Annotated in this window: 51 protein-coding genes (1 of these 51 only partly in view); 30 read left to right on the forward strand and 21 right to left on the reverse strand. The window is 72.3% G+C overall.

Translation table 11 applies throughout. The features are described from left to right. The first annotated feature begins 408 nt into the window (after positions 1–408). From GGE06_RS38920 to GGE06_RS38960, 9 genes are all read left to right on the forward strand, one after another. The gene (locus tag GGE06_RS38920; RefSeq protein WP_116157793.1) at positions 409–1,062 is read left to right on the forward strand and encodes a UdgX family uracil-DNA binding protein; all 654 of its coding nucleotides are present in this window, start codon (positions 409–411) and stop codon (positions 1,060–1,062) included. A gap of 78 nt (positions 1,063–1,140) precedes the next feature. Further along, positions 1,141–1,326, forward strand: a complete 186-nt coding sequence (locus tag GGE06_RS38925) for a hypothetical protein (protein WP_116157792.1) — start codon at positions 1,141–1,143, stop codon at positions 1,324–1,326. A gap of 39 nt (positions 1,327–1,365) precedes the next feature. Continuing rightward, entirely contained in the window at positions 1,366–1,983 is a 618-nt protein-coding gene (locus tag GGE06_RS38930) for an SRPBCC family protein (RefSeq protein ID WP_184933029.1), read from the forward strand. Between the two features lie 30 nt (positions 1,984–2,013). Next, positions 2,014–2,217 carry a hypothetical protein gene (locus GGE06_RS38935; RefSeq protein ID WP_147321056.1) on the forward strand — a complete coding sequence of 68 codons (204 nt, stop codon included), beginning with the start codon at positions 2,014–2,016 and terminating at the stop codon, positions 2,215–2,217. Further along, positions 2,214–2,393 carry a hypothetical protein gene (locus tag GGE06_RS38940; RefSeq protein ID WP_184933030.1) on the forward strand — a complete coding sequence of 60 codons (180 nt, stop codon included), beginning with the start codon at positions 2,214–2,216 and terminating at the stop codon, positions 2,391–2,393. Before GGE06_RS38935 ends, GGE06_RS38940 begins: the two co-directional genes overlap by 4 nt. 453 nt (positions 2,394–2,846) lie before the next feature. Next, positions 2,847–3,323 carry a baeRF2 domain-containing protein gene (locus tag GGE06_RS43195; RefSeq protein ID WP_312883464.1) on the forward strand — a complete coding sequence of 159 codons (477 nt, stop codon included), beginning with the start codon at positions 2,847–2,849 and terminating at the stop codon, positions 3,321–3,323. A 242-nt stretch (positions 3,324–3,565) separates the two neighbouring features. Further along, positions 3,566–4,360: a polysaccharide deacetylase family protein gene (locus GGE06_RS38950; RefSeq protein ID WP_116157788.1), complete on the forward strand. Its 795-nt coding sequence runs from the start codon at positions 3,566–3,568 to the stop codon at positions 4,358–4,360. A gap of 76 nt (positions 4,361–4,436) precedes the next feature. Then, on the forward strand, positions 4,437–6,614 hold the full coding sequence (locus GGE06_RS38955) for a TerD family protein (protein ID WP_184933031.1): 2,178 nt from the start codon (positions 4,437–4,439) through the stop codon (positions 6,612–6,614). Positions 6,615–6,786: 172 nt separating this feature from the next. Continuing rightward, complete coding sequence (locus GGE06_RS38960) at positions 6,787–7,092, forward strand: hypothetical protein (RefSeq protein WP_116157787.1); 306 nt, start codon at positions 6,787–6,789, stop codon at positions 7,090–7,092. A 75-nt stretch (positions 7,093–7,167) separates the two neighbouring features. On the opposite strand, the gene GGE06_RS38965 is transcribed toward GGE06_RS38960, so the two are convergent. Continuing rightward, positions 7,168–7,659, reverse strand: coding sequence for a carboxymuconolactone decarboxylase family protein (locus GGE06_RS38965; RefSeq protein WP_116157786.1), 492 nt, complete (start codon positions 7,657–7,659; stop codon positions 7,168–7,170). Between the two features lie 114 nt (positions 7,660–7,773). On the opposite strand from GGE06_RS38965, the gene GGE06_RS38970 reads away from it, so the two are divergent. The 5 genes from GGE06_RS38970 to GGE06_RS38990 all read left to right on the forward strand — a co-directional run bounded on the left by GGE06_RS38970 (position 7,774) and on the right by GGE06_RS38990 (position 13,270). Further along, the gene (locus GGE06_RS38970; protein WP_184933032.1) at positions 7,774–8,697 is read left to right on the forward strand and encodes a pirin family protein; all 924 of its coding nucleotides are present in this window, start codon (positions 7,774–7,776) and stop codon (positions 8,695–8,697) included. A 41-nt stretch (positions 8,698–8,738) separates the two neighbouring features. After that, positions 8,739–9,080: a GNAT family N-acetyltransferase gene (locus GGE06_RS38975; RefSeq protein WP_116157784.1), complete on the forward strand. Its 342-nt coding sequence runs from the start codon at positions 8,739–8,741 to the stop codon at positions 9,078–9,080. A 384-nt stretch (positions 9,081–9,464) separates the two neighbouring features. Beyond that, positions 9,465–10,874 carry a family 2B encapsulin nanocompartment shell protein gene (locus GGE06_RS38980; protein WP_116157783.1) on the forward strand — a complete coding sequence of 470 codons (1,410 nt, stop codon included), beginning with the start codon at positions 9,465–9,467 and terminating at the stop codon, positions 10,872–10,874. A gap of 95 nt (positions 10,875–10,969) precedes the next feature. Continuing rightward, entirely contained in the window at positions 10,970–12,376 is a 1,407-nt protein-coding gene (locus GGE06_RS38985) for a family 2 encapsulin nanocompartment cargo protein terpene cyclase (RefSeq protein WP_221519014.1), read from the forward strand. Between the two features lie 15 nt (positions 12,377–12,391). Further along, entirely contained in the window at positions 12,392–13,270 is an 879-nt protein-coding gene (locus GGE06_RS38990; RefSeq protein ID WP_116157781.1) for a geranyl diphosphate 2-C-methyltransferase, read from the forward strand. Positions 13,271–13,326: 56 nt separating this feature from the next. On the opposite strand, the gene GGE06_RS38995 is transcribed toward GGE06_RS38990, so the two are convergent. Further along, complete coding sequence (locus GGE06_RS38995; RefSeq protein ID WP_116157780.1) at positions 13,327–14,811, reverse strand: MFS transporter; 1,485 nt, start codon at positions 14,809–14,811, stop codon at positions 13,327–13,329. 155 nt (positions 14,812–14,966) lie between these two features. Between GGE06_RS38995 and GGE06_RS39000 the strand changes: the two genes are divergently transcribed. Beyond that, positions 14,967–15,407 carry a MarR family winged helix-turn-helix transcriptional regulator gene (locus GGE06_RS39000; RefSeq protein ID WP_184933033.1) on the forward strand — a complete coding sequence of 147 codons (441 nt, stop codon included), beginning with the start codon at positions 14,967–14,969 and terminating at the stop codon, positions 15,405–15,407. Positions 15,408–15,517: 110 nt separating this feature from the next. On the opposite strand, the gene meaB is transcribed toward GGE06_RS39000, so the two are convergent. The 4 genes from meaB to GGE06_RS39020 all read right to left on the reverse strand — a co-directional run bounded on the left by meaB (position 15,518) and on the right by GGE06_RS39020 (position 21,237). Next, positions 15,518–16,495 (reverse strand): methylmalonyl Co-A mutase-associated GTPase MeaB, encoded by a 978-nt coding sequence (gene meaB / locus GGE06_RS39005; RefSeq protein WP_184933034.1) that lies wholly within the window; start codon positions 16,493–16,495, stop codon positions 15,518–15,520. Continuing rightward, entirely contained in the window at positions 16,492–18,666 is a 2,175-nt protein-coding gene (scpA, locus tag GGE06_RS39010; RefSeq protein ID WP_116157777.1) for a methylmalonyl-CoA mutase, read from the reverse strand. Before scpA ends, meaB begins: the two co-directional genes overlap by 4 nt. Further along, the gene (locus tag GGE06_RS39015) at positions 18,666–20,477 is read right to left on the reverse strand and encodes a methylmalonyl-CoA mutase family protein (RefSeq protein ID WP_184933035.1); all 1,812 of its coding nucleotides are present in this window, start codon (positions 20,475–20,477) and stop codon (positions 18,666–18,668) included. Before GGE06_RS39015 ends, scpA begins: the two co-directional genes overlap by 1 nt. 103 nt (positions 20,478–20,580) lie before the next feature. After that, on the reverse strand, positions 20,581–21,237 hold the full coding sequence (locus GGE06_RS39020) for a class I SAM-dependent methyltransferase (RefSeq protein WP_116157775.1): 657 nt from the start codon (positions 21,235–21,237) through the stop codon (positions 20,581–20,583). 194 nt (positions 21,238–21,431) lie between these two features. Between GGE06_RS39020 and GGE06_RS39025 the strand changes: the two genes are divergently transcribed. Next, positions 21,432–23,714, forward strand: a complete 2,283-nt coding sequence (locus tag GGE06_RS39025) for an MMPL family transporter (RefSeq protein WP_184933036.1) — start codon at positions 21,432–21,434, stop codon at positions 23,712–23,714. A 4-nt stretch (positions 23,715–23,718) separates the two neighbouring features. Here the strand turns inward: GGE06_RS39025 and GGE06_RS39030 are convergent, their stop codons facing one another. After that, on the reverse strand, positions 23,719–24,642 hold the full coding sequence (locus GGE06_RS39030) for a TIGR03564 family F420-dependent LLM class oxidoreductase (protein ID WP_116157773.1): 924 nt from the start codon (positions 24,640–24,642) through the stop codon (positions 23,719–23,721). An 83-nt stretch (positions 24,643–24,725) separates the two neighbouring features. Beyond that, positions 24,726–25,643: a glycerophosphodiester phosphodiesterase gene (locus GGE06_RS39035; protein ID WP_116157772.1), complete on the reverse strand. Its 918-nt coding sequence runs from the start codon at positions 25,641–25,643 to the stop codon at positions 24,726–24,728. A 167-nt stretch (positions 25,644–25,810) separates the two neighbouring features. On the opposite strand from GGE06_RS39035, the gene GGE06_RS39040 reads away from it, so the two are divergent. Next, positions 25,811–26,539, forward strand: coding sequence for an IclR family transcriptional regulator (locus GGE06_RS39040; RefSeq protein WP_116157771.1), 729 nt, complete (start codon positions 25,811–25,813; stop codon positions 26,537–26,539). Positions 26,540–26,692: 153 nt separating this feature from the next. Further along, complete coding sequence (locus GGE06_RS39045) at positions 26,693–27,163, forward strand: hypothetical protein (protein ID WP_221519015.1); 471 nt, start codon at positions 26,693–26,695, stop codon at positions 27,161–27,163. A 64-nt stretch (positions 27,164–27,227) separates the two neighbouring features. Here GGE06_RS39045 and GGE06_RS39050 read toward each other — a convergent pair whose 3' ends face one another. The 4 genes from GGE06_RS39050 to GGE06_RS39065 form a co-directional block, all read right to left on the reverse strand. Next, entirely contained in the window at positions 27,228–28,670 is a 1,443-nt protein-coding gene (locus GGE06_RS39050) for a GH1 family beta-glucosidase (protein WP_116157769.1), read from the reverse strand. Between the two features lie 48 nt (positions 28,671–28,718). Beyond that, positions 28,719–29,594 (reverse strand): carbohydrate ABC transporter permease, encoded by an 876-nt coding sequence (locus tag GGE06_RS39055; RefSeq protein ID WP_116157768.1) that lies wholly within the window; start codon positions 29,592–29,594, stop codon positions 28,719–28,721. Between the two features lie 4 nt (positions 29,595–29,598). Further along, positions 29,599–30,606, reverse strand: a complete 1,008-nt coding sequence (locus GGE06_RS39060) for a carbohydrate ABC transporter permease (protein ID WP_116157767.1) — start codon at positions 30,604–30,606, stop codon at positions 29,599–29,601. Positions 30,607–30,708: 102 nt separating this feature from the next. Beyond that, on the reverse strand, positions 30,709–32,061 hold the full coding sequence (locus GGE06_RS39065; protein ID WP_184933037.1) for an ABC transporter substrate-binding protein: 1,353 nt from the start codon (positions 32,059–32,061) through the stop codon (positions 30,709–30,711). Between the two features lie 319 nt (positions 32,062–32,380). Between GGE06_RS39065 and GGE06_RS39070 the strand changes: the two genes are divergently transcribed. Continuing rightward, the gene (locus tag GGE06_RS39070; RefSeq protein ID WP_116157765.1) at positions 32,381–33,454 is read left to right on the forward strand and encodes a LacI family DNA-binding transcriptional regulator; all 1,074 of its coding nucleotides are present in this window, start codon (positions 32,381–32,383) and stop codon (positions 33,452–33,454) included. 59 nt (positions 33,455–33,513) lie between these two features. Here the strand turns inward: GGE06_RS39070 and GGE06_RS39075 are convergent, their stop codons facing one another. Both GGE06_RS39075 and GGE06_RS39080 read right to left on the reverse strand, forming a co-directional pair. Beyond that, entirely contained in the window at positions 33,514–35,268 is a 1,755-nt protein-coding gene (locus GGE06_RS39075) for a glycoside hydrolase family 6 protein (protein WP_184933038.1), read from the reverse strand. A 16-nt stretch (positions 35,269–35,284) separates the two neighbouring features. Continuing rightward, positions 35,285–36,769 carry a cellulase family glycosylhydrolase gene (locus tag GGE06_RS39080; protein WP_246533034.1) on the reverse strand — a complete coding sequence of 495 codons (1,485 nt, stop codon included), beginning with the start codon at positions 36,767–36,769 and terminating at the stop codon, positions 35,285–35,287. A gap of 337 nt (positions 36,770–37,106) precedes the next feature. On the opposite strand from GGE06_RS39080, the gene GGE06_RS39085 reads away from it, so the two are divergent. After that, entirely contained in the window at positions 37,107–40,025 is a 2,919-nt protein-coding gene (locus tag GGE06_RS39085; RefSeq protein ID WP_184933040.1) for a glycoside hydrolase family 48 protein, read from the forward strand. 92 nt (positions 40,026–40,117) lie between these two features. Here the strand turns inward: GGE06_RS39085 and GGE06_RS39090 are convergent, their stop codons facing one another. Beyond that, positions 40,118–41,227 carry a WD40/YVTN/BNR-like repeat-containing protein gene (locus tag GGE06_RS39090; RefSeq protein ID WP_184933041.1) on the reverse strand — a complete coding sequence of 370 codons (1,110 nt, stop codon included), beginning with the start codon at positions 41,225–41,227 and terminating at the stop codon, positions 40,118–40,120. A 313-nt stretch (positions 41,228–41,540) separates the two neighbouring features. Here GGE06_RS39090 and GGE06_RS39095 point away from each other — a divergent pair, with 313 nt between their 5' ends. The 5 genes from GGE06_RS39095 to GGE06_RS39115 all read left to right on the forward strand — a co-directional run bounded on the left by GGE06_RS39095 (position 41,541) and on the right by GGE06_RS39115 (position 46,353). Beyond that, complete coding sequence (locus GGE06_RS39095; protein WP_116157760.1) at positions 41,541–42,302, forward strand: MerR family transcriptional regulator; 762 nt, start codon at positions 41,541–41,543, stop codon at positions 42,300–42,302. A gap of 477 nt (positions 42,303–42,779) precedes the next feature. Continuing rightward, the gene (locus tag GGE06_RS39100; RefSeq protein ID WP_116157759.1) at positions 42,780–43,376 is read left to right on the forward strand and encodes a hypothetical protein; all 597 of its coding nucleotides are present in this window, start codon (positions 42,780–42,782) and stop codon (positions 43,374–43,376) included. Between the two features lie 212 nt (positions 43,377–43,588). After that, complete coding sequence (locus GGE06_RS39105; RefSeq protein ID WP_184933042.1) at positions 43,589–45,412, forward strand: DUF8508 domain-containing protein; 1,824 nt, start codon at positions 43,589–43,591, stop codon at positions 45,410–45,412. 72 nt (positions 45,413–45,484) lie between these two features. After that, entirely contained in the window at positions 45,485–45,955 is a 471-nt protein-coding gene (locus GGE06_RS39110; protein ID WP_116157757.1) for a pyridoxamine 5'-phosphate oxidase family protein, read from the forward strand. A 98-nt stretch (positions 45,956–46,053) separates the two neighbouring features. After that, entirely contained in the window at positions 46,054–46,353 is a 300-nt protein-coding gene (locus GGE06_RS39115) for an antibiotic biosynthesis monooxygenase family protein (protein WP_116157756.1), read from the forward strand. 54 nt (positions 46,354–46,407) lie between these two features. Here the strand turns inward: GGE06_RS39115 and GGE06_RS39120 are convergent, their stop codons facing one another. From GGE06_RS39120 to GGE06_RS39130, 3 genes are all read right to left on the reverse strand, one after another. Next, positions 46,408–47,043: a LutC/YkgG family protein gene (locus GGE06_RS39120; RefSeq protein ID WP_184933043.1), complete on the reverse strand. Its 636-nt coding sequence runs from the start codon at positions 47,041–47,043 to the stop codon at positions 46,408–46,410. 101 nt (positions 47,044–47,144) lie between these two features. Continuing rightward, complete coding sequence (locus tag GGE06_RS39125) at positions 47,145–48,569, reverse strand: LutB/LldF family L-lactate oxidation iron-sulfur protein (RefSeq protein WP_116157754.1); 1,425 nt, start codon at positions 48,567–48,569, stop codon at positions 47,145–47,147. After that, entirely contained in the window at positions 48,566–49,282 is a 717-nt protein-coding gene (locus GGE06_RS39130) for a (Fe-S)-binding protein (RefSeq protein ID WP_116157753.1), read from the reverse strand. Before GGE06_RS39130 ends, GGE06_RS39125 begins: the two co-directional genes overlap by 4 nt. A gap of 253 nt (positions 49,283–49,535) precedes the next feature. Here GGE06_RS39130 and GGE06_RS39135 point away from each other — a divergent pair, with 253 nt between their 5' ends. The 3 genes from GGE06_RS39135 to GGE06_RS39145 all read left to right on the forward strand — a co-directional run bounded on the left by GGE06_RS39135 (position 49,536) and on the right by GGE06_RS39145 (position 51,262). Beyond that, on the forward strand, positions 49,536–49,763 hold the full coding sequence (locus tag GGE06_RS39135) for a hypothetical protein (RefSeq protein ID WP_116157752.1): 228 nt from the start codon (positions 49,536–49,538) through the stop codon (positions 49,761–49,763). A 13-nt stretch (positions 49,764–49,776) separates the two neighbouring features. Beyond that, the gene (locus GGE06_RS39140) at positions 49,777–50,364 is read left to right on the forward strand and encodes a histidine phosphatase family protein (protein WP_116157751.1); all 588 of its coding nucleotides are present in this window, start codon (positions 49,777–49,779) and stop codon (positions 50,362–50,364) included. A 400-nt stretch (positions 50,365–50,764) separates the two neighbouring features. Continuing rightward, positions 50,765–51,262, forward strand: a complete 498-nt coding sequence (locus tag GGE06_RS39145) for a DUF1877 family protein (protein WP_116157750.1) — start codon at positions 50,765–50,767, stop codon at positions 51,260–51,262. Here GGE06_RS39145 and GGE06_RS39150 read toward each other — a convergent pair. From GGE06_RS39150 to GGE06_RS39160, 3 genes are all read right to left on the reverse strand, one after another. Next, on the reverse strand, positions 51,243–51,764 hold the full coding sequence (locus GGE06_RS39150) for a hypothetical protein (protein WP_147321055.1): 522 nt from the start codon (positions 51,762–51,764) through the stop codon (positions 51,243–51,245). The genes GGE06_RS39145 and GGE06_RS39150 overlap by 20 nt on opposite strands. A gap of 103 nt (positions 51,765–51,867) precedes the next feature. Continuing rightward, positions 51,868–52,806: a ketopantoate reductase family protein gene (locus GGE06_RS39155; RefSeq protein ID WP_116157748.1), complete on the reverse strand. Its 939-nt coding sequence runs from the start codon at positions 52,804–52,806 to the stop codon at positions 51,868–51,870. Then, complete coding sequence (locus tag GGE06_RS39160; protein ID WP_184933044.1) at positions 52,806–53,372, reverse strand: winged helix-turn-helix transcriptional regulator; 567 nt, start codon at positions 53,370–53,372, stop codon at positions 52,806–52,808. Before GGE06_RS39160 ends, GGE06_RS39155 begins: the two co-directional genes overlap by 1 nt. An 80-nt stretch (positions 53,373–53,452) precedes the next feature. Here GGE06_RS39160 and GGE06_RS39165 point away from each other — a divergent pair, with 80 nt between their 5' ends. Further along, positions 53,453–54,688, forward strand: coding sequence for an ROK family transcriptional regulator (locus tag GGE06_RS39165; RefSeq protein ID WP_184933045.1), 1,236 nt, complete (start codon positions 53,453–53,455; stop codon positions 54,686–54,688). A 135-nt stretch (positions 54,689–54,823) separates the two neighbouring features. Continuing rightward, a protein-coding gene (locus GGE06_RS39170) for an ABC transporter permease (protein ID WP_184933046.1) crosses the window boundary here: on the forward strand, positions 54,824–56,085 show its 5' portion. 196 nt of this gene lie beyond the right edge of the window; the window shows 1,262 of its 1,458 coding nt (coding positions 1–1,262); its start codon is at positions 54,824–54,826; its stop codon lies off the right edge, out of view.

The following is a 56,085-nucleotide window of genomic DNA, read 5'->3' on the forward strand; positions in this document are numbered from 1 at the left end:
CGGATGACGGCCGGGGCGCGGTTGACCGGGGCTCGTGTGGCCTGGTCGACCAGGATGAATTCCTCCTCGACTCCCATGGTCAGGATCTCCATCGCCGGCTCCTCCTTGCGTCGGCCGCGCGTCTACCCGCCCCCGGCCCCGCCATGCCGGTGGCTCTCGGCCGCACACCGTGCGCGGCTCCGCCATGCCGGTGGCTCCTCACCGCACCCCGCCCCGGGGCCCGCCAAACCGGTGGGCCGCTGTCCGCTCGCCGCCCCGGCCGCCCGTGGTCCGTCCGCCCCCCGGCACGCCGGTGATCCTGCCTGCCCGTCGCGCGGCGGTTTCGGCGCGGCGGGCGGTGGGCACACGCCCGCGCGTCAGCGGCACGCGCCGGGACCGCCGGGCGGGGACGCTGGCGGGAGGTGTGCGATGGCCGGTACCGGTGACCGGGGGACCCCCGAGGCGTACGACGCCACGCCCTATCTGCCGAGCCGCGGCGGACTCCCCGCGCACCGCAAGGCGGCGGCGGAGTGCCGGGGCTGCCCCCTCCACCGCGACGCGACCGGGACCGTCTTCGGCCGGGGCGACCCGGGCGCGCGGCTGATGCTGGTCGGTGAGCAGCCCGGCGACCAGGAGGACCGCGAGGGCGTCCCCTTCGTGGGCCCTGCCGGGCGGCTGCTCCACCGCGCCCTGGCGGAGGCGGGGATCGACGAGAAGGACCTGTACGTCACCAACGCGGTCAAGCACTTCAAGTTCACCCGCGACGAGACCCGGAAGCGCCGCATCCACAAGGCGCCCAGCCCGCGTGAGACCCTCGCCTGCCGACCCTGGCTCATGGCCGAGCTACGCCTCGTCTCTCCCGAGTTGATCGTGGTTCTGGGGGCCACCGCGGGGCGGGCCCTGCTCGGGCCCTCCTTCCGCGTCGGCACCGATCGGGGCGTGCCGAGACCGCTGCCCGACGCCGAGGACGGCACCCGGGTCCTCGCGACCGTGCACCCCTCGGCCGTACTGCGCGCGCAGGACCGCCGGGAGATGTACGCGGGACTCGTCGCCGATCTCCGTACCGCGGCGGACGCCCTGTGAACGCACGCGCGCGGTTCGGCCTGGCGCCAGCGGGCAGTCGCGGCGTGAAGGGGGCACGAACGGAAGGAGGCGGACCCCATGCGCGGGAACGCCGACGGCAGGACGACGGTACGGGAACGCGGGCTCGGCGACGAGGAGTTCCGGTGGCTGATGACCGAGGCACGCGCCGAGGCGCGACGTCACTTCGTCGGCCGGCCGCCCCGGGCCGAGCCCGAAATCGCCCTGCGCACCCAGCACGCCGAGTTCGGGGCCGCCGCCCACTGAACCCGTCATGCCGTGACGACGTGTGAAGGAGGCCTGACCATGAGCAAGGTGGAGCAGACGATCGACGTGGACGTGCCCCTGCGGAACGCCTACGACCAGTGGACGCAGTTCGAGGACTTCCCGAGGTTCATGGAGGGCGTCGAGGACGTCCGGCAGATCGACGACCGGCACTGCCACTGGCGGACCAGCGTCGCCGGGGTCCGGCAGGAGTTCGACACCGAGATCGTCGACCAGCTTCCGGACCAGCACATCGCCTGGCGCACCACGGGAGGCGACGTACGGCAGAAGGGCGTCGTCAGCTTCCAGCCCCTGGACGAGGGACACACCCGGGTCCGGCTCACGATGGACGTGGAACCCGACGGCATGGCGCAGAAGGCCGCCGAGGCGATGGGGATGCTCGACCGCCAGATCAAGGCAGACCTCAAGCGCTTCAAGGGCTTCATCGAGCACCGCGCGGACGCGACCGGCGGCTGGCGCGGCCGGATCCGCCCCGAGGACGCCGACACGGGGGCGGGCGCGCCCCTGGGGAGCCCTGACAAGGGGCCCGACACGATGAGGGAGCCGCCCGGCCCGGTGGCGACGCCCGAGCAGGCACGCCGGGCCCGGCGGACGCGGCCCTGGAGGCTGCCGTCCGAGAACGAGCCCGGGACGCGCTGACCGCCGAGCCTCCGGCACAGGAGCAGACCGATGAACGACCGCAGCAACGAGCGCGCGAGTGCGCGCGCGAGCACGCGGGAGCTGAGGGACCACCCCTCCGACGACCCGGTGCATCCGCCCGAGGAGCGGCCGCGCGTGAGCGGCCCCCGCCGTTTGTCCGCCGACGCGATGGGCAGCCGCAGCAGAGGAGCTCGTACGACCCGACGCGCGGAGAACCCGGAGGAGCACTCATGAACGTCCCCGACCGCGGCAGCAGCAAGTCCGGCCCCCGCCTCGACGACGCGCGCAAGAAGGAAGTCGAGGGTCTCCTCAGGTCCGGCCACCCCACCCGCGTGGAGGAGTGGCGCGACCCCGAGCCGCCCGTCGACGAGCGCGCCGAAGAGCGCGGGGAACGACGCAGCGAACGCTGACCGCCTCCCACGACCCCGCCGGCCGCTCCCTTGGCGACACCATGGACCTCGACTTCCTCAAACCGCTCCTGGAACGCCCCGGCCCCTGGGCCTCCGTCTTCGTCGAGACCCGCCGGGACACCGAGGACGCGGCGCAGATGCAGAGACTCCGTGACCGCGCCGTCGCCCGGCAGCTCGTCGAGGAGGGCGCGGATCCGGCCACCGTCGGCGCGGTCGCCGAACGGCTCCGCACCGAACCGGCCTCCGGCGCACCGCCCGGACGCGCCCTCTTCGCCGCGGCCGGGGAGATCGTGCTCGACCTTTCCCTGACGACGGCCCCGCCCGCCGTCGAGGCGACGTGGTCGAGCCTTCCGCACATCGCCCCGCTTCTGTACCTGCGGAGCGACCAACCGGCCTGCCACGTGGCCCTCATCGACCGCACCGGCGCCGACCTCGAAACGCGCGGCCTCCGAGGTGGAGCACGGCAGCCGGGCGCCCGGCGCGTCCACCGAGGCCCTCGACCGCGAGATCGAGGACGCGTGTGCGCGGTACGCACGCGAACGCGTCCGCAGCGCCCTCGACGATTTCCGCAGAGGACGGGGGCGGCCCGGCGAGCACCGCCCGGGGCCGATGGACGGCGCGCCCGGTCCGGCAGCCGAAGGCGTTCCCGCGGTGGTGGAGGCCGTCCGCGAGCACCGGGTCGCCACCCTGCTGCTCGGGCACGACGCCGCCGAGGCGGACCGCCCGGTCTGGGTCGGCCCCAGCGCGTACGACATCGCCGTGGGCCGCACGGAGGCGAGGAACTGGGGGATCGGCCGGCCCACGGAGGCGCGCGCCGACGACGCCCTGCTGCGCGCCTGCGTCGCCGCCGACTCCGAAGTCCTCGTCGTCCCCGAGGAGGCGACGGGCCCGGCCGGCGGTCTCGGCGCGGTCCTGCGCTGGAACCCCTGACCCCTCCACCACCACGGAGCGGGCGGCCCTGCGTGACCAGGCGCAGGACTGCCCGCCCGTCATCGCCGGGGCGCCCGCCCCCCCACCTTCCGCTCGCCCCCGGCTGAGTGGCCGTCAGCCGGCCGACGTGAGCCGGCCCACCCGCCGTCCCGCCAGTTGGTTCGGATTCGGTGAAACCTTCCGGCTCCTCGTACCGTCCTCTCACCAGGGAGATGGACGGAAACACGGGGAGTGGGGATTCCATGGGGCAGAGCAAGTACACCGCGCACATAGCCGTGGTGGCTTCGGCGGTAGCACTGAGCCTGGCGGTGTGGGGCGCCGCGGCGCTGATGGACGACGAGGCCGTCGCGAAGATGGGGGACACGACGGCCTCGCAGACGCCCGACGGGAAGCCGAAGGCGCCGGACCAGGTGCGGCCCGCGAAGGTCCCCGAGAGCATCGCGCACGCGGCCGAGCAGGGGGGCTCGGCCGTGAACATCACCATCGACGACGGCCCCGACGCCCGATGGACGCCGCAGATGCTGGACATCCTCAAGGAGAACGGCGTCAAGGCCGTGTTCTGCATGGTCGGCCCGATGGCCAAGCAGAACCCCGACATCGTCAAGCGGGTCGTCGCCGAGGGCCACCGGCTCTGCGACCACACCGTGTCCCACGACACCACGATGGACAAGAAGCCCTTCGCGTACCAGAAGCAGGAGATCCTGGACGCGAAGAAGATGATCGAGGACGCGGCCGGGGGAGCGAGGATCGACTACTACCGCGCGCCCGGCGGCGCGTTCACCCCGGACAGCCGCCGCCTCGCCTCCGGCCTGGGGATGCGGCCGCTCGGCTGGAACGTGGACACGAAGGACTTCGAGCAGCCGGGCACGGCCTCGATCGTCAACACCGTCAAGAACGAGCTGTCGAACGGTCCGACGATCCTCTTCCACGACGGCGGCGGCGACCGCAGCCAGACCGTGGCGGCCCTGCGGCAGGTGCTCCCGTGGCTGAAGCAGAACGGACACAGCTTCAGCTTCCCCGTACGCACGACCCCTTGAGCCCCACGCCCGCACGCCCGCCCCACGGCCCGAAATCCGCATGCACCGGGCCGTGCCGGGCTGGCAGCATGCCGGAATGGTCCACGCTCTCGAACGCCTGATCGTCCGGCACACCCACCGTCTTCCCCTCCCGGCCGGGAACACGGGGCCGAACGACGGGGGCGTCACGGCACGGCGGTTCGACGCCGCCCTGATGTCGGCCGGGTTCAAGCTGTCGGCCGGGCTGCTCGAAGAGCTGGCCCGGCTGCCGGAGGAGACGGTCGTCGCCCTCGCCGCCCGCACCTTCGACACGGTCCGCGAGGCGGTCGGCGACCACGTCCGGCACAACGTGTACTTCGTCGACTTCCCGGCCAACGTGCCCGACACCTTCGAGTTCTGGATGCGCTGCGTCGCCGAGGCCCTCGACGACGACACCGCGCGCCCCGGCGTGCTCCAGCGGCTGCGGGCCGGCGTGCTCGACCTCCTCACCCTCCCGTCGTACGGCGTCTACCGCCACACGTACGAGCAGATGCTCGCCGCGCACGACGACCTGATCGCCGCGGCGGGCGACCGCATGACGGTCCTGCACCCCGGCGGCACCCTCGACGACGAGGTCACCGCCCTCTACCTGTCCCTGGCCGGAAGCACCACGCCGCTCGGCGACGACCACCTGCGCGACCTCGCCGTCCTCGCCGCCCACCGGACCGACGGGCCGCAGCCCGAGGCGATCCCGGTGCGGGAGATCCGCGCCGTCGTCAACCGGGCCCGCCTCGACGCCGGCGCGGACCTCCTCCTGGACACCGTCACCGACGTGCTGCGCCTGGCCTGCGCACTCTCCGACGGGGACGTCACCCTGCGCGAGCCGACCCGGTTCCGCGCGCTGTCCCGGCCCGTCCGCCGGGCCCTGCTCGGCGGCCTCGACGCCGTCGTCGCCGAAGCCCCCGCGAAGCTCGCCGACGTCGCCGCCCACCGCGAGGCGTGGAAGCGCCTCGGCGAGCGGCTGCACCCGCACGAGTACCCGCGCTGGCCGTCCGCCGCGGAGGTCTTCGCCGTCGCCCGGGGCGAGAAGAAGGCGCCGTCCTTCGACAGCCGCGTCGAGGAACTCCTCGGCCGCGGCGACGTCGCCGCGGCCGCCGCACTCCTGACGGCCGCCCCCGGCAGGCTGCTGCGCGCCCTGGACCGGCTGCTGTGCGCGGCGGGCGGGCCGAAGGAAGTCGACGCCGTCCTCGCCGCGTTCGAGAGCGCCGTCCCCCAGGTCTCCGGCCGCGTCGTCCTCTCCCTCCGCGAGCACGTCCAGAACCGCGCGGGGACGACGGGGGACCGGCGGGTGTTCGTCAACCGGCTCGGCGGCGCCTGGGTCACCGCCGACACCCGGCCGCCGCTGCCGTCCGCCGTGCGCGAGCGGCTGTGCGCCGTCCTCGACGCCGAGACGCGGCGCCGGCTGCCCGCCCCCGGCCGGCTGCTCGTCGACCCCGCCGTCCTGGACGTGGCGCTCCCGCTCAGCGGCCGCGCGACCGCCGCGGGGTTCGGCGTCCTGCCGCGCGGCTCGGTCTCGCCCGTCGAGGGCGAGCTGCTGCGCTTCTTCACGTACTGGAAGCAGACCGCGCGCAGCACCGACTACGACCTGTCGGCGCTGGTCCTGGACGACGACTACGCGACCGTCACCTGGCTCTCGTACACCGCTCTCACCTCCGTCGAGGGCAGCCATTCCGGTGACGTCACCGACGCGCCGGACGGCGCCTCGGAGTTCATCGACCTGCGGCTCGGGGCGGTCCGCGGCAGCTTCGTCGTGCCGCAGGTGAACCTCTTCTCCGGGGAGGGCTTCGAGGAGGTCGAGGAGTCGTTCTTCGGCTACATGCTGCGCGAGACCGAGCAGAAGGGCCGCCCGTTCGAGCCGCGCACGGTCCGCATGAAGTCCGACCTCCGCGGGCCCGGCCGGGTCGCGCTGCCGCTCGCGTTCGAGCGCGGCGAGGACGGCCGCTGGCGCGCGCGGTGGCTGCATCTGTACCTGAGGGGCAATCCGTCGGCGAACCGGGTCGAGGAGAACAGGGTGTCGGTCTCCGTACTGCTCCGGGGCCTGCTCGCCCGTAGCCCGCTGACGGTCCGCCACCTGATCGACCTGATGGCCGCCGACGCCACCGCGACGACCTGGTGGGACGGCTCGACGCTGCCGGACGGGCCCGTCACGTACATCGGTCTGGAGCGCCCCGACGGCCTGCCGGAGGGCTCGCGCGTCCTCACTCCCGAAAATCTGCGCGACCTGATCCCCGCCTGACTGCTACGGTCGTCCCGGGCGAGGCCATGAAGAGGCTTCCTTCTCAAAACCACTTGAAATAGTCTCTTCGCTCTCCTCGCCCCTCAGCTTGCGGGACCCCCCGTTCGGACGGTGAGAACGGTCGGAGCGGGGGTCGACCGTGACCCGTGGCAGGTCGGCCCGTTGTGAGGGTGTGACCTCAACACGACGCATCTCCTCGATCCTCGCCGTCGCCGCCGCCTTCTCGTGCCTCGGCGGGGCCGCCGCCGGCACCGCGTCCGCCGCCGACGCCACCGGCCCCCTCGGCCCCAAGATCAACCCGATCAGCGAGCTCGACTCCCTCGCCACGACCGGCATCCCCGAGGAGTCCCGCGGGCGGTTCCCCGGCATCGCGGGCCAGCTGAACGGACTCGACCGGCTGAACGAGCTGGGGCAGCTGCACCAGCTCACCGACCAGGCGGCGCCGGTCACCGGACTGCTCCCCGCGGTCTCCACCTGACCGACCCGACAGGAACCCACCGAAGGTCCGGCGCCCCGACGGCACCGGACCTTCGCCGTGTCCGCACCGAAGAAGTCAGCGCTTGGCGGGCGTCTCCCGCACCGGGTGCTTGCTCATGATCGAGACCCGGTTGAAGGCGTTGATCGTGATCGCCACCCAGATCACCGCCGAGATCTCGTCGTCGCTCAGCGACCGGCGGGCGCTGTCGCAGGCACGCTCCTGCGCGAGGGCGTCGGCGGGGGCCGTGGTGGCCTCCGCGAGGTCGAGCGCGGCGCGCTCGCGGTCCGTGAAGAGCTCGGTGTCGCGCCAGGCGGCGAGCACGCCCAGGCGGCGGGCGGTCTCGCCCGCGCGCAGGGCGGCCCTGGTGTGCACGTCGAGGCAGTACGCGCAGCCGTTGATCTGGGAGACGCGAAGGTTGACGAGCTCCACCAGAACGCGGTCGAGCCCGGCCTCGGCGGCCGTCGCGCGCACGGCTTCGGATGTCTGGACCAGCGCGTGATAGGCCTTGGGGCTCTGCTTGTCGACGTAGATCCGCTTGTCCGCCGGGGCTCCTGCCGTGTCGCTCACCGTGCGCTCCTTCCGGGCCGTGCCCGCCTCGTCCGCGAACAGTGCGTGTCACCGTCGCAAGGGCTATCATCGTCCATGATTGTTGAAAATGGAACTATCTCTGGAGGGGTCGGCATGAGTATCGCGGAGATCGAGGTCCTGACCGCGCGGGACGTCCCGCTCGGCGGGCCCCGGGCGATGACCGTACGGCGCACGCTCCCGCAGCGCGCCCGGACGCTCATCGGCGCCTGGTGCTTCGCCGACCACTACGGCCCCGACGACGTCGCCGAGTCCGGCGGCATGGACGTCGCCCCCCACCCGCACATCGGGCTGCAGACCGTGAGCTGGCTGTTCAGCGGCGAGATCGAGCACCGCGACAGCCTCGGCAGTCACGCGTACGTGCGTCCCGGCGAACTGAACCTCATGACCGGCGGGTACGGCATCAGCCACACCGAGGTCTCCACCGCCCGCACCACCGTCCTGCACGGCGTGCAGCTGTGGGTGGCCCTCCCCGAGGAGCACCGGAACACCGCCCGGGACTTCCAGCACCACGCCCCCGAGACGGTCCGCGTCGACGGAGCGGACCTCAGGGTCTTCCTCGGATCTCTCGCCGGCTCGGTCTCCCCGGTCCGCACCTTCACCCCGCTCCTCGGCGCCGAGCTCGTCCTCGACCCGGGCGCGACCGTCACCCTCCCCGTCGACCCCGCCTACGAGCACGGCCTGCTCGTCGACACCGGAGAGGTCCGCATGGCCGGAACGCTGCTGCGCCCCGCCGAGCTCGGATACGCCCCCACCGGGGCCGATGCCCTGACCCTGGTGAACGAGTCGGACGCCCCCGCCCGTGCGGTCCTCCTCGGCGGCACCCCGTTCGAGGAGGAGATCGTCATGTGGTGGAACTTCATCGGCCGCAGCCACGAGGACATCGTCGAGGCCCGCGAGGAGTGGGAGAAGGAGTCCGACCGCTTCGGCGAGGTCGAGGGCTACCCCGGCGACCGTCTCCCCGCCCCCGCCCTGCCCAACGCCCGGATCGCGCCGCGCAAGAACCCCGCGCTCCACTGACCGTGCACGGCCCACACCCACACCCTGCGAAAGGCACTCCCATGACCGAGCAGTCCACCACCCCCGTCGTCCGGCGCGTGGACGCCCGCCACCGGTACGAGATCCTCGTCGACGGCGAGCGCGCGGGCCTGACGGCCTACCGCGACCGCGACGACCGCCGGGTCTTCTTCCACACCGAGGTCGACGAGGCCTACGCGGGCCGGGGTCTGGCCTCGATCCTCATCGAGCAGGCCCTCACCGACGTCCGCGCCTCCGGGATGCGCATCGTCCCCGTCTGCCCCTACGTCGCGAAGTTCCTGAAGAAGCACGACGAGTTCGCCGACATCACCGACCCGGTGACGCCCGAGGTCCTCCAGTGGCTGGAAGGACAGCTCAAGCGCTGACCCCGGTCGCCCCGGTCAACACGACGCACGCGAGGGCGAACGCTTCCCCCGTACGGATCAGTCGCGCCCGCCCGGGCCCGCAGGCCCCCCGGCCCGGGGGGCCGAACGGACGACCGAATCGCCCGGGCGCAGGGCGCGTCGCTGGCCGACTCCCGACGGGTTGGCCAGAAACCTGCAGGTGAACGGGATAAACATCATTTCGAGCAAGATCACCGCAAGGAGTTAATGCACTCGGACTCTCTGAGCGAGGCGGGCTCGGCGGCCGTTACTGTTCCCCGAGATCTGGACCGATTCCCGGATCTTCGCCCCCCTTTCATCTTCTTTCGCCGGTTTTCGACGCCTCCGTGCGTCGATCGCCGCCCTCGCCAAGGAGAGCTCGTCCCGATGACCGTTGACGACCGCCCGGTACAGCTGGAGCCGCCCCGGCAGTCCAGCCTCAGCACCGCGGCCGCCCGCAACCTCGCCACCACGACCAAGTCCGCCCCGCAGATGCAGGAGATCAGCTCCCGCTGGCTGCTGCGGATGCTCCCCTGGGTGGAGACCAAGGGCGGCGCCTACCGGGTGAACCGCCGGCTGAGCTACACCGTCGGCGACGGACGCATCGAGTTCGTCCAGGACGGCTCCCGCGTCCGCGTGATCCCCCGCGAGCTCGGCGAACTGGCCCTGCTGCGCGGCTTCGAGGACGTCGACGTGCTCAACGCGCTCGCCGACCGCTGCGTCCAGCGCGACTTCAGCGCCGGCGAGGTGCTCGTCCAGCGCGGGGCGTCCGCCGACCAGATCCACCTGATCGCCCACGGCCGCGTCAACCAGACCTCCGTCGGCAAGTACGGCGACGAGGTCGCGGTCGCGACGCTCGCCGACGGCGACCGGTTCGGTGAGAACGCCCTCCTCGACGGCGACGCGGGCTGGGACTACACCGCGACCGCCGAGACCTCCGGCACCCTGCTCACCCTCTCCCGCGCCGACTTCACGAACATCCTCAACTCGGCGCCCAGCCTCCGGGCCCACATCGACGAGTTCAGCTCGCTGCCCGACCAGCGGCAGAACAAGTACGGCGAGGCCGAGATCGCGATGTCGGCCGGCCACAAGGGCGAGGCCGAGATCCCCGGCGCCTTCGTCGACTACGAGCTCAAGCCGCGCGAGTACGAACTCTCCGTCGCCCAGACCGTCCTGAAGGTCCACACCAGGGTCGCCGACCTCTACAACGGGCCGATGAACCAGACGGAGGAGCAGCTCAGGCTCACCATCGAGGCGCTGCGCGAGCGCCAGGAGCACGAGCTCATCAACAACCCGGAGTTCGGCCTGCTCCCCAACGCCGACTTCAAGCAGCGGATCCAGCCGCACTCCGGCCCGCCCACCCCGGACGACCTCGACGAGCTGCTCTGCCGCCGCCGCAGCACCAAGCTCTTCCTCGCCCACCCCAAGACGATCGCCGCGATCGGGCGCGAGTGGAACCGTGCCGGGCTCTACCCGGACACCATCGAGCTCCAGGGCCACCGGGTCCCGGCCTGGCGCGGGGTCCCGATCCTGCCCTGCAACAAGATCCCGATCAGCAAGGAGAACACCAGCTCCATCCTCGCCATGCGTCTCGGCGAGGACAACCAGGGCGTCATCGGTCTGCGCCAGACCGGTCTGCCCGAGGAGTACGAGCCGGGCCTGTCGGTGCGGTTCATGGGGATCAGCGAGCAGGCGATCATGTCGTACCTCGTCACGACGTACTACTCCGCCGCCGTCCTCGTCCCGAACGCGCTCGGCGTCCTGGAGAACGTGCAGATCGCGCGCCGGCGCGACTAGGCCCTCCCCGCAGGCCACCACCACCCGGACCATCCGGGCCGGGCCGGCGTGCCCGGAATCCGGGACGGCCCACCCCTCTTTCCAAGGAGTCACGGATGCCCGATCCCGGGCTTTCCCCTCTGCAGTCCAGCCTGCCCGGCGCCGCGGCCTCGTTCACCGCCCGAGTCCTCGCCGACGCGGCGGCCCACGGCATCGCCCTCCCCCACCTCCTCGCCGAAGCGCCGGACCTTCCGGCGGCCCCCCACCCGGAGGCCCCGGCCGGGCTCCCCACGGGGCTCGCCGCCGGGGTCCCCGCCGGGCCCCTCACCGGGCTCGCCGCCGCGGATTCGGTCGAAACCCCGGTCGAGGCCCCGGCCTCCTCCGCGGCCCCCGCGGCCGATGCCGCCGCCGTAGCGGCGCCGACCCGGCCCGATCCGGGATGGGTGCTGCGCGGCCCCAGCGGCCTCGGTACGGCGGGGCTCTCCCTGGTCCCGCGTGCGGAGCCCCCGGCACCCCGGGCGGCGGCCGTCGCGGCGCCGGCGGACGCCCTGATCATCCCGGGCCTCTACTGGCACCCGGTGCCCGAGCCCGACCCGGTGCGCGTGGAGGAGGTCAGCCTCCGCATCAAGTCCTGGGCGCTGGACGAGATCCAGCTCTACCCCGAGGACTGGGAGGGCGACTTCGACGGGTTCCACGTCGGGCGCTACATGGTGGCCTGCCACCCGGACGCCCCGACCATCGAGCACCTCATGGTCGCCGCCCGGCTGATGGTCGCCGAGAACGCCGTGGACGACTGCTACTGCGAGGACCTCGGCGGCTCGCCCATCGGTCTGGGCGGACGCCTCCTCATGGCGCACACCGCCCTGGACCCGCTGCACTCGACGGCGGAGTACCAGCCGGTGTGGGCGGAGTCGCTCCACGCGGACGCGCCCCGGCGCTCCTACCGCTCGGCCATGGAGTACTTCGTCCGCATGGCGACCCCGTCCCAGGCCGACCGGTTCCGTCACGACATGGCCCGGCTGCACCTGGGCTACCTCGCCGAGGCCGCGTGGGACGAGACGAACCACGTGCCGGAGGTCTGGGAGTACCTGGCGATGCGGCAGTTCAACAACTTCCGCCCCTGCCCCACGATCACCGACACCGTCGGCGGCTACGAACTCCCCGCCGACCTGCACGCCCAGCCGGCCATGCAGCGGGTCCTCGCGCTCGCCGGCAACGCCAGCACCATCGTCAACGACCTCTACTCGTACACCAAGGAGCTCGCCAGCCCCGGCCGGCACATGAACCTGCCCGTGGTGCTCTCCGAGAAGGAGTCGCTGTCGGAGAAGGACGGCTACCTGAAGGCCGTCGAGGTCCACAACGAGCTCATGCGCGACTTCGAGGCCGCGTCCGCCGAGCTGGCCGCCGCCTGCCCCGCCCCGAGCGTGCTCCGCTTCCTGCGCGGAGTCGCCGTCTGGGTCGACGGCAACCACTACTGGCACCAGACCAATACGTACCGCTACAGCCTGCCCGATTTCTGGTAAGAACGGATTTCATCTGTGACCAACACCGAGCTCCTCAGCGTCGACTCCGCGTTCGTCCCCAACCCGGCGACGCCGTACCAGGGAGACATCGCCCGTTACTGGAACGCCGAGGCCAGGCCCGTGAACCTGCGCCTGGGCGACGTCGACGGGCTGTACCACCACCACTACGGCATCGGCGCCGTCGACCACGCCGCCCTCGGGGACGTCGAGGACAGCGAGTACGAGAAGAAGCTGATCGCCGAGCTGCACCGCCTGGAGTCGGCGCAGGCCGAGGTCCTCCTGGACCACCTCGGCCCCATCGGCAGCGAGGACACCCTCGTCGACGCGGGCTGCGGCCGCGGCGGTTCGAGCGTGATGGCCCACCAGCGCTTCGGCTGCAAGGTCGAGGGCGTCACCCTGTCCTCCACGCAGGCCGAGTTCGGCAACAAGCGTGCCAAGGAGCTGGGCATCGAGAGCCACGTCCACGCCCAGGTGTGCAACATGCTCGACACCCCCTTCGAGAAGGGCAGCATCGCCGCCTCGTGGAACAACGAGTCGAGCATGTACGTCGACCTGGACGACCTGTTCGCCGAGCACTCCCGCTTCCTGAAGGTCGGCGGCCGCTACGTGACCATCACGGGCTGCTGGAACCCGAAGTACGGCCAGCCGTCGAAGTGGGTCTCGCAGATCAACGCGCACTTCGAGTGCAACATCCACTCGCGCCGTGAGTACCTGAAGGCGATGGCCGACAACCGGCTCGTCCCGCAGGCCGTCATCGACCTGACGCCGGACACCCTGCCCTACTGGGAGCTGCGGGCCACGTCCTCGCTGGTCACCGGCATCGAGGAGGCGTTCATCGAGTCGTACAAGGACGGCTCCTTCCAGTACGTCCTGATCGCGGCCGACCGCGTCTGACGCACCGGTCCACGGCCGAGGGGCGGGTCCGTCGTCCGACGGACCCGCCCCTCGCGTCATGCCGCGGCCGTCGCCTTCTCGGCCGCCGGTGCGCTCACCCGCTCGGTACGGGGCGCCTGGCCGGTCCGCAGGCCGAGCCGGGCGATGACCGCGACCAGCGCGAAGGCGGCGGCGCCGATCCAGAAGGTGAGGGTGAAGCCGGACTCCGCGGGCAGCGGCGGGACGCCGGCGGGGAGGTGCCCGATGGTCTGCGAGGCCAGGATCGTGGTGACCACGGCGCTGCCGATCGCGCTGCCGGTGGAGCGGGAGATCGAGTTGATGCCGTTGGCGATGCCGCTCTGGTGGTGCGGGACGCTCGACATGATGACGGCGGGCATGGCCGCGTAGCCGAAGCTGACGGCCGCGCCGACGACGACACCGGCGCCGATGACCGAGGCGGTGTGGCCGTGGTCGAGGGCGAGCCAGCCGAAGCCCACGGCGCCGAGGGCGGCGGCCAGGGTCAGCGCGGTGCGCGGGCCGCGGTGGCGGACGAGCCGGCCGCCGATCGGCGAGGCGAGCAGGGAGACGATCGCGCCGGGCAGCAGGAACTCGACGGAGGCCCGCAGGATGGACGCGCCGAAGCCGTAGCCGGTGAGGGCCTCGGGCATCTGGACGAGGTACGAGACGCCCAGGAAGTTCGCGAACATGCCGAAGCCGACGAGGACGCCGGCCAGGTTCGCCATGAGCACCGGCCGGTGCACGAACATCCGCATGTCGACGAGGGGCTCGCGGACCTTGAGCTCGGTGAGGACCCAGACGACGGTCATGACGGCCGCGGCCGCGAAGCTGCCGAGGGTGCGGCCCGAGGTCCAGCCCCACTCGTGGCCCTGCGAGATCGGCAGCAGGAGCAGCAGCAGGGTGGCGCCGAGGGTGAGCGCGCCCAGGAAGTCGGTGCGGCCGCCGGTCTTGTGGCGGGTCGCGGGGACCAGGAACACGACGGCGAGCAGGGCGATCGCGGCGAAGCCGGTGGCCATCCAGAAGGCGCTGCGGTAGTCGGCGTCGGAGCCGGAGGTGAGCAGGCCGGTGGCGACGAGCGCGAGGCCGCTGCCGAAGGCCAGGGTGCCGCTGACCAGCGACATCGCGCCGGGCAGCTTCTGCGGGCGGACCTCCTCGCGCAGCACGGACAGGGCCAGCGGGAAGATCGCGGTGGCGGCGCCCTGGAGGACGCGGCCGAGGATCAGCAGGGGGAGCGAGGTCGCCAGGGCGGCGACGACGGAGCCGGCGACCATGACGCCGAGGACGGCGACGAGGGTGGGCTTCTTGCCGTGCTGGTCGCCGAAGCGCCCGAGCAGCGGGGTGAAGACGGCGGCGGAGAGCAGCGTGGCGGTGGTCACCCAGCTCACGTTCGCGGCCGAGGTGCCCAGGTCGGTGCGGATGAGGCCGAGGATCGGGACCGGCAGGGTCTGCATCATCGACACGACCATGGCGGCGAGGCTCAGCGCGAAGACGACGAGCGTCTCGCGCCGGGGATCGGCGGCGGGCGGGGTGGTCTCGTGACTCATGGGTGGGGGCCTTCTCAGTGCTTCACGTCGTAGATGTTTGACGTCATCAAGTAATGCGACGAAGGTAGGCCCCGATGGTTGAGGAGGTCAAGTGAATGATTGAGGTGCTTAAGTAAATAATTGATAATGTCAACGATCGTGCGTACCCTCGACGCATGAGCGCGACCACCCCCGAGACGCCCACCAAGCTCCAGCTGCTTGAGCTCCTCGCCGCCATCGGCACGGCCCAGTGGCGCGACTTCGCCGCGGCCGCCGCCCACCACGGACTGACGTCCACGCAGGCCAAGGTCCTCGCCCAGCTGAACGGCCCACTGCCGATGCGCGCCCTCGCCACGCTCCTCGTGTGCGACGCGTCGAACGTCACCGGGATCGTGGACCGCCTGGAGGGACGCGGGCTCGTGCGCCGCGAGGCCGACGCCTCCGACCGGCGCGTCAAGAACGTCGTGGCGACCGACGAGGGCCGGGAGGTCATCCGGCGGGTCCGCGAGGAGATGCAGGCCACCCACGGCGCCCTCGACACGCTCGGCGCGGAGGACAGCGCCACCCTGTACGGCCTGCTCGCGCGGCTGCGGCCGGGCATGGAGAACAACGCCTGAGAGCGCCCGCCGCCGGGCATGGAGAACAACGCCCGAGGGCGCCCGCGCCCAGGAACGGAGAAGGGCGCCCGACGGGAATCCCCGTCAGGCGCCCGTACCCCGTCCCGGTCTCAGCGCTCCCCGAAGGCCTTCAGGATCTGCTCGGCCGCCAGCGTCGCCGTCAGCTCGCCGTCCCTGACCCGCCGCTCGAGCGAGGGCGTGGCCTCCTGGACCGCCGGGTCCGTGTGCAGCCGGCGCAGCAGCTCGTCGCGGACCATCGACCACGTCCAGTCGACCTGCTGGTCCTGCCGCTTGGCCGCGAGGCGGCCGGTCGAGTCGAGGAGCGCGCGGTGCGCCCGCAGCCGCTCCCAGACCTCGTCGAGGCCCGCCGACTCCCGCGCGCTGCAGCTGAGCACCGGCGGCGTCCACACGGCGTCGGCGCCGTGCATCAGCCGCAGTGCGCCCGCGAGTTCCCGCGCGGCGGCGCGGGCGTCGCGCTCGTGCGGGCCGTCCGCCTTGTTGACGGCGACCACGTCGGCCAGTTCCAGGACGCCCTTCTTGATGCCCTGGAGCTGATCGCCCGTCCTGGCCAGGGTGAGCAGCAGGAACGAGTCGACCATGTTGGCCACGGCGGTCTCGGACTGCCCGACGCCCACCGTCTCCACGAGCACCACGTCGTAGCCCGCGGCCTCCATCACGACCATCGACTCGCGGGTCGCCTTCGCGACCCCGCCGAGCGTGCCGGCGCTGGGGGAGGGGCGGACGAAGGCCGCCGGGTCGACGGCCAGCCGCTCCATGCGGGTCTTGTCGCCGAGGATCGAGCCGCCCGTACGGGTCGACGACGGGTCGACGGCGAGCACCGCCACCCGGTGGCCGAGGCCCGTCAGCATCGTCCCGAACGCGTCGATGAAGGTCGACTTCCCGACCCCGGGCACCCCGCTGATCCCGATCCGCACGGCCTTGCCGCTGTGCGGCAGGAGCTCGGTGAGGAGCTCCTGCGCGAGGGCCCGGTGCTGGGGGCGCGTCGACTCGACGAGGGTGATCGCACGCGCGATCACCGCCCGCTTCCCGTCGAGCACGCCCTTCACGTACGTGTCGAGACCGATCACAGGTCGTGCCCGAGGTCGGCCGAGAGCCGGGTCACCAGGTCGTGGGCCGCGTCGGGGATCACCGTCCCCGGCGGGAACACGGCCGCCGCACCCATCTCCAGGAGCGTCGGCACGTCCTGCGGGGGGATGACACCGCCGACCACGATCATGATGTCCTCACGGCCCTCCGCCGCGAGCTCCTCCCGCAGCGCCGGCACGAGGGTGAGGTGACCCGCGGCCAGCGACGAGACCCCGACGATGTGCACGTCCGCCTCGACGGCCTGACGCGCCACCTCGGCCGGGGTCTGGAACAGCGGGCCGACGTCCACGTCGAAGCCCAGGTCGGCGAAGGCCGTGGCGATCACCTTCTGGCCCCGGTCGTGGCCGTCCTGGCCCATCTTGGCGACCAGGATGCGCGGCCGGCGCCCCTCGGCCTCGCCGAAGGCGTCGACCAGGGCCCGGGTGCGCTCCACGGAGGGGGACTCGCCTGTCTCGTTGCGGTACACGCCGGAGATCGTACGGATCTGCGCCGCGTGCCGGCCGTACACCTTCTCCAGGGCCTCCGAGATCTCGCCGACGGTGGCCTTCGCGCGGGCCGCGCGCACGGCGAGCTCCAGGAGGTTGCCGTCGCCGCCCGCGGCCCGGGTGAGTGCGTCGAGCGCGTCCCGGCAGGCGGTCTCGTCGCGCTCCTCGCGCAGCCGCCGCAGCTTCTCGATCTGCTGGGCGCGGACCGAGGAGTTGTCGACCTTGAGGACCTCGATCTGCTCGTCGGACGCCACCCGGTACTTGTTGACGCCGATCACCGGCTGCCGTCCGGAGTCGATGCGGGCCTGGGTGCGGGCCGCCGCCTCCTCCACGCGGAGCTTCGGGATGCCCGCGTCGATGGCCTTGGCCATGCCGCCGGCCTGCTCGACCTCCTGGATGTGCTTCCAGGCGCGGCGGGCCAGATCGTAGGTGAGCTTCTCGACGTACGCGCTGCCGCCCCACGGGTCGATCGTCCGGCAGGTGCCCGACTCCTGCTGGAGGAGCAGCTGCGTGTTCCGGGCGATGCGCGCGGAGAAGTCCGTCGGCAGCGCGAGGGCCTCGTCGAGGGCGTTGGTGTGCAGCGACTGGGTGTGGCCCTGGGTCGCCGCCATCGCCTCCACGCACGTCCGCGTGACGTTGTTGAACACGTCCTGCGCGGTCAGCGACCAGCCGGAGGTCTGCGAATGGGTCCGGAGCGACAGGGACTTGGCGTTCTGCGGGTCGAACTGCTTCACCAGCTTCGCCCACAGCAGGCGGGCGGCGCGCAGCTTCGCGATCTCCATGAAGAAGTTCATGCCGATCGCCCAGAAGAACGACAGCCGCGGCGCGAACGCGTCGACGTCCAGGCCCGCTTCACGCCCGGCGCGGATGTACTCCACACCGTCCGCGAGCGTGTACGCCAGCTCCAGGTCGGCCGTCGCACCCGCCTCCTGGATGTGGTACCCGGAGATGGAGATGGAGTTGTAGCGCGGCATCCGCTGCGAGGTGTACGCGAAGATGTCGGAGATGATCCGCATCGACGGACCGGGCGGATAGATGTACGTGTTGCGGACCATGAACTCCTTGAGGATGTCGTTCTGGATGGTCCCGGCCAGCTTCTCCGGCGGTACGCCCTGCTCCTCGGCGGCCACGATGTACAGCGCGAGGACCGGAAGGACCGCGCCGTTCATCGTCATCGACACGGACATCTTGTCCAGCGGGATGCCGTCGAACAGCTGCCGCATGTCGTAGATGGAGTCGATGGCCACGCCGGCCATGCCGACGTCACCGGTGACGCGCGGATGGTCGCTGTCGTAGCCGCGGTGGGTCGGCAGGTCGAAGGCGACCGACAGGCCCTTCTGGCCGGCGGCGAGGTTGCGCCGGTAGAAGGCGTTCGACTCCTCGGCCGTGGAGAAGCCCGCGTACTGACGGATCGTCCAGGGCTGGTTGACGTACATCGTCGGGTACGGGCCGCGCAGGTACGGGGCGACGCCCGGGCGGGTGTCCAGGAAGTCCAGGCCCTCCAGGTCCTGCCCCGTGTAGAGCGGCTTGACGGTGATGCCCTCCGGGGTCTCCCACAGCAGGTCGTCACCGCCGGCCGCCTTCTTGACGGCCGAGCGCCACTCGTCGGGCCCGCCGCCGGCGGCCTGTGCCCCGAGCTCGATCCCGGAGAAATCGGGGATGGACATCAGGACACTCCCATGCGGTCGAGGGTCGTGGAGAGCAGGGCGACGGCGTCGCAGCCGGCGAAGACGTACGTGTCGACACCGGCGTACGACCCGGGGCGCCCGGCGAGGAGGACGTGCCCGGCCCCGGCCGCGCGCAGCTCCCCGGCGGCGGCCTCCGCCCCCTCCTCGTACAGCGCGTCGCTGGAGCAGAGGCAGGCCTCGCGGGCGCCGCTCTCCTCGAACGTGCCCTCGGTGACGGCCTCGATGCCGCCCGCCTGGAAGAGGTTGGCGGCGAAGGCGAGCCGGGCCGAGTGCGCGGCCGCCGGGCCGAGCGCCGCGAGGAACACGCGGGGCCGGGCTCCGGTCGCCGCGAGGTGGGCGTCCGAGCGGGCGCGCAGCGCCTCGTACGCCTCGTCGCGCCGGACGCGGGGGAGACCGCCGGACAGCGGCTCCGGCGCGGGCGCGCGGTCCACGGGCTTCTCCGTGAGGTGCGGGAACTCGCTGACACCGGTGATCGGTTCGCGGCGCGTGGCGAGCTTCCTGCTGCGGGCGGCCCAGGTCTCGGCGAGCCGCTCGCCGATCGTGCCGGAGCGCAGCGCGGCCTCCTGACCGCCTTCGCGCTCGATCGTCTGGAAGAACTCCCAGGAGGCGTGGGCGAGTTCGTCGGTGAGGCGCTCCACGTACCAGGAACCGCCCGCCGGGTCGATCACCCGCGACAGGTGGGACTCCTCGATGAGGACGGTGGAGGTGTTGCGGGCGATCCGCCGGGCGAACGCGTCGGGCAGGCCGAGCGCCTCGTCGAAGGGCAGCACGGTGACGCTGTCGGCGCCGCCCACACCCGCGGCGAGCGTCGCGATGGTGGTGCGCAGCATGTTCACCCACGGGTCGCGGCGCGTCATCATCACCGGCGAGGTCACCGCGTGCTGGCGCTGCGCGCCCGCCTCCGGGGCCCCGCAGGCCTCGGCGACACGGGCCCACAGACGGCGCGCGGCGCGCAGCTTCGCGATCGTCAGGAACTGGTCGGCGGTGGCCGCGTAGCGGAACTCCAGCTGCCCGCACGCCTCCGTGACGCTCAGTCCGGCCGCGGTCAGACCCCGCAGGTACGCCACGCCGGTCGCGAGCGAGCAGCCGAGCTCCTGAGCGGCCGAGCCGCCCGCCTCGTGGTACGGCAGGGCGTCCACGGTCAGGGCCCGCAGCCCCGGGTACGCGTCGGCGCAGCGGCGCGCCAGACCGGCGACGGACGCCAGGTCGTAGGCCGCGCGGCCGGTACGGGCCTCGTGGCCCAGCGGGTCCGCGCCCAGGTTGCCCCGGGCCGCCTCCGGGGCGACGCCCCGCTCCTCGTACAGCCGGAGGAGCCGCTCGGCGGCCGCCTCCGTCTCGTCGCCCGCGTCGAGGACGACGGGCGCGAGGTCGAGGTAGACGCCGTCGAGGACGGCGTCGAGCGAGGACACCGGGACGCCGGAGCCGCCGACACCGAGCCACAGCGAGGTGACGCCGTTCTCCAGGTCGGCGAGGACAGCCTCGCCGTCGGCCGTCAGGTGGCGCTGGCGCACGTCCCAGCCGCCGGTGGTGTTGCCCTCGGCCCGCCCGCCGCGCACGAAGGGCGCGAAGCCGGGCAGACCGGGGTCGGGCGCGGAGTCGCGCGCGGTGTACAGCGGGCGGGTGTCGAGGCCGTCCTCAAGGAGGGTGGACAGGGCGTCCTCGGCGGCGTCGCCGGAGACCTCCTTGCCCGACTTGCGCAGGACACCCGCCACGAGGTGTTGCCACTGCTCATGTGGCGCGTCTGGGAATTCGGACGCCAGGGAGAGCCCGTCGTCAGGCAGGACCGTCATGGCTCGGATGCTAGGGGAGATCCACAAAGGAGCAGAGGGCGTACGACTGTGACCTTCTTCTCTTCCGCATCCCGAGACGGCTGCCCGACCACTGGGACACCCCTCAGACGGGCTCGACCCGCCGCGCGAAACAGAAGAGATGCTCCTCCGGCGCCGCGCGCTCGTCGTCCGGCCGGAACACCGACACCTCGTGCCGCAGGACCTCGAGACCGCAGTCCTCCCGCAGCGTCCGCACGTACTCCTCGACCGGGAAACTGGACACCCTGACCGGCCGGCCCATCCACTCGATCTCCAGCCCGTCCACGTCCGCCGGCACCGTGGCGGTCACCAGATAGCCCCCGGGCGCCACCCAGCCCGCCATCCGCTCCAGGGAGGCGACGGCCTCCGCCCGGCTCATCATCAGCAGCGGGAAGAACGCGCACACGGCGTCGAAGCTCCCCGGGGCGGCGTCGTAGTCGCGCACGTCCACCTGCTCGAACCGGGCCTCCGGCACCTGCGCGCGGGCGAGCCCCACCATCTCCCCGGACACGTCGATGCCCGTCACCGCGCACCCGGCCCGTACCAGCCGGTCGGCGACCGGCCGCCCCGTTCCGCTGCCGACGTCCAGGACGCGGGCCCCCGCGCCCAGGCGGTCCGTCAGCCAGTCCACCGCCGCCAACTGCTCCGGCAGATGCCCGAAAGCCCGCTCGTACGCGATGCCCAGACCGTCGAACAGTTCCGCCGCCGACAGCGGCTTCCGCTCGGAACCCTCTTCCCGCATGCTGCTCCCCTTTCCCGGATGTCACGAGTTTCCCGGACGTCACGGGCGGACTACCCGCCGCGAGCGGTCTCCTACCGGGCCGCGCGGGCCGAGATGCCGGAGCGCGGAGCGAGGCGAAGAATGGACGGGGTAGGCCCGCACGACGCGGGTGCCGGAGCAGCTCGGGGACTTCCCTATCCGGACACGGCCACGCCATGAACGCAGGAAGCCCGGCCAAAAGCCGGCCAGCACCCTCCAGAGGCGTCCTCTACCGCACAGGTCACTGGTGCGCCCGGCACTTCATCATCGTCATCGCGCTCTGGCTGGCGGCCGTCGCGGGACTCCAGGTCCTCGACCGGGCCGTCGGCGGCGAGTACGAGGACAACTTCGCGCTCCCCGGAGTGCAGTCGGCCGAGGGCCTCGACGTCCTCAAGGCGCACGATCCCGCCGCCGGCGGATACACCTCCCAGGTCGTCCTGAACGACACCTCGAAGCCCCTCACGCAGGAGGCGTCCGCGGTCAACTCGGCCGTCGCCGCCCTGGCGAAGCTCCCCGACGTCATCGGCGTGCAGAACCCGCTCCCGCCGCCCGGGAGCACCCCGCCGCCGCTCCCGGCCGGCACGCCCAACGTGGGACCGCTCTCCACCGACGGCAAGACCGCCTACATCACCGTCCGCTTCAGCGTGGCGCCCTCCACCCTGGGCACCGACTACCTGAACGGCGTCGACGCCGCGGTCCAGCCCCTGCGGGACGCCGGCGTCGACGTCGAGTACGGCGGTTCGCTCGGCGAACTCGCCCGCCCGACGGCCGACGACCGCACCAGCGAGGCCATCGGCTTCGCCGTCGCCATCGTCGTCCTCCTCATCGGCTTCGGCAGCGTCATCGGCGCCGTCATGCCGCTGGTCACCGCACTGCTCGGAGCGGTCTGCGGGCTCGCCCTGCTCGGCCTGATGGCCGCCGCCTTCACCTTCGGGACCGTCTCACCCACCCTGGCCACCATGATCGGCCTCGGCGTCGGCATCGACTACGCGCTGTTCCTCATCACCCGCCACCGACAGAACCTCATGAACGGCCACGATCCCGCCGACGCGGCCGCCCTCGCGACCACCACCAGCGGCCGCGCCGTGCTCGTCTCCGGCTGCACCGTCATCATCGCCCTGTCCGGCCTGTGGGTCTCCGGTGTCACCTTCATCGGCAAACTCGGCCTCGCGGCCGCCTTCACGGTCGTCACCGCCGTCATCGCCGCGCTCACCCTCGTCCCGGCCATGCTCGGGCTGGTCGGCCGCAGCATCGACCGGTACCACGTCCGCAAGCCCGTCGCGGAGACCGACGCCGACCCCGGCACACCCGCGCACGGCACCTGGCACCGCTACGCGCAGCGCGTCGAGAAGCGCCCCTGGTGGTTCCTGACCGGCGGCGTCCTGGTCCTGCTCGTCCTCGCCTTCCCCCTGCTCTTCATCCAGCTCGGCCACATCGGCGACGGCGCCGACCCCGAGTCCTTCACCGACCGGCGGGCCTACGACCTGATCTCCACGTCCTTCGGCCCCGGCGCGAACGGGCCGCTCACCGTCGTCGTCGACCAGTCGGCCGTACCCGCCTCCGACCGGGCCGCCCTCGCCACCAAACTCCAGCAGTCGCTCACGGGCGTCCCGAACGCCGCCTTCATCACCCCGCTCCAGACCACCTCCGACGGGGACGTCCTCGTCGGCACCGCCTACTCGGTGGCCTCGCCACAGGACGAGAAGACGACCCAGCTGACCAACCACCTCGTCGACGACGTCCTCCCGCAGGCCGTCGCCGGCACCGACGCCCAGACCTACGTCACCGGGAACACGGCCGCCCAGGTCGACTTCCTCGACATCGTCTCCAGCCGCCTGCCGCTGATCATCGCCGTCGTCGTCGCGCTCGCCTTCCTCGTCATCCTGATCGTCTTCCGCGGCCTCCTCGTCGCGGTCAAGGCGGCCGTGCTCAACGTGCTCTCCATCGCCGCCTCGTACGGCGTCGTCGTGGCCGTCTTCCAGTGGGGCTGGGGCGGCCCCGCGCTCGGCGTCAACGGCAAGGTGCCCATCGAGAGTTACGTGCCGATGATGATGTTCGCCATCGTCTTCGGCCTGAGCATGGACTACGAGATCTTCCTGCTGTCCCGCGTCCGCGAGGCCTGGCTGCGCACCGGAGACTCCAAGGCCAGCGTGGCCCACGCCCTGGAGATCACCGCCCGGGTCATCACCTGCGCCGCACTGATCATGGTCAGCGTCTTCGCGGCCTTCATCGTCTCCGACAACATCGTCGTCAAGATGCTCGGCCTCGGCCTCGCCGCCAGCGTCCTCATCGACGCCACCGTGGTCCGCCTGCTGCTCGTACCCGCCGTGATGACCCTCCTCGGCAACCACGCCTGGTGGACCCCGCGCTGGCTGGACCGCATCCTGCCCCACCTGGACACGGAGGGCGAGGAAGCGCTCCAGGCCGAGGAAGTACCCGAAAGCGCCTCGAAGACCTAGGGGTTCAGCCGCGCGACAGTTCGCCGAGCAGCTTCCAGGTGCGGCGGCGGTCCTCCTCGCCCCCGAGGTCCGTCGCGGTGAACACCACCTCCGTCGCCCCCGCCTCGCGGTAGCGCCGCACCTCGGCCGCGACCGTCTCCTCGTCCCCGATCGCGGCCACCCCGGCCGCACCGTCGGCGCCGGAGAGCTCGATCGCGCGCTGGTACGAGGGAATCCGCTCGTACAGCGCGAGCGCCTCCGCCGCCTTCTCCCGTACTCCCTCGGCGTCCGCCGTCACCACGCCCGGCACGAGCGCCACGATCCGGGGCGCGGGTCGGCCCGCGGCCTCGGCGGCCGCTGTCACGGCCGGGACGATGTCCCTCTCCAGCGCCCGCGGACCGGCGAGGAACGGCAGGACGCCGTCCGCGAGTTCACCGCTGACGCGCAGAGCCTGCGGGCCCATCGCGGCGACGAGCACCGGCACCGGGGCCGCCCCCGGAACCGCAGCCGGGTACGGCGTCGTCGCGGTCAGCAACTCCCCGTGGAAGTCCGCCTCGCCCGTCTCCAGGAGCGGCCGCAGAGCGGTGAGGAACTCCCTGAGCAGCCCGATCGGCCGCTCGTACGGCAGACCGAACGCGGTCTCGGTCAGATACCGGGTGCCGAGGGCGAGCCCGAGGTGGTAGCGACCGCCGGTGGCCGCCTGCGCGGTCTGCGCCTGGCTGGAGACGAGCAGCGGATGGCGGCCGAAGACGGGTATCGCGGAGGTCCCGACGTGCAGCCCGGGCACCTCCCGCCCGACGATCGCGGCGAGCGAGGGAGAGTCGTACGCGAAGGTCTGCCCGAACCACGCCGAGTGCAGCCCGGCGCCGTACGCCTCTCGCGCGAGCCGCACGGTGTCGTCGACGGGAAGCTGCCGGGAGGTGGAACTGAGGGTCACGCCAAGGGTCATGCACGGGGCAACAGGCGGTCGGGGGAGGGCATTCCCGTCTCCGTGTGAACACCGTGTGGCGCGCCCCCGTCGCCCCGTGTCGGTCAGTTCCCCCGGCCTGACGACCAACCGCCCAGTTCCGTCGGCCGGTTCGTGATGACGCCGTCCACGCCCAGCGCGTCCAGCGCCTTCCACCGCGCCGGCGTGTCGACCGTCCAGACGTTCACGGCCACGCCCGCCGCGTGAAGGTCGCCGACCACCTGCGGACGGGTGGCGAGCGCGGTGTCCGCGACGTTGTACGCGGCGAGGTCCAGATCCTTGGCGACCGCCACGGGGTCGGCGTCCAGGGCGCTGCGCAGCAGGCCCAGCGGCAGCTCGGGCGCCAGTTCGTGCGCGTACCGCAGGGACGGGACGTCGAAGCTCTGGACGAAGACCCGGTCCGTCATGTCCTGGTCGCGGACGTCCCGGACGATCCGGGCCACCTCGGCACGCGTGTGGCGGCCCTTGATCTCCAGGAGCAGCTTCCCGCCGCGCTCCCGCAGGTCCGCGAGCTGCGCGGCCAGGGTCGGCACCCGGGTGCCCGCGTAGGCGGGGGCGAACCAGGAACCGGCGTCCAGGGCGTCCAGCTGGGCGGAGGTCAGCGAGCGGATCGCCCCCGTGCCGTCCGTGGTCCGGTCGACGGTCGTGTCGTGGAGGATGTACGGCACGCCGTCCTTGCTGGGCTGCACGTCGTTCTCGATCCAGACCGCCCCGCCCCGCCGGGCCACCTCGTCCGAGACCAGCGTGTTCTCCGGGGCCGCGGACGGCGCACCCCGGTGGGCGATCACCGTCAGCGGCGCCCCCGCCGCGCGCATCCACGGGCTCGCCGCCGCGGCGGACGCCGCCGGGCGGGGCTCGGACCGCGACGGCGGCGCGGCGACGACGAACACGGTCGCGAGCCCCGCGACGGCGGTGGCCACGGCCACCAGTGCGGCGGTCCTGCGCCGACGGGACCGGGCGGCGGGCGGTTGAGCGTCTCTCATGTCCGACCACCCTACGGGGTCCCCCGCCGATCGGGCCGGGCGCGCGGCGACACGACCGGCAGCGCAAGCCCTTCGTCGCAATGGCCGGGTCTGGGGCACTCTGTGACGCGTGCCCGCAGCCGTGCCATCGGGGGACCACGGCCGGGCGTACCGAGTCAGGGGGACTCATGGACACCGGAACGGCACGGAGAACCGGCGGCGTCGCGGAGACGGCCGCGCCGCAGCGCCAGGAGCGCGGCCGGGGAGTGCTCGAAGGAGCGTTCGCGCTGCTCGACGCCCTGCGCCGGAACGGCGACGAGGCCGGCGTGACCGAACTCGCACTCGCCTGCGGCGTGCCCAAGGGCAGCGTCCACCGGCTGCTCGACCAGCTGGTCGGCGTCGGCGCCGTCGAACGCAAGGGCAACCGCTACCGGGTCGGCCCGCAGCTCTACCGCCTCGGTCAGGCCTGGGAACCGCACCCCGGCCTGCGCCCCGCCGCCCGGCTGCCGCTCCAGCGCCTCCGGGCCGCCACCGGAGCCAGCGTCGTCCTCGCCGTGATGCGCGAGGACATGGCGATCACGGTCGGCTCGGTGCCCGGCGACCTGGAGCCGCTGCTCCCCGTCCGCGACGGCATCGCGTTCCGCCTCGACACCGCCGCCGGAAAGGCACTGTGCGGGCCGCTCAGGGGCGGGCCGGTGCTCGACCGCGAGGACGTCATGGACGGGGTGTGCTGCGCCGCGCTGCCGGTCCGCGCCCCGGACGGCCGTACGGTCGCGGCGCTCGCCGGCATGGTCCCGGCCGGCCGCGGACTCGACGCCCTCGCCCAGGCCGTCGCCGAGGCGGGAGCCGCGGTCACCCGCGCGCTCGCCCGCGGCGGGCACCGGGGGCCGGTCCCGCCGAGCACGGTCGCCTTCTAGCGGCTGTTCCGCCCAGCGGAACGCGCGTAGAGCCGGGGCGGGACCGCCGGGCACAGTGGATGTCGTGCCGGGGGAAACGGCACACCGGGACCGCCGGGGGAGGCGGACCGGACACCACGTCACACCCGTGACCCGAATGTGTGGGGGGACCACATGCGCAAGAACCGACTCGTCCGAACGGCCGCCACCGCCCTGCTCGGACTCGGCAGCCTCGGCGCCTTCGCCGGCACCGCGCACGCCGAGCCGATCGACTACGTGAAGATCGAGCTGTTCGAGCTGCACTGCCAGCAGAACAGCGAGGGCGACCACGACGAGGCCTACCTCAAGATCACCGACGCCAACGGCAACGCCGTCAAGGTCTGGCCCGGCAACGGCATCAAGTACCAGACCATGGGCACCGGTTACGTCCGCTCCATGGAGGACGGCAACGGCAACGCCGCGCTCATCCTCGGCAAGGAGCAGGCCCGCACCCTGACCCTGTGGGACTACGACACCACCAGCAGCGACGACAAGCTCGGCGCCACGCTCGTCACCGGCAGCGAGGTCGGCGCCGAGACCCAGTGGCGCACGGTCGAGGGCTCCGGCGGCATCTACGTCATCGGCTACCGCGTCGTCGACATCTGACGGGCGATCAGTACGTGAGCGAGGGCCGTGCCGGACGTCCGGCACGGCCCTCTCCCGTTCCGCCTCAGTGCCCGTCCGGCGCGTGCAGCTCGCCCGAGCGCGCCACCCGCGCGTACCAGCGGGCGCTGGACTTCGGGGTGCGCTCCAGGGTGTCGTAGTCCACCCGGACCGCGCCGAACCGCTTCGCGTAGCCGTACGACCACTCGAAGTTGTCGAGCAGCGACCAGAGGAAGTAGCCCCGCACGTCCACCCCGTCCGCCATCGCCCGGTGCACCGCCTCCAGATGCGCGTGCACATAGGCGGCGCGCTCCGGGTCGTGCACCGCACCGTCCGGACCCACCACGTCCTCGTACGCCGCACCGTTCTCGCTGATCACCAGCGGGAGTTCGGGGTACGCGGCGGAGACCCGGGTCAGCAGGTCGTACAGCGCGCTCGGGTCGACCGCCCAGCCCATCGCCGTCGGCTCGCCGGGCGCCCGGTGGAAGGCGACCGCGTCCGCGCCCGGCCACGGCGAGTGGTCGCTGTTGCCGTGCCCGTCGTCCTGCGGCTTCTCCGCACCCTCGGGGACGGTCGAGACGACCGTCGGCGTGTAGTAGTTGATCGCGAGGAGGTCCAGCGGCTGGTGCGCCGTCGCGGTGTCGCCGTCCCGGACGAAGGACCAGTCGGTGAGGTGCGCCGTGTCGGCGAACAGGTCCTCCGGGTAGGCGCCCTCCAGCATCGGGCCCAGCCAGATCCGGTTGCCGACGGCGTCGATCCGGCGGGCCGCGTCCAGGTCCTCCGGCGAGGAGGTCAGCGGACGGATCTCGTGCAGGTTGAGCGAGACCGCGATCTGCCGGTCCGCCGGCAGCGCGGCGCGCAGCGCCTGGACCGCCAGGCCGTGCCCGAGGTTGAGGTGGTGGGCGGCACGCAGCGAGGCCACCGGCTCGGTCCGGCCGGGGGCGTGGACCCCGGAGCCGTACCCCAGGAAGGCGCTGCACCACGGCTCGTTGAGCGTGGTCCACCGCTTCACCCGGTCGCCCACGGCGTCGGCGACGATCCCCGCGTACTCGGCGAACCGCTCGGCGGTCGCCCGCTCGGGCCAGCCGCCGGCGTCCTCCAACTCCTGCGGCAGGTCCCAGTGGTAGAGCGTCAGGGCCGGTTCGATGCCGGCGGCGAGCAGCTCGTCGACGAGCCGCCGGTAGAAGTCGAGGCCCTGCTGCACGGCGGGCCCCCGGCCGGTGGGCTGGACGCGTGACCAGGAGACGGAGAACCGGTAGGCGTTCAGGCCGAGTTCGGCCATGATCCCGACGTCCTCGCGGAACCGGTGGTAGTGGTCGACGGCCACGTCACCGGTGTGGCCCTCGAAGACCTTGCCGGGGGTGTGCGAGAAGGTGTCCCAGATGGAGGGGGTACGGCCGTCCTCGGCCGCCGCTCCCTCGATCTGGTACGCGGCGGTGGCGGCGCCCCACAGGAAGTCGGCGGGGAACGAACGGGTGGCGGTGAGCGGCCGGGTTTCGGGCGCGGTCATAGGGGAGGGCTCCCAACACGGGTACGGAGGGACAGAACAGGGGGCTCGTCAGCTCTTCACGGCACCGGCCGTGATGCCGCCGACGATGTGCTTGCCGAGGAGGGCGAAGACGAGCAGCAGCGGCACGGTGGAGATCAGCGCTCCGGTCAGCACCACGGCCTGGTCCACGCTGTGGTTGCCCGCGCCGAGCCCGGCGAGCGCCACCTGAAGGGTGGGGTTGCCGTCCGGGGTGAGCGCGATGAACGGCCAGAAGAAGTCGTTCCAGGCCTGGACGAAGACCAGCATGCCGAGCACGGCCATCGCCGGCCGGGCCACGGGGAAGACCACGTGCCAGATGATCCGCAGGCTGTGCGCCCCGTCCATCCGGGCCGCCTCCACCAGCTCCATCGGCAGCGCCTCCACGAGGAACTGGCGCATGAAGAACACGCCGAAGGCGGCGACGAGCGAGGGCAGCACCACCGACTGGAGCTGGTCGAACCAGCCGAGGTCCGTGATGATCTGGTAGAGCGGGATCACGCTGAGCTGTGGCGGGACCGTCATCGTGGCGACCACGAGCGAGAGCAGCATGCCCCGGCCCCGGAAGGGCAGTTTGGCGAAGGCGAAGCCGGCGAGGGTGGAGAAGAGCACGGTGGACAGCGCCACCAGGCTCGCCACGACCGTGGTGTTGACCAGTGCCTCGCCCATGTCGACCTGGTTCCAGGCGAATTCGAGGTTGTCCAGGAGCTGATTGCCGGGCAGCAGCGGTGCCGGGGCCTCCACGACCCGCTCGCCGGTGTGGGAGGCGGCGACCACGTTCCAGTACAGCGGGAAGAGCGAGACGACGGCGGCGACGGTGAGGAGGACGTACGTCAGCGGTCCCGCGTGGTGCTGACGGCCGGCCGACGGACGGAACCCGGCGCGGCGCGGGGTGAGTGTGCGGGCCATGAGGTCATCTCCCCGGCTTCGTGCGGTTGCGGCGGGAGACCAGCGCCTGGACGCCGCCGATCAGGAGGAGGAGCAGGAGCATGACCCAGGCGATCGCGGAGGCCTGCCCGAGCGCTCCGGTCACCCAGCCCTTCTCGTACATCAGCAGGCTCAGCGTCTGGAACTGGTTGCCGCTGCCGCCGCTGATGCCGACGCTGCCGCCGAAGAGCATCGGCTCGCCGAACAGCTGGGTCGCGCCGATGGTCGAGACGATGACCGTGAAGAGGATCGTCGGCCGGATCGAGGGGATGGTGACGCTGAGGAACTGCCGCCAGCGCGAGGCCCCGTCCAGCGAGGCCGCCTCGTAGAGGTCCTGCGGCACGGCCTGCATCGCGGCCAGGTAGATCAGCGCGTTGTAGCCGGTCCAGCGCCAGGTGACGATCGTCGAGATCGCGATCTGCGCCGGCCACTTGGACGACTCCCAGTCGACCGGACCGATGCCGGTCCAGCCGAGGAGACCGTTGATCATCCCGTAGTCGGTGTTGAACAGCTGGGCGAAGACCAGGGTCGCCGCCGCGATCGAGGTGGCGTACGGGGCGAGGATCGCGACCCGGAAGAAGCCGCGGCCGCGGAGCTTGTAGTTGAGTAGGTGCGCCAGGCCCAGGGCCATGAGCAGCTGCGGAACGGTCGATATCACCCCGATGGTGAAGGTGTTGAGGAGCGCGTTCCAGAAGAACTCGCTGGTCGCGAGGTCCGTGTAGTTCTCCAGGCCCTTCCACGTCGGGTCGCCGCCGAGCTCGACCCGGTTCAGCGAGAGCCAGCCGGTGTAGAGCAGCGGGAAGAGCCCGAAGGCCGCGAAGGTGAGGAAGAAGGGGGCGACGAAGACGTACGGGATCGCCTTGATGTCCCAGCGGTAGAGGGTGCTGCGCCAGCCGCGCGGGGCGGCACGGCGGCCGCGGGGGCCGCCGGGGGAGGAGGGCGGTGCGGCGGGCGGCGGGGAACCGGCCCGCTTCGCCCGAACGGAGGTGGCCACGGGGGCGTCCTTCCAGGTCGATGCGTGCGGTGGTACGGGCGGTGCCGGTCCGCCGCCTGGCAGGCGGCGGCGGACCGGCGGTCGCCCCCGTCCGGAAAGGGCCTAGTGGTCGATCTTGTCGTCGACCAGCTTCTTGACGTTCTCCCAGGCCTTGGCCGGGTCGGTGCCGCGCTGCTCGATGTCGAGGATGCCGTTGTCGGTGAGGAAGGTCTTCACCTGGCCGTCGTAGCGGCTGATGACAGCGGGGTGGATGCCCACGGCCGCGCTGGAGAAGATCTTGCCGACCGGCGTGTCGCCGAAGTACGGCAGCTTCGCCTCCTGGACCGCCGAGGAGAGCAGCGTGTCCTTGGACGAGGGGATGTTGCCGTTGACCGCGAAGACCTTGGCGTGCTGCGCCGGGGCGGTCAGCCAGGCGGCCAGCTCGGCGGCCTCCTCGGTGTGCTTGCCGGCCTTGGGCACGGCGAGGAAGGAGCCGCCCCAGTTGCCGGCGACCGGCGGCGCGGCGATGTCCCACTTGCCCTGGTTGGCGGGGCCGGCCTGGTCCTTGATGATGCCGGTCATCCAGCTCGGGCAGGCGACCGTGGCGAACTTCGAGTTCTTGAAGGCCGCGTTCCACGTGCCCTTCTCGTCGAACTGGCGCAGCTTGGCGGTGAGTCCGCCCTGGGCCGCCTTCACGGCGGTTTCCCAGGCCTTCTTCACGCCGGGGCTGTTCTCCCAGTCGAGCTCGCCGCTCGCGTTGGCGTACTGCACCGGGTCGCTGGAGACGACGGCGTTGAAGAGGCCGCTCGCGGAGTCGTGGAAGGCGGTGCCGGCGGGCGCGGCCGCCTTGTACTTCTCGCCGGTCTCGATGAACTTGGACCAGTCGCCGGCCCACAGCTTGCCGACCTCCTCGCGGGTGGTCGGCAGCTTGGCCATGGCGAAGAGGTCCTTGTTGTAGCAGATGGCCATGGGGCCGATGTCGGTGCCGAGACCGATGACCTTGCCGTCGGCCGTCGTGGCCTGCTTGACCTTCCAGTCGAGGAAGTCGCCGAGGTTCGCGCCGCCCTCCTTGCCCAGGTCGACCCACTTGTTCGCCATGGCGGTGCCGGTAGCCTCGGCGATGTAGCCCACCTCGACGGCCTGGATGTCGGCGACGCCGCTGTTCTGGGTGAGGCGCAGCTTGAGCGTGTCCCAGTACTTCTGGCCGTCGGAGACGTTCGACTCCTCGATCTTGATGTTCGGGTGGAGCCGCTCGTACTCGGCGTACAGCTTGGCGCCGGTCTTGTCGTCGTAGCCGAAGGAACCGAAGGTCCCGATCCGCAGCGTGATCCTTCCGGAGCCCGAGCCGCTCGCGCCGCCCTTGCCGCCGCTGTCCTCGTCGCTGCCGCAACCGGTGAGCAGGGTCGTGCCGGTCGCGACGACGGCGACCGCCGCGAGCGCCGCACGGCGTCCGCGTCTGCTGCTGGAAGTGCGCATTCCACTCTCCTCGTCCAAGGTGGTGCTCTTTGTGCGCCAAGAGGCCCGGCCGGCTGATCGCGGCTCGGCGGCGCCTGCCAGGACCTGATGCGGGGCTGTGTCGCGTCCCTATGGGAGCGCTCCCACGTCGTTGCCGGAAGGTTGCTGCCTGGCGGGTGCGGGTGTCAAGACATGAACGCGGATTCGTTACCGGAAGGTTTTCCGGCGGTTTCGCGCCGCCCTGCGGTCATCGAGCCGTCATCTCCTGAACGCGGGCGCGTGGCGCGGCAGGGTGGTGGTGGACTAGTGTGGGAGCGCTCCCATACCTCTGTGGGTGCCGATGAGCAGCGCGTGGTCCTACGAGGGGAGTTCGGGAGTCGTGAGCGGACGGCAGAGCGGCAGACCCACCCTGGAGCAGGTCGCGGCCAGGGCCGGGGTCGGCCGGGGCACGGTCTCCCGGGTGATCAACGGTTCCCCCCGGGTGAGCGAGCAGACCAGAACGGCCGTCGCCCGGGCCGTCGCCGAACTCGGCTACGTGCCCAACCAGGCCGCCCGCGCCCTGGCCGGCAGCCGCACCGACGCGATCGCGCTCGTCATCCCCGAGGCCGAAGCCCGGCTCTTCGCCGAGCCCTACTTCCTCGACCTCATCCGCGGGGTCAGCGCCGAACTCGCCGAGGCCGACAAGCAGTTGCTGCTCACCCTGGTCCGCAGCGAGCAGGAGCGGCAGCGCTTCGAGCAGTACCTCGCGGCCCAGCGCGTCGACGGGGTGCTGCTCGCGTCTGTCCACGGCGACGACCCGCTGCCCGACCGCATCAGGGAACTGGGCCTCCCGGTCGTGATGAACGGCCGCCGCACGGAGGCCGAGCCCGTCCCGTACGTGGACTCCGACAACATCGGCGCCGGGCGCGCGGCCGTCGCCCACCTGGTGGGGCGCGGCCGGAGCCGTATCGCGACCATCACCGGACCCTTCGACATGTACGTGGCCCGGGCCCGGCTCGGCGGCTACCGGGCCGGGCTCACGGAGGCCGGAATCCCGCCCGACGAGACCCTGGTCTCGGCCGGTGACTTCACCGAGGAGGGCGGGCGGCGGGCCATGCGGGAACTCCTGGACCGCCGGCCCGACCTGGACGCCGTGTTCGCCGCCTCCGACGTGATGGCGGCGGGCGTGCGCGGGGTGCTTCGGGAGGCGGGCCGCCGAGTGCCCGAGGACGTCGCGCTCGTCGGTGTCGACGACTCGCCGGTGGCGCGGCTCATGGACCCGCCGCTGACGAGCGTGCGGCAGCCCATCGAGGAGATGGGCCGCACGATGGCGCGGATGCTGATCCGGGAGATCCACGAGAGCACGGAGGCCGCCCCGGTGGAGCCGCGCCGGCACGTGCTGCCGACGGAGCTGATCGTGCGGGAGTCGAGCTGAGGGGGAGTGTACGGACGACCCCGAGGGATCCGGATCCCTCGGGGTCGCGCGTCGCGGGGTTACAGCGCCGGGTGGGCGTTCTTCAGGAGTTCCTGGAACTGGGCCGAGAACCACTGGCCAGAGAGCGGGGCGTTCGGCAGCGCGCCCGACATGCTGTTCCCGTTGCGGACGTTGCCCGTGTACGTCGGGTCGCACATCCGGTCGAAGCCCTTGCCCTCGTTGTTCGGGATCTCCTGGGAGGCGCCGTCGGACTCGCCCGGGGGCTTCATCCAGACGTACGCGTCGATGCCCGCGGCCGGAGCCGCCTGGGGCCGTTCGCCGAGGCCCGCACCGGACTGGTTGCACCAGTTGCCGGGGTTGAAGCGCCGGTCGTAGCGGCCGCCGTCGACGTACGTGTCGACGCTGGTCGTCGCGCCAGGACCGGTGGGCCGCGCGGTGCCGCCCCAGCCGTTGCGGGAGGTGTCGATCAGCATGCCGATGTTGCCGTCGAAACCGAGCGAGACGAGTTTGGTGCGCATGGCCTGGGCGTACGACAGCTCGTCGGTGTACCGGTTCCAGTCGACCCACTTGGACTGGCGTACGGAGACGCCGTTCACGCTGTCGCCGATCGTGAAGTGGTCCTCCTTGAGGGCGCTGTAGTTGGCGGTGTTGACGATGAAGCCGTGCACGTTGGAGAGGGTCGAGCCCTCGGCGGTGGCGGCCTGCTTGAACAGTTCGGCGGAGGCGCCGAAGTTGTCGTCCCAGCCGAGCCAGCCGTGGTGGCCGGCGTCGACGTAGTTGTAGACGTTGGCGATCGCGCCGAGCTTCTTGAGCGCGTATCCGACGCCGGTGATGTAGTTGCCGTTCGCCTTCATGACGTCGCAGTTCGGGGTGGCCGTGGGACGCCCGGAGACGTTGGTGACCAGGTTGGGCAGCGAGTCGATCTCGACCGTGGTGACGATCCGCAGCCCCGCGTACTTGGAGTCGGCGAGGATCGCGGCGATCGGGTCGATGTACTCGGTCTTGTAGCGGCCGATCTCCGTCGGGCCGAGCTCGCCGTTGGAGGCGAGGGCGGCGCAGTCGCGGCCCGGAAGGTCGTAGATGACCAGCTGGACGACGAGCTCGCCGGAGCCCTTCTGCTTCAGGGCCTCGTCGAGGTGGGCGCGCAGGCCCATGGAGGTGCCGGAACCGTTGACGGCGGCGATGCGGTCCAGCCAGATGCCGGTGGGCTGGTTCGAGACCTTGGTCCCGCCGGGCTCGGCCGCCGCCTTCGCGGACCACTCGGGATTCACGTACACCTTGGCGCCGGCGTACGGGTTGTCGGCCTTGGTCCCGGCCGGAGGCGTCGTCGGCGGGGTCGTCGGGGGAGTGGTGGGAGGGGTGGTCGGAGGAGTGGTCGGGGGGTCGGTCGGCTGGGTCGCGGTGTTGCAGGTGACGCCGTTCAGCTTGAAGGTCGCCGGCACGGCGTTGGTGCCGCTGTACGAGCCGTTGAAACCGAAGGAGGTGGAACCGCCGGTCGTGAGCGCACCGTTGTAGGACATGCTCTTGGCGGTGACGGCGGACCCGGACTGGGTGATCGTGGCGTTCCAGCCCTGGGTGACCTGCTGGTTGCCGGCGAAGGACCACTCCAGGGTCCAGGCGGCCACCGGGTCACCGGTGTTGGTGACGGTCACGTTGGTGCCGAAGCCGGTGTTCCACTGGTTGGTGATCTGGTAGTCGACCTTGCAGCCGGGGGTGGCGGCGCCGGCGGTGGCGCCGAAGACCGTGGCGGTGGCGCCGGTCGCGGTGACGAGGCCGAGGGCCGCCAGGAGGGCGGTGCGGCTGGTGCGGCTCATGAGTCGGGGGTTCCTCTCAGGGGGTGAGGGCGCGCAGGTGGTCGCGCAGCCCGATGCCGAAAGCGGTGGGGGTTCCGTCGTACGAGGTGATCAGCGCGGGACCGGACCCGCAGTTCCAGGTGTTCCAGGTCCAGCCCAGGTACGAGAGGCCGCGGTCGTCGAACCACTTCATGACGCGGTCGACGAACGCGTGGGCGCAGGTGTTCTCGCCGATCTCGCCCGCGAGGAGGGGTACGTGGGCGGCCACGGGGGCGAGGGTGTTGTTCCAGCACGTCTCGTCGGAACAGGTGTTGAAGTTGTAGACGTGCCAGGCGGCGGCCAGATTGCCCGCCGGGTCCGTGGGGCGGTACGTGAGCCACTGGCTGAGGTCGTTGGAGTACGCCAGGCCCGGGACGAGGACGAGGTTCTTCGCCCCCGTGGTACGGACGGCGTCCACCAGGTCCTGCATGCCGGCGACCTCGTAGCCGATGCCGGGGCAGGCGCCGCCGTCGCGCCAGCAGGTCCAGGCCTGCGTGGCGGTGGAGGTCGCCCGGTCCGGATAGGGCTCGTTGAACAGGTCGAAGACGACCCGCTTGTCGTTCTTGAAGGTGTCCGCGACCGAGGTCCAGAAGGCCGGGGTGTACTGGGCGTCCGGCATCGGTTTCTGGCAGGAGGCGTGCACGTCGGAGCAGCCGGACGAGTTCCCGGTGTACTGGCCGTGGGTCCAGTGCAGTTCGACCACGGGGGTCATGCCGTGGGCGAGCACCTTGGCCACCAGGTCCTTGACGGCGGCGATGTAGTTCGCGCCGCGGTATTCGGGCTTGATGTTGTCGAGGCCGAGCCAGCACTCCTCGTTGAGGGGGATGCGGACGGTGTTGGCCTTCCAGTCGGCGATCGCCTTGACGGACGCGTCGTCGACGGGACCGTCCCAGATGCCGTAGCCCTGGACGCACATGAACTCGCCGCCGGAGCGGTTGACGCCGAGGAGTCGGCGGGTGGCGCCGTTCTGGTCGGTGAACCTGTTGCCGGAGACGCTCAGTTCGGGCGCGCCGGTGGCGGGGGTCGGGGGTGTCGTCGGCGGCGTGGTCGGGGGAGTGGTGGGCGTGGTCGTCGGGGTCGTCGGGGTGGTCGGAGTGGGGGTCGGTGTCGGCCCGTCCGCGGTGCAGGGCGTTCCGTTGAGCGTGAACGCGGTGGGTGCCGTGTTGGTGCCCGTCCAGGAGGCGATGAAGCCGCCCGAGACCTTCGCGCCCGTACCGAGCGCGCCGTTCCAGCTCTCGTTGACGACCGTGACGGACGCCCCGGACTGGGACCACTTGCCGCCCCAGCCCTGACTGATCACCTGGCCGGCCGGTAAGTCGAAGCCGAGGCTCCACCCGGTCAGCGCGGCACTGTTGTTGGTGAGGGTCACGGCACCCTGGTAGCCGCCGGCCCACTGGCCGACGACCGAGTACTCCACCGTGCAGACGGGTGCGGCCGAGGCTCCGGCGGCCGTACCCACGACGGCGAGAGCGGTGCTCGCCATCGTGAGCGCCGCTCCTGCGAGCAGCGCGGAAAGGCGTGGGGGATGTCGCATGAGCGAGTCCTCACAGCGAGGGCACACCCCTGACGGTGTGCCGACTGGATGGAATCGCTCCCACTGGGTCGGGCAGACCGTAGCGTCAACAGCCGCCAAGGAAAAGAGGAGTTGGGTAAATTCCCCGGCTTTTGGCTTCGACTTCCTCACACACCTTGACGGCAGGGGACCCCAACTGCACAGTGGGAGCGCTCCCACTGGTTCACGGCTTGACCGTCACACGTCGCACCGTCGCACTTCGAGCTCTTCGCACCCCCACCTCCCGAGCCGCGAGGAGAACCACCGCATGGCACGACTCCGACCGAGAACGCGCCCGCGCCGGCAACTGACCGCCCTGGCCGCCGCGCTCTCCCTCCCCCTCCCCCTCGGCCTCACCGCCGTCGGCGCCACCACGGCCCAGGCCGCCGCCGTCCAGTGCAGCGTCGACTACAAGACCAACGACTGGGGTTCGGGCTTCACCGCCGAACTCACGCTCACCAACCGGGCCGCCGAGCCCCTGAACGGCTGGACGCTCACGTACTCCTACGCCGGCGACCAGAAGCTCACCAACGGCTGGAACGGCGTCTGGTCGCAGTCCGGCAAGAACGTCACGGTGACCAACGCGTCCTGGAACGGCACCCTCGCCGCGGGCGCCGCCGCCACCACCGGCGCCCAGTTCACCTACAGCGGGGCCAACGCCGCCCCCACCGGCTTCGCCGTCAACGGCACCACCTGCGCCGGCGCCCACCAGCCCCCGGTCGCGGTCCTGACCAGCCCGGCCCCGGGAGCCGTCTACACGGAGGGCGACGCGGTGCCGCTCGCCGCGACCGCCGCCGCGGCCGACAGCGCCACCGTGAGCAAGGTGGAGTTCTACAGCGACACCACCCTCCTCGGCACCGACACCACCGCGCCCTTCACCTACAGCGCGAGCGGTCTCGCCACCGGCGCCCACTCCCTCTACGCCAAGGCCTACGACAGCCTCGGCGCCTCCGCCGAGTCCGCCCCCGTCGGCATCACCGTCGCCGCCGGACCCGCGCTCGTCGCCACCCCGAGCCGGCTCGGCGTACGCCAGGGCAGCACCGGCACCTTCGACCTGAAGCTCTCCACCGCCCCCACCGCCAACGTCACGGTGAGCATCGCCCGTACCTCCGGCAACACCAACCTCACCGCAACCCCGGCGAGCCTCACCTTCACCCCGGCGAACTGGAACACCGCCCAGAAGGTGACCGTCGCCGCCGCGGCCACCGGCACCGGCTCCGCCGTCTTCACCGCGGCCGCCCCCGGTCACGCCAAGGCCGAGGTCACCGTCACCCAGCTGGCCGCGGACTCCACGTACGACGCCCGCTTCCTCGACCTCCACGGGAAGATCACCAACCCGGCCAACGGCTACTTCTCGCCCGAGGGCATCCCGTACCACTCCGTGGAGACCCTGATCGTCGAGGCGCCCGACCAGGGGCACGAGACGACCTCGGAGGCGTACAGCTACCTCATCTGGCTCCAGGCCATGTACGGCAAGATCACCGGAGACTGGAGCAAGTTCAACGGCGCCTGGGAGACCATGGAGAAATTCATGATCCCGACCCACGCCGACCAGCCCACCACCTCCTCCTACAACGCCTCCAAGCCGGCCACGTACGCCCCCGAGTGGGACCTCCCCTCGCAGTACCCGGCGAAGCTCGACTCCGGCGCGACCTCCGGCTCCGACCCGATCGCCGCCGAGCTGAAGAGCGCCTACGGCACCGACGACATCTACGGCATGCACTGGATCCAGGACGTCGACAACGTCTACGGCTACGGCAACGGGCCCGGGAAGTGCTCCGCCGGACCGACGGCGACCGGCCCCTCGTACATCAACACCTTCCAGCGCGGCCCGCAGGAGTCCGTCTGGGAGACCGTCACCCACCCCACCTGCGACAACTTCTCCTTCGGCGGGAAGAACGGCTACCTGGACCTCTTCACCGGGGACTCCTCCTACGCCAAGCAGTGGAAGTACACCGACGCCCCCGACGCCGACGCCCGCGCCGTCCAGGCCGCCTACTGGGCCGACCTCTGGGCCAAGGAGCAGGGCAAGGGCGCCCAGGTCGCCACGACCGTCGGCAAGGCCGCCAAGATGGGCGACTACCTGCGGTACGCGATGTTCGACAAGTACTTCAAGAAGGTCGGGAACTGCGTCGGACCGACCGCCTGCCCGGCCGGCACCGGCAAGGACAGCGCCCACTACCTGCTGTCCTGGTACTACGCCTGGGGCGGTGCCACCGACACCTCGGCCGGCTGGTCCTGGCGCATCGGCTCCAGCCACAACCACAGCGGCTACCAGAACCCGCTCGCCGCGTACGCCCTCAGCTCCTACGCCCCGCTCAAGCCCAAGTCGACGACGGGCGCGGCGGACTGGGCGACCAGCCTCGGCCGGCAGCTGGAGTTCTACCGCTGGCTCCAGTCCGACGAGGGGGCCATCGCGGGCGGCGCCACCAACAGCTGGCAGGGGCGGTACGCCACCCCGCCGGCCGGCACCCCCACCTTCCACGGCATGTACTACGACGAGAAGCCCGTCTACCACGACCCCGCGTCCAACCAGTGGTTCGGCTTCCAGGCCTGGTCCATGGAGCGGGTCGCCGAGTACTACCAGCAGACGGGTGACGCCAAGGCGAAGACCGTCCTCGACAAGTGGGTCTCCTGGGCGCTGTCGAAGACCACGATCAACCCCGACGGCACCTATCGCGTCCCCTCCACCCTCCAGTGGTCCGGTGCGCCCGACACCTGGAACGCGACGAGCCCCGGCGCCAACGCCGGACTGCACGTCACCGTCGCCGACTACACCGACGACGTCGGCGTCGCCGCCGCCTACGCCAAGACGCTCACCTACTACGCCGCCAAGTCGGGGCACGCCGAGGCCAAGCGCGTCGCCAAGGCCCTCCTCGACGGCATGTGGGACCACCACCAGGACGCCCTGGGCATCGCCGTGCCGGAGACCCGCGCCGACTACAGCCGCTTCGACGACCCCGTGTACGTGCCGAGCGGCTGGACCGGCACCATGCCGAACGGCGACGCGGTGAACTCCTCGTCGACCTTCGCCTCGATCCGTTCCTTCTACAAGAACGACCCGGCCTGGCCGAAGGTCGAGGCCTACCTGGCGGGCGGCGCCGCCCCCGTCTTCACCTACCACCGGTTCTGGGCCCAGGCGGACATCGCCCTGGCCATGGGCTCGTACGCGGAGCTGCTCGAATAACGGCCCGCCCCGCGAGAGCGGGCTCCGCGTACGACGAGGCCGGGCGGCCCCCCACTCGGGGGTCCGCCCGGCCTTCGGGCACGACGGGATCGTCAGCTCGGCGTGCCGACCTCCTCCACGCCCAGGTACATGACCGAGGGGCGGACCGGGTTGAAGGCGATGGCGGACACGCCGTCGAAGGCGTTGTGGGTCTTGGTGATCACGCCGGTGCCCGCGTCGAGGCGGAACAGGTCGGTGCCGTAGCCCATGAAGTACGTGCCGTACTCGAAGTGGAGCACGTTCGGGTCGGACGGGCTCGGGGCGAGCAGGGTGCTGTTGGTCAGCTTGTGCTCGGCCGTGTCGTCGAGGATCTTCGCGAAGGTACGGCCGCCGTCCGCCGAGCGGAACAGGTGGCGACCCTCGTTGCCCGAGCCCGGGACCGCCTCGGCGAGGTCGACGCCGATGCCGTAGACGACCGAGGGGTCCGCGGGGGAGACGGCCGTCCCGAACAGGTTCGCGGGGCCGGAGGACAGGCCGGTGGAGGCGGTCCAGGTCGCGCCGCCGTCGGTGGTCACCGCGCCGCCGCGGACCATGGCGCCGGCGACGGCGTGGTCCGGGTCGGTCGGGTCGAAGGTCACGGAGTAGACGCCGGTGCCCTCGGGGAACGCCGGGGTGCCGGTGACGGTCCAGGTGGCGCCGGCGTTCCGGGAGTCGTAGAGCCGGCCGTCGCCGCCCGCGAGGCGGACGTGCGCGGGGTCGACCGGGTCCGTGCCGAGGCCCACGACGGCTGCGACCGGGGCCGTGAGGCGCGTGACGGTGGTGCCGTCGACGCGGGCGAGGTAGCCGCCGTTGGGCTCCCACGCGAAGGCGCGGGTCCCGGTGCCGGCGGTGAGCCGGGCGGATTCGCTGCCCAGCGTGGCGGCGTGGGTCCAGGAGCAGCCCGCGTCGGTGGAGCGCTGGAGCTCGCTGTTGCGGGTGGCGAGGAGCGTGTTCCCGGCGCCGAGGGCGACCAGGCCGTGCGTGTAGCTGACGGGCTTGAGCGTGCCGCTCGTGCCGGCGAGGTTCGCTCCTTCGTCCGTGGTGAAGGTGACCGCACCGTCGCCGACGACACGGTTGCAGGTCGGGACGGTCCAGGCGGTGGTCGTCGCCGCGGTGGCGGAGGACGGATGGGCGAGGGCGAGGGCAGCGGCGGCCGTGATGACGGCGGTACCGGCTCGCTTCATGGTTGCCTCCCTTGTGGGGTGGGGCGCACGAGGCGCTTGTCGATCTTGTTCTATCCGAGAAAGTTGATCTTGTGCGTCATGATCATTTGCCAAATTTGTTGACTGGAAAGCTTCTTGACGAACGATTTCCTTGAAGGGTCGGTAAAATCGAAAGGAATTCCATGTGGAGTGGATGTCTCGAAGGGGTCGGCATCGCGGATCCGGGAGGTCCCGGGCCCGGGCGCCGGGAGACTTGCGGTTGACGCGGCGGCAACTCCTACGGTCTTCGTGTGGGGCCGGAACAGCCGGTCCCCGGCGAGGGAAGGAAACCGTCATGGCCTGGTCGATCGCGGATGTGGCCCGGATGTCCGGGGTGACCTCCCGGACTCTGCGGCACTACGACGAGATCGGCATCCTGGCGCCCGCGTGGACGGCGAGTGACGGGCACCGTCACTACGAGGAGCCCCAGCTGCTGCGACTCCAGCAGATCCTGCTCATGCGGGAGCTGGACCTCGGTCTGCGCGAGATCCGGGAGGTCCTGGACAGCGGGGCCGACCGCGTGACGGTCCTGCGCGAGCACCACGCCCGGCTGCTCGCGGAGCAGGACCGGCTCGGCACTCTGGCCCGTACGGTCGCCCGCACCATCGCCGAACTGGAGGAAGGTGAGGACCAGGACATGGTGAAGATCAACCGCCCCGAGAACCTCTTCGAGGGCTTCCAGCCCGACCCGGAGGTCGAGGCCGAGGCGCGGGAGAAGTGGCCGGAGGCGTACGAGCAGTCCCGGCAGGCGGTCGAAGGGATGACCCCCGAGGCCGGCGAGCAGTGGCAGCGCGAGGTCACCGCCCAGATGATCCGCTTCGCCGAGCACATGGCGGCCGGCACGCCGGTCAGCGACCCCGCGGTCCAGGCCGAGGTGGACGCCCACTACCAGGGCGTCTGCCGCTTCTGGACCCCGTGCGCCGAGGCGTACCGGGGGCTGGCCCGGACCTATGTCGAGGACCCGCGGTTCCGCGAGAACTTCGACCGGATCGCCGTGGGCCTCGCCGCCTACCAGCAGGAGGCGATGACGGTCTACGCGGAGACCCGGCTGAGCTGAGGCGGGGCGGGGCGGGCGCGTCGACCGCGCGTCCGCCCGTGACCTGGGCGGGCGCGGCGAGCGTCCTCGCCGCCCGTCACCTCGGGCGGGTCCGGCGACTGTCGCGTCCGCCCGTGACCTTGGGTTGGCTCGGTGACCATCCTCGTCGCCCGTGATCTCGGGTGGGTCCGACGGCCGTCCTCGCCGCCCGTCACCTCGGGTGGGTCCGACGGCTGTCCTCGCCGCCCGTGATCTCGGGTGGGCCTGGCGACCGTCCCCGCCGCCCGTGATCTCGGGTGGGCCTGGCGACCGTCCCCGCCGCCCGTGACCTCGGGCGGGTCCGGCGGCCGTCCCTCCGCCCGCTACCCGGGGCCGACCCCCCTCTCGCCCGTGCGGCGGAGGAGGGTCGGCCCCTCGGGCGATCCGCCGGCGGTGCCCGGGCGGGATCGTCGTCGGTGACGGGCCGACCGGCGGCCCACCGGCACCGAGGACCGCATGATGAAGACGTCCCTCCGCGGCGAAGACCGAGCACCGGCCGTCCCAGGGCGGTTCCGTGCCGCCTGGCGCGCCGCCCACACTCCCGTCCCGGGCGTCTCGCGCCGCACCCAAGCCCTCGCCCTCGCCGTGCCGTTCACCGTTCTCCCGGCCGGGCTCTGGCGCCTCCCGGCGGCGTTCGACTCCGGGATCGGCATCGGCGAGCGGCTGTACATCGTCTTCCTCTCGCTCTTCTCCGAGGCCGTCGCGTTCACCGCGATCGGGCTCGTCGCCCGCTGGGGCGAGGTCGTCCCCTCCTGGGTCCCGGTCCTGCGCGGACGCAGGATCCCTCCGGCGGCGGTGCTCGTCCCCGCCGCCCTCGGCGCCACGGCCCTCACGTTCCTGTGGAGCGTGCTGGCACTCGCCACGGAGATCATGGGCACCACCATCCGGGGCGACGCCCTGCCCGCCGACTTCCCGAGCCGGGTCGGTGGCTGGATGGCCGTCTCGTACTACGTCTGCTACACCCCGCTCGTGCTGTGGGGTCCGCTGCTCGGGGTCCTGACCGTCGCGTACGGCAGGCGTCGCGCGAGAAGTGAACGGCATGCGAGGACGGCATGAGAGGACGGCGGTAGAAGGCGGCGGTAGTGACAGGGGCATGGCAAACCGCCACACTGTGCGACGCGCGTAGAAGTGACACGCGTGGAACACCTTCCGGTTTCCTCCGCGCCATGCGCCGCCACTACAACTGCCCTGCCGCCACGGCGTGTCCCCCACCACGTCCGGCGCGGTGCTCCGCGACCCCTCCACGACACCTCGCGAAAGGCACCCCCATGACCCTCCGTCACATACCGGCCCGCCGCCGCACCGGCCTGCTCGCCGCCACCGCCCTCGTCGGCTCCCTCACGGCCGGCCTCCTCGCGCTCCCCGCGCACGCCGCCACCGTCACCATCGCCGCCGTCCAGGGCGCCAAGCGGCTCTCCCCGTACAACGGTCAGCAGGTCACCGTCACCGGCATCGTGACCGCGATCCGCTCCACCGGAACCTCCCGTGGGTACTGGATCCAGGATCCGGTAGGCGACGGCAACCCGGCCACCAGCGAAGCCCTCTTCGTGTACACCGGATCCACCACCCCCTCCACCAAGGTCGGCAACCGGATCACCGTCCGCGGCACGGTCTCCGAGTACTACCCCGGCGGCTCCGCCGAGGGCGGCCAGTCGCTCACCGAGCTGACCTCCGCGTCGATCACGGCCACCCTCTCCACCGGCAACGCCCTCCCCGCCGCGTTCACCCTGGACGCGGCCTCCGTCCCGGACGCCTATGCCCCCGACGCCGGCGGCGGCTCCATCGAGAGCCTCACGCTCGCTCCGTCGACGTACGCCCTCGACCTGTACGAGTCCCTGGAAGGCATGCGGGTCCAGGTCGGCGGCGCCCGCGTCGTCGGCGCCACCACGCCCTACAGCGAGCTCTTCGTGACCGCCGAGCCCACCGAGCACCCCACCCCGCGCGGCGGCACCGTCTACGGCTCGTACGCCTCCCAGAACGTCGGCCGCGTCAAGGTCGAGTCCCTGCTGACCTCCGCCTTCCCGGTCGCCGACGTCGGCGACGTGCTCAGCGGCACGACCGCGGGACCGCTCGACTACGACAACTTCGGCGGCTACGGCATCCAGGCCACCACCCTCGGCACGCTCACCGACAACGCCCTCGCCCCCGAGACCACCCGGGCGCAGACCGCGGGCGAGCTCGCCGTGGCCACGTACAACGTCGAGAACCTCGACCCGACCGACCCGCAGGCCAAGTTCGACCGGCTCGCCGCCGGGATCGTCGGCAACCTCTCCTCGCCCGACATCGTGGCCCTGGAGGAGGTGCAGGACAACAACGGCGCGACGGACAACGGGGTCGTCGCCGCCGACCAGACCTACGCCAAGCTCATCGCCGCCGTCTCGGCCGCGGGCGGCCCGGCCTACCAGTACCGCCAGATCAACCCGGTCAACGACCAGGACGGCGGCGAGCCCGGCGGCAACATCCGCGTCGGCTTCCTCTTCAACCCGGCCCGCGTCGGCTTCACCGACCGCCCCGGCGGCACCTCCACCACCGCCGTCTCCGTCGTGAACAACGGGGGCACCGCGGCCCTCTCCGTCTCGCCCGGCCGGATCAACCCCTCCGACTCCGCCTGGAACGCCAGCCGCAAGCCGCTCGCCGGCGAGTTCACCTTCCAGGGCAAGACCGTCTTCGTCGTCGCCAACCACTTCACCTCCAAGGGCGGCGACCAGCCCCTGCACTCCCGCTTCCAGCCGCCCGCCCGCTCCTCGGAGACCCAGCGCGGCCAGCAGGCCACCCAGGTCAACGGCTTCGTGAAGCAGCTCCTCGCCGTCCAGCCCTCCGCCCGCGTCGTCGTCCTCGGCGACCTCAACGACTTCGAGTTCTCGAACACGGTCACCACGCTGACCTCGGGCGGAGTCCTCACCCCGCTCGTCGGCACCCTCCCGGCCGCGGAGCGCTACACCTACGTCTACCAGGGCAACTCCCAGGCCATCGACCACATCCTGACCAGCCCGGCCCTCACCTCGTACGACTACGACATCGTCCACGTCAACAGCGAGTTCGCCGACCAGGCCAGCGACCACGACCCCCAGGTCGTCCGCCTCGTCCCCTGACGCCTCGTCCCCTCGTCGTCCGCTTCCCGCGCGGTAGTTGGGCCTCCCGGTCGCCCGGGTAACGTCGGCCGCATGACCGACAACGAGGGGACCCTGCGCGACACCGCGCAGCGGAAGAAGGACGTGCTCGCGCGGCTGGAGAAGGAGGTGGACATCTGGGTGGCCTCGGCCGACGGTGACGGGCGGCCGTATCTCGTGCCGCTGGCCTTCCTCTGGGACGGCGACTCCGTCTGGCTGTGCACCCGGCGCACCAATCCGACCGGGCGGAACCTCGCCGCCGGCGGCCGTACCCGGCTCGCGCTCGGGGACACCCGGGACGTCGTCCTCGTGGACGGTGAGGTCACGACGCACCCGAGCGACGACGTGCCGGTGGCGGCGATCGAGGCCTTCGCCGCGAAGTGCGGCTGGGACCCGCGGACGTCCGGATCCGCCTACGTCTGGTTCCGGGTCCGGCCGGTCGCGGTGGAGGCCTGGTACGAGGAGCCCGAGCTCGCCGGCCGGCACATCATGCGCGAGGGCGTGTGGGTCGACGAGCAGGCATGAACCGAACCGTTCAGTCTTGACTGTGAACTGGTCTGTATAGTTCAGTCGTCCTCTGCGGGGCGGCGTCCGCCGTCCGCCGTGACGAGGGAGGCGGGGATATGTTCGCGGTCGTGTACCGGTGGCGGGTCGCTCCGGGCAAGGAGCAGCTGCTCATCGACGGCTGGCACCGGGTGACCGAGGCGATCCACCGCGAGTGCGGAAGCCTCGGCTCCCGGCTCCACCGCGCGGACGACGGCACCTGGGTGGCGTACGCGCGCTGGCCCGACCGCGAGACGCGCGAGAAGTGCGGGACCCCCGACCCGGAGGGCGAGGCGATGATGCGCGAGGCGATCGCGGAGTACTTCCCCGAGACCCGCCTCGACATCGTCGACGACCTCCTGGCCGAACCGGGTCGCTGAACCGGGTCGCCGAACCGGCAGCCGGTCGCCCTCGGGCCCGGCTGCCTTCGCGCGTCAGCCGCCGGTCACCAGGAGGACCTCCAGGGTCCGCGGCCCGTGGACGCCCTCCACCCGGTCGAGTTCGATGTCGCTCGTCGCGGACGGTCCCGAGATCCAGGTCAGCGGCCGCCCCGGGGCGAGCCGGGGGAGCGCGAGCGGCACCGAGGCCACCACCTGTTCCGGGGCCCGCACCACGCAGAGGTGCAGATCGGGGACGAGCGTGAGCGCCCGGCGGCCCTGGCCGGGACCGCCGTCCAGGACGATCGTGCCGGTCTCGGCGATCGCCACCGCGCACCCCGTCACCACGGCGTCCGTGCCGTCCAGTTCGTACGGGGTCAGCCGGGGCTCGTCGAGCCGACGCACGGCCTCGGTCGCGCCGAGCCACTCGTCGGGCAGCCCGGGCGGTACGGCGACGGTGGCCGCCCCGCGTTCCGCGAGGAGCCGCGCGACGAGCCCGGCCACACCGTCCGGCGTGGTGCGGTGGACGTGCGCCCGGTAGTCGGCGAGGTTCTCGTGGAGCAGGTCGAGGAGGGCGCCGGGGGCGTCCGGGGCGTGGCGCGGCAGGTAGTCGCGTGCGACGGCGGGGGGCTCGGGCGCGCCGTCGACGGCGGCCCGGATCCGGGCGAGGACGCGGGCGCGGGAGTCGGTCACGTGCGGCTCCGTGTCTGTGGGTCGGTCATGTGCGGCTCACTGTCCGGGGGGTGGTCATGTGTGGCGGCTCCTTCTCGCGAGGCGGCACGCTCGGGAATCCCTCACGTCCGGTTCTTCCTCCACCACTCGCGGAACGGCTCGGCCGGCAGTTCGGGCAGGTCCCGGTGGTCCGTCCACTGGCGGGCTCCCGGCCCCGGCAGCCGCTTCGGGAGCGCCTTCCGGGCCGCGGACGCGAGGCGCTCGCCCGCGGTGAGGGCGCCCGGGTGGTCCAGGACCCAGGTGGACGCCTTGATCGCGGCCCGCTCCAGGCGGTGGCCCCGGCCGCCCTCCTCGGCCACCCGCTCGCGCAGGTGCACCAGGACCTCCGGGATGTCGATGGCGACCGGGCACACCTCGTAGCAGGCGCCGCACAGCGAGGAGGCGTACGGCAGCGAGGCGTCCACCTCGCTCGCGGTGCCCCGCAGTTGCGGGGTGAGGATCGCGCCGATCGGACCGGGGTAGACCGAGCCGTACGCGTGACCCCCGGCCCGCTCGTACACCGGGCAGACGTTGAGACAGGCCGAGCAGCGGATGCAGCGCAGCGCCTGCCGCCCCACCTCGTCGGCGAGCGCGTCGGTGCGGCCGTTGTCCAGGAGGACCAGGTGGAAGGCGCTCGGCCCGTCGCCGTCGGTGGTGCCGGTCCACATGCTCGTGTACGGGTTCATCCGCTCGGCCGTCGACGAGCGGGGCAGCGTCTGGAGGAAGACCTCCAGGTCCCGCCAGGTCGGCACGACCTTCTCGATGCCGACGACGGAGATCAGCGTCTCGGGGAGGGTCAGGCACATCCGCCCGTTCCCCTCCGACTCCACCACCACGAGGGTGCCGGTCTCGGCGACCATGAAGTTCGCCCCGGAGATCCCGACTTTGGCCCGCAGGAACTTCTCCCGCAGGTGCAGCCGGGCCGCCTCCGCGAGCTCGGCCGGGGTGTCGCTCAGGCCGTCCGGTGCGGGGCGCCCCCAACTGCCCATCCTGTCGCGGAAGATGTCGCGGATCTCGCCGCGGTTGCGGTGGATCGCCGGGACCAGGATGTGCGAGGGACGGTCCTCGCCGAGCTGCACGATGAGCTCCGCGAGGTCCGTCTCGTACGCGGCGACGCCCTCGGCCTCCAGGTGTTCGTTGAGCCCGATCTCCTGGGTGGCCATGGACTTGACCTTGACGACCTCGGTCTCTCCGGTGGCCTTCACCAGGTCCGTGACGATCCGGTTCGCCTCGGCCGCGTCCGCCGCCCAGTGCACGGTGCCGCCCGCCGCCGTCACCGACTCCTCCAACTGGAGGAGATACGTGTCGAGATGGCGGAGCGTGTCGTCCTTGATCCGCTTGCCCGCCTCGCGGAGCGCGGCCCAGTCGTCCAGCTCGGCCACCGCCCGTGCCCGCTTGTCGCGGATGGTGTGGGTCGCGTGGCGCAGGTTGGCGCGCAGCCGCTCGTCACGAACGGCCTCGTGCGCCGCCTTCGGAAAGGCGGGCATCCCCACGAACGTGCCGCTCATGCCCAGGGCTCCTCTTCCGTGCTCGCCAGGATCTCCGCCAGGTGCAGCGCCCGCAGCGGCGCCTCCTGCCGTCTCAGCATGCCGCCCACGTGCAGCAGACAGGAGTTGTCCGCGCCGCACAGGACCTCCGCGCCGGTGGACAGCGCGTTCGTGATCTTGTCGGCGCCCATCGCGGCCGAGACGTCCGGGTTCTTCACCGCGAAGGTGCCGCCGAAGCCGCAGCACTCCTCCGCGCCCGGCAGCTCCACGAGCTCCAGGCCCTTCACCGCCTCCAGGAGCCGCCGCGGCCGCTCCCCGAGCCCGAGGAGCCGCAGGCCGTGGCAGGACGGGTGGTACGTCACCCGGTGCGGGAAGTACGCGCCCACGTCCGTCACGCCGAGCACGTCCACCAGGAACTCCGTCAGCTCGTACACGCGCGGCGCCAGCGCCCCCGCGTCCGTACCGAACGACGGGTAGTGATGGCGGACCATCGCCGCGCACGATCCCGACGGGGTGACGACGTGGTCGTACCCCTCGAAGGCCCGGACCGTGCGCCGTACGAGCGGTGCGGTCTCGGCGCGGTAGCCCGTGTTGAACTGCGGCTGCCCGCAGCAGGACTGCGCCGCCGGGAAGTCGACGGTCACGCCGAGCCGTTCGAGGAGCCGGACCGTGGCCACGCCCGTCGACGGGAAGACGGCGTCGTTGACGCAGGTGACGAAGAGGGCGACTCGCATCACGGTTCCTCGGGACGGCTCGGGTCGGGCGGCGGCGCTGCGGTACGTAGTGTCGCAGGGGCGGCGTGAAGCGGGACCCAGCGCACGCCGAGCAGGCCGTACGGGACCGACCGCTGCGCCTCGTCGCCCTCCGCGCCGCGACCCTCGGCGCGGTGACACCGACGCTGCCGCGCTGACGGTCGCATGGATGTGCGAATCCCTGACGTGCGGGGGATCGCCGGGTTACCCTGCGGCAAACGACGGGGGAGGCACGATGACCGCTCTACTGATCCTGTTCGGCGTACTCGCCGGTGTCGGGGTACTGCTGACCGTCACCCTGCTCCGCAGGGGCGGCAGCCGCGCGGACACGGTCGACGGCATCCTGCAGGAGCAGCAGGCCCTCCGCCAGGCGAAGGCCGACCGGGTCTCCTTCGGCCTCGGCGCCCACAACTCCCTGCCGACCACGAGCGACACCTACGTCCGCCGCAACGGCCGGCCTTGAGGGGGAAGATCCCGTGGGCGAACTGATCGTGATCAGGCACGGTCAGACCGAGTGGAGCCTGTCCGGCCGGCACGCCGGGCGGACCGACGTCCCCCTGACCGGCGCGGGTGAGGCGGCGGCCAGGGCTCTCGCTCCCAGGCTGGCGGGCCGCGATCTGGCCGCCGTGTTCAGCAGCCCGCTGAGCCGCGCCATGCGGACGGCCGAGCTGGCCGGCCTGAGCGGCGCCAAGCCCGATCCCGACCTGCTGGAATGGGACTACGGCGGCTACGAAGGCCTGACCGCCGAGCAGATCAGGGAGTCGAAGCCGGGCTGGGACCTGTGGCGGGACGGCGTCGTCCCCGGCGACGCCGACCATCCCGGCGAGCGGCTCCAGGAAGTGGCGGCGCGGACGGACGCGGTGCTCGGCCGCGTCCGTCCGCTGCTGGCCGAGGGCGACGTCGCCGTCGTCGCACACGGCCATCTCGCCCGCGTGCTCACCGTGCGCTGGCTCGGCCTCGACGCGTCCGCGAGCCGACTCCTCGGCCACCCGCATCCGGGCACCCTCGGCTTCCTGGCCACCGAGGACGGGCAGCCGTACATCTCCGCCTGGAACGTCCCGTAGCGCAAGTCAGGTGCTGCACAGGGGACTTGAGCTCACGGCGGCGGTGGATGTCGGCAGCTCTTCCCGTGCCGACGTCTGCCGCCGCGCCTGTTCCGTGATCCCCTCCGCCTGTCAGCGTGATCGTGCTCGGATCCTTCGGCAGCAGGCAGTCGCCGCGCTCTCCCGCCGCGCGCCCTCATAAGGATCCCCCCGGCCGAAGTCATCGCCGGGCGCGGGCTCGGACGCCCGAACTGCTCGCGCAGCCGCCGACGATCGAGTACACCGACATCCTGGCGGCCAAGATCCCCGGAGGCGCCGGCTGAGTGGCCGCAGGCCTCGGGCGGCTCGTTGTCAGTGCCGTCGACTACGTTCGGTGTGATCGGTCCGGGCGGCGGGCCGTCGTACCGGGGGAGTTGTCGCGGTGAGCATCCACCTGCATTTCCGCGCCGTCGCGGAGTCCGAGATCCGGGATGACCACACCTGGCTCGCGGCGTTCATGGCCGAGGCCTGGGACAGGCACGCCGAGGAGTACGCGGCCGGCGTCACCGATTCGATCTCGAAGTCCTGGGACTCGGTCAACGAGCTCTACACCGCGGCCGATGTCGCCGGCACGGGCGCCGAAGGCCCCTGGACGCTGCCGATCTACGGCGGCCGCCCCGTGGCCCACAGCCCCGAAGCCGACCTCGGCAACCCGCCCATGATGTACATGGACCCGCCCGAGGTGTCCCGGGCGGCGGACTTCCTCGCGGGCGTCTCCTTCGACGAGCTGTGGACCGCCGTCGGCAGGGGACTCTGGGGCGGCGGTCCGGACGAGGCGCTGTTCCGGCAGTGCCACCTCGAACACCACGAGTCGCTCCGGGGGTTCTACGGACGGGCCGCATCGGCGGGTCATGCCGTGATCAAGGTCGTGTGGGCGTGAGCCGCCGGCGGCGACGGTACGCGATCGCCACCGCCGCGAGCAGCGGGGCCCAGGCCGCGAGCGGGAGGTAGCAGACGAGGAAGAGGGTCTTCTGGAGCGTGCTCTCGGTGAGGTTGCCGGGGGAGTACTGGGCGATGCCCGAGACCGCCACGTACGTGAACCAGCAGGTGAGAGCGGCGAGTCCGAACGCCCCGGACAGCGCGGCGAACGTCGCGCCCCGGGCGGAGACCGGACGGCCGCCGAGGAACGGCAGCCGGCGGGGGAACACCTCGCCCCACTCGCGGACCAGACCCAGCGTCAGGAAGGCGAGGAGTTCGGCGACGGCGGTCAGGACGAGTTGGTAGACGGCCAGGCCGAGCGGCTGGTCGTGGACCCGGGCCACCGGCGCGCCGAACGTCAGGCCGACGCGCCAGAGGCCGGACGGCAGGACGACCAGCGGGACGGCGTGGGCGGCGACGACGGCCCATCGGGGCACGTCCGGCAGGGCCTTGAGTCTCATCATGCAGTCCAGACTGCCGCCGGACCGGATGCCCCGGCGTCGCCCCGGCGGCCGCACCGTCTCCCCCGTGCGGGGGAGGCGGCATCCTCCCGTCAGACCCCTGCCGTCAGGCCCCGGCGGTCGTGACCCGCCGCTGGTGGACGCGCAGGTGCAGGGTCGCCAGGTCGAGCAGCGGGGTCGGCACGCCGAGGGAGCGGGCCCGGGAGGTCAGGTCGCCGAAGAGGTGCTCGACCTCGGTGGGCCGGCCGGCCGTCAGATCGCGGTAGAGCGACGGCACCATCGGCGAACCCGGCGCGGACACCACCGCGAGCGTCGCCGCCCGCTCCTTCTCCGGTACGGGGTGCCCGGCCGCGGCGGCGACCGCCGCCGCCTCGTCGAGGAGCGCCGGGCCGAGGGCGGGGCCGCCGGGCGCGTCGTACACGTCGCCGACCGTGCCGCGCATCAGGCTCGTCAGCGCCCCGAACGTCGTGATGAACACCCACTTGTGCCACATCGCCGTGAGGACGTCGGCCGGCACCGGCGCGTCGATCCCGGCCCCTTCGAGGACCTTGCGGATCCGCTCCACGCGCGCGGAGACCGTCCCGTCCTGCTCGCCGAAGGCGAGATGGGCCAGCGGCGCGAGCCGCCGGATGTCACCCGAGTCGTCGAGGGTGGTCACCACCTTCGCGACGCCGCCGAGGACCGCCGGTGCGCCGAAGCGGGCGTTGAGGGCGTCGATGTGGGCGAGGCCGTTGAGGAGCGGTATGACGGCCGTGTCCGGTCCGACGGCCGGTGCGACGTCCTCGATCGCCCGGTCGAGCCCGGTGGACTTCACCGACATCAGGACGAGGTCGTACGGCTCGCTCGATTCGCGCAGCTCGTCGGCCGTGACGAGGCGGGGCTCCACCGTCCACTCCTCGTCCCGCCCCACGACCCGCAGCCCGCGCTCGCGCAGCGCGGCCGCCCGGGCCGGGCGGACCAGGAAGGTGACGTCCTCGCCGGCACGGGCGAGCAGGGCGCCGAAGTAGCCACCGGTGGCACCGGCGCCGACGACCAGGATCTTCATCAGGGTGAACCCTTCGTGGGGCGCCCCGAGGGCGCGGTGGTCAGCAGGGGGGTGAGCAGCCGGTGCGGCCGGGCGAGTGCCGCCGTCACCGGGTCGTCGTCCGGGGTCGAGGGGGCGAGCCCCGGGCCGGGGGCGACCAGGACGTCCTGGACGGGGACGGCCGCGCCGCAGCCGGTGCAGCGCCCGTCCGGTTCGAGCGGGGCCTCGTCCGCCGCGTGCAGGAAGACGCGGCGCGGGCCGCCTCCCGCCGCGTAGAACTCCTCGCCCCAGCCGGTGAGCGCGCGGACGGCCGGCCAGAGGGCGACGCCCTTGGGCGTGAGCCCGTAGACCTCGCGGCGGCCCGTGCCCGTCCCGGGGCGGCGCGCCAGGACGCCCGCCTCGGTGAGGGTGGCGAGCCGGTCGGTGAGGACGGCCCGGGGGACGCCCAGATGCGCGGCGAACTCGCCGAACCTGCGGACCCCGTAGAAGGCGTCGCGCAGGATCAGCAGCGTCCATCGCTCGCCGACGATCTCCATCGAGCGGGCGAGGGCACAGGTCTGACCGCGGTAGTCGCGCGGAAGCGTCACGGGCTGAGCGTAGCGCAGAAGAGTTCGGTCACCGAACTGTTTTCAGGTGAGCGAAAGGGACGACTAGGCTCTGGCTCACCATGAACCACCCCACGGAACCCAAGGCCGACAAGTCGGGAGTGCGACGGCACAACCTGAGCCTCGTCCTGCGGACCGTCCACGAGGCAGGCGAGACGACGCGGGCGGCGGTCGCGGCCCGCGTCGGGCTCACCAGGCCCGCCGTCTCCTCGCTCGTCGAGCAACTCCTCGACCTCGGCTTCCTCGTCGAGTCGGGCAAGACGTTCAGCGGGCAGGCGGGACGGCCGGGCACCGTCCTCAAACCGGCCGACACCGGACCCGCCGGCCTCGGCGTCGAGATCAACGTCGACTACGTCACGGTCTGCGTCGTCGACCTGACCGGCACCGACCGGGTCCGCCGCACCGAACACCTCGACAACCGGGACGCCGACGCCGACGCCGACGCCGACGCCGACGCCGCCGGCGTCCTCGCCCGCGCGGCCCGCATCGCCGCGGAGGCCCTGGAGGCCGCGGCCGCCCTGCGCCTCGCCCCGGCCGGCGCCGGGCTCGCCCTCCCCGGACTCGTCTCCGGCGGGAGCGTCCGGCAGGCGCCCAACCTCGGCTGGAACGAGGTCCCCGCCGAGACCCTCTTCGCCGAGGCCCTCACCGAGCTGCGTCCCGGCACCGCCGGCCTCCCCCTCACCTCCGACAACGAGGCCAACATGGCCGCCCTCGCCGAGCTGTGGTTCGGCGAACTCGGTGACCTCCGGACCTTCCTGCATCTGACGGGGGAGATCGGCGTCGGCGGCGCGATCGTCGTCCACGGCGAACTCCTGCGCGGCGCCCACGGATTCGCCGGCGAGATCGGACACCTCGTCGTCGACGCCGAAGGACCGCGCTGCCGCTGCGGCTCCCGGGGCTGCCTGGAGCAGTACGCGGGACAGGCCGCGCTCCTCGCCGCGGCGGGTGCCGACGACGTCCCGGACCTCGCGCGCCGCGCCGAGGCCGGGGAGCCGCGCGCCCTCGCGGCCCTCGCCGAGGCGGGCCGGATGCTCGGCCGCGCCCTCTCGGGAGCCGTGAACCTCCTCGACCCCGAGGCCGTCGTCCTGGGCGGGATCTACCCGCACCTGCTGCCCTGGCTGACACCCGCCCTCACGGCGGAGCTCGCCGACCGCGCCGTCTCCGGCCTCTGGACCCCGGACGCCGGGCGCCTCCGCCCGGCGTCCACCACCACGGACGCCTCGCGCGGCGCGGCGGCCCTCGTCCTCCACGACGTCCTGGCGGACCCACTGGCGTACGCGACGCCGATCGGCGGCTGAGAGCCCCGCCGCCGATCCGGCGTGCGCAGCCGCAGCCGCAGCCGCAGCGGCCCCCCGCCCCGGCCCGGAGCGCTCTCATCCCGCTCTCACGCGGGCCTTATCCCGTCATCACACGGCGCCCCTAGCTTCGCGCCCATGTTCTTCACCTACCTCCGGCGCGAACTGCGCCGTCGCAGAAAGGCGGCGCTCGTCGTCGCCTCCGGGCTCGCGCTCGGGATCGCGCTGGTCATCGTCGTCGACTCCGTCTCCTCCGGCATGAACCGGGCCCAGGGCAAGGTCCTGGAATCCCTCTACGGCCTCGGCACGGACCTGACGGTGACCAAGGCGCAGGAGCGGCCCGAGGCCGGCGCGCAGCCGCAGCGGCCCCGGTTCGAGTTCCAGGGCAAGGAGGACGGCGAGGAGCAGAGCAGCGACCGGCTGATGGTCCAGGGCTTCCAGACCCTCGCCGACTCCACCGTCGGCACGGTCGCCCGGCAGCAGGGCGTCGACCGGGCCGTCGGCGGTCTGAGCCTCGTCAACCTGAAGATCGACGGCGAGTTCAAGCGCGGGCAGGTCCAGCGCGGCCAGGGGCAGCAGGCTCGGCCCGCCGGCCCGGACGCAGGCCCCGGCGACACCGTCACCGGCGGCGGCGCCGCCTTCGACGTCGACTCCTTCACGATCTACGGCACCGACGTCACCGCCCCCGACCTCGGCCCCCTCACCACCTCCACCGTCTCCGAGGGCCGTACCTTCAAGACCACCGAGACGAACGCCGAGGTCGCCGTCGTCGACAGCGCCTACGCCCAGCAGAAGGACCTCTCCGTCGGCGACGAACTGACCGTCAAGGGCGTCACGTTCGGGATCGTCGGCATCGCGACCGCCGACCGCGGCCAGTCCGCCGCCCAGGTCTACCTGCCCCTCAAGCAGGCCCAGACCCTCTCCGACTCCGCCGGCAAGATCACCACGATCTACGTGAAGGCGACCGACTCGACGCACATCGACGCGGTCAAGACCGCCATCCAGAAGAACGTCTCCGGCACCACCGTCACCACCTCCGCCGACCTCGCCCAGACGGTCTCCGGCTCGCTCGACACCGCCGCCGGCCTCGCCTCCGACGTCGGCACGTGGCTCTCGTACGCCGTGCTGCTCGCCGCCGTCCTCGTCGCCGGGCTCCTCACCTCCTCCGCCGTCGGCCGCCGCGTCCGCGAGTTCGGCACCCTCAAGGCCCTCGGCTGGAAGAGCGGCCGGGTCACCCGCCAGGTCGTCGGCGAGGCCCTCGTCAACGGAGTCATCGGCGGCGCCCTCGGCATCGCGATCGGCCTCGCCGGAGCGTACGCGGTGACCGCCGCGAGCCCGACCCTCACCGCCGAACTCGGCGCGAGCGGTGGCGGGTTCGGCGGTGGACGCGGCGGCGGCAT

The organism is Streptomyces nymphaeiformis, from assembly GCF_014203895.1.
Lineage (GTDB): Bacteria > Actinomycetota > Actinomycetes > Streptomycetales > Streptomycetaceae > Streptomyces > Streptomyces nymphaeiformis.

Excerpts from the sequence above, each read along its gene's own strand:
- GGE06_RS38920 (WP_116157793.1), top strand. The coding sequence starts at position 409 with ATGGCCGGTACCGGTGACCGGGGGACCCCCGAGGCGTACGACGCCACG.
- GGE06_RS38925 (WP_116157792.1), top strand. The coding sequence starts at position 1,141 with ATGCGCGGGAACGCCGACGGCAGGACGACGGTACGGGAACGCGGGCTC.
- GGE06_RS38930 (WP_184933029.1), top strand. The coding sequence starts at position 1,366 with ATGAGCAAGGTGGAGCAGACGATCGACGTGGACGTGCCCCTGCGGAAC.
- GGE06_RS38935 (WP_147321056.1), top strand. The coding sequence starts at position 2,014 with ATGAACGACCGCAGCAACGAGCGCGCGAGTGCGCGCGCGAGCACGCGG.
- GGE06_RS38940 (WP_184933030.1), top strand. The coding sequence starts at position 2,214 with ATGAACGTCCCCGACCGCGGCAGCAGCAAGTCCGGCCCCCGCCTCGAC.
- GGE06_RS38950 (WP_116157788.1), top strand. The coding sequence starts at position 3,566 with ATGGGGCAGAGCAAGTACACCGCGCACATAGCCGTGGTGGCTTCGGCG.
- GGE06_RS38955 (WP_184933031.1), top strand. The coding sequence starts at position 4,437 with ATGGTCCACGCTCTCGAACGCCTGATCGTCCGGCACACCCACCGTCTT.
- GGE06_RS38970 (WP_184933032.1), top strand. The coding sequence starts at position 7,774 with ATGAGTATCGCGGAGATCGAGGTCCTGACCGCGCGGGACGTCCCGCTC.
- GGE06_RS38975 (WP_116157784.1), top strand. The coding sequence starts at position 8,739 with ATGACCGAGCAGTCCACCACCCCCGTCGTCCGGCGCGTGGACGCCCGC.
- GGE06_RS38980 (WP_116157783.1), top strand. The coding sequence starts at position 9,465 with ATGACCGTTGACGACCGCCCGGTACAGCTGGAGCCGCCCCGGCAGTCC.
- GGE06_RS38985 (WP_221519014.1), top strand. The coding sequence starts at position 10,970 with ATGCCCGATCCCGGGCTTTCCCCTCTGCAGTCCAGCCTGCCCGGCGCC.
- GGE06_RS38995 (WP_116157780.1), bottom strand. The coding sequence starts at position 14,811 with ATGAGTCACGAGACCACCCCGCCCGCCGCCGATCCCCGGCGCGAGACG.
- GGE06_RS39000 (WP_184933033.1), top strand. The coding sequence starts at position 14,967 with ATGAGCGCGACCACCCCCGAGACGCCCACCAAGCTCCAGCTGCTTGAG.
- scpA (WP_116157777.1), bottom strand. The coding sequence starts at position 18,666 with ATGTCCATCCCCGATTTCTCCGGGATCGAGCTCGGGGCACAGGCCGCC.
- GGE06_RS39015 (WP_184933035.1), bottom strand. The coding sequence starts at position 20,477 with ATGACGGTCCTGCCTGACGACGGGCTCTCCCTGGCGTCCGAATTCCCA.
- GGE06_RS39020 (WP_116157775.1), bottom strand. The coding sequence starts at position 21,237 with ATGCGGGAAGAGGGTTCCGAGCGGAAGCCGCTGTCGGCGGCGGAACTG.
- GGE06_RS39025 (WP_184933036.1), top strand. The coding sequence starts at position 21,432 with ATGAACGCAGGAAGCCCGGCCAAAAGCCGGCCAGCACCCTCCAGAGGC.
- GGE06_RS39030 (WP_116157773.1), bottom strand. The coding sequence starts at position 24,642 with ATGACCCTTGGCGTGACCCTCAGTTCCACCTCCCGGCAGCTTCCCGTC.
- GGE06_RS39035 (WP_116157772.1), bottom strand. The coding sequence starts at position 25,643 with ATGAGAGACGCTCAACCGCCCGCCGCCCGGTCCCGTCGGCGCAGGACC.
- GGE06_RS39040 (WP_116157771.1), top strand. The coding sequence starts at position 25,811 with ATGGACACCGGAACGGCACGGAGAACCGGCGGCGTCGCGGAGACGGCC.
- GGE06_RS39045 (WP_221519015.1), top strand. The coding sequence starts at position 26,693 with ATGCGCAAGAACCGACTCGTCCGAACGGCCGCCACCGCCCTGCTCGGA.
- GGE06_RS39050 (WP_116157769.1), bottom strand. The coding sequence starts at position 28,670 with ATGACCGCGCCCGAAACCCGGCCGCTCACCGCCACCCGTTCGTTCCCC.
- GGE06_RS39055 (WP_116157768.1), bottom strand. The coding sequence starts at position 29,594 with ATGGCCCGCACACTCACCCCGCGCCGCGCCGGGTTCCGTCCGTCGGCC.
- GGE06_RS39065 (WP_184933037.1), bottom strand. The coding sequence starts at position 32,061 with ATGCGCACTTCCAGCAGCAGACGCGGACGCCGTGCGGCGCTCGCGGCG.
- GGE06_RS39070 (WP_116157765.1), top strand. The coding sequence starts at position 32,381 with ATGAGCAGCGCGTGGTCCTACGAGGGGAGTTCGGGAGTCGTGAGCGGA.
- GGE06_RS39075 (WP_184933038.1), bottom strand. The coding sequence starts at position 35,268 with ATGAGCCGCACCAGCCGCACCGCCCTCCTGGCGGCCCTCGGCCTCGTC.
- GGE06_RS39080 (WP_246533034.1), bottom strand. The coding sequence starts at position 36,769 with ATGGCGAGCACCGCTCTCGCCGTCGTGGGTACGGCCGCCGGAGCCTCG.
- GGE06_RS39085 (WP_184933040.1), top strand. The coding sequence starts at position 37,107 with ATGGCACGACTCCGACCGAGAACGCGCCCGCGCCGGCAACTGACCGCC.
- GGE06_RS39090 (WP_184933041.1), bottom strand. The coding sequence starts at position 41,227 with ATGAAGCGAGCCGGTACCGCCGTCATCACGGCCGCCGCTGCCCTCGCC.
- GGE06_RS39095 (WP_116157760.1), top strand. The coding sequence starts at position 41,541 with ATGGCCTGGTCGATCGCGGATGTGGCCCGGATGTCCGGGGTGACCTCC.
- GGE06_RS39100 (WP_116157759.1), top strand. The coding sequence starts at position 42,780 with ATGAAGACGTCCCTCCGCGGCGAAGACCGAGCACCGGCCGTCCCAGGG.
- GGE06_RS39105 (WP_184933042.1), top strand. The coding sequence starts at position 43,589 with ATGACCCTCCGTCACATACCGGCCCGCCGCCGCACCGGCCTGCTCGCC.
- GGE06_RS39110 (WP_116157757.1), top strand. The coding sequence starts at position 45,485 with ATGACCGACAACGAGGGGACCCTGCGCGACACCGCGCAGCGGAAGAAG.
- GGE06_RS39115 (WP_116157756.1), top strand. The coding sequence starts at position 46,054 with ATGTTCGCGGTCGTGTACCGGTGGCGGGTCGCTCCGGGCAAGGAGCAG.
- GGE06_RS39125 (WP_116157754.1), bottom strand. The coding sequence starts at position 48,569 with ATGAGCGGCACGTTCGTGGGGATGCCCGCCTTTCCGAAGGCGGCGCAC.
- GGE06_RS39130 (WP_116157753.1), bottom strand. The coding sequence starts at position 49,282 with ATGCGAGTCGCCCTCTTCGTCACCTGCGTCAACGACGCCGTCTTCCCG.
- GGE06_RS39135 (WP_116157752.1), top strand. The coding sequence starts at position 49,536 with ATGACCGCTCTACTGATCCTGTTCGGCGTACTCGCCGGTGTCGGGGTA.
- GGE06_RS39150 (WP_147321055.1), bottom strand. The coding sequence starts at position 51,764 with ATGATGAGACTCAAGGCCCTGCCGGACGTGCCCCGATGGGCCGTCGTC.
- GGE06_RS39155 (WP_116157748.1), bottom strand. The coding sequence starts at position 52,806 with ATGAAGATCCTGGTCGTCGGCGCCGGTGCCACCGGTGGCTACTTCGGC.
- GGE06_RS39165 (WP_184933045.1), top strand. The coding sequence starts at position 53,453 with ATGAACCACCCCACGGAACCCAAGGCCGACAAGTCGGGAGTGCGACGG.